A 51,881-nucleotide genomic window follows, 5' to 3' on the forward strand; every position below is an offset into this window, starting at 1 on the left:
ACATACTTTTGCCCTCCCAAAAAGTATATAAATTATGAAAACAGGAATTCATCCGGAAAATTATAGAAAAGTTGTATTTAAAGATATGAGTAATGGTTACACCTTTGTAACTGGTTCAGCTGTAGATACAAAAGAAACAATAACTTGGGAAGATGGAAACGAATATCCACTTTTCAAATTAGAGATTTCTCACAAATCACATCCTTTCTTTACAGGCCAAAGCATGTTAATTGACACTGCGGGTCGTATTGACAAGTTCAAAAAACGTTACGGTGCAAAAAAATAATTTTGCGCACACATTCATATTTAAAGCCTTCCAATTTGGAGGGCTTTTTTATTTTTAGCTAATTGCAGTTCAAAAGTTTCAAATTTTAAAGCATGAATTATATTTTATTTGATAACCAACAAGACCGAGAAAACTTACTTCCATTTACCTTTACTAGGCCGGTAGCTGCCATTAGAATAGGAATACTGACTATAGCTGAGAAATGGGGAAAATTACTGCTTAGCCCTGTTTCTTATCTCACCCAAGACTATTTACAAGAAAAATTCGCCATTAAGCTGAGCAACAACAATATTTTCATTAATGGGAGTATTTGCCCTAATCAGTTGCTGGTAGATGAAATAAATAAGCTAAAAGAAGGCGAAGCATTGGTTAAAGGAAATACCATTATTGCTTTTTACAATCAACTTTTTGTAGAAAACGACAATATATCAGAGACCTTTAAATTAATAGAAACAAAAGCTGACGAGTTTTTGCATATTCAATTTCCTCATCACATTTTTTCGCAGAATGGGGCAGCTATTCAAAACGACTTTCAACTTATTACCGCCAATAGAAAATCGCAACCTATTTCAGCCACAAATCAGGTAATTGCACCTGAAAATGTTTTTATTGAAGAAGGAGCTAAAGTAGAATGCAGCATTTTAAATGCAAGTACAGGTCCTATTTATATTGGTAAAGATGCTGAAATTATGGAAGGCTGTAAAGTAAGAGGGCCATTCTCACTTGGTGAACATGCTGGCTTAAAAATGGATGCTAAAATTTATGGCCCAACTACCGTAGGACCACACTGTAAAGTAGGCGGAGAAGTAAATAATGTCGTATTCTTTGGTTATAGCAATAAAGGGCATGACGGATTTGTTGGCAATGCCGTAATTGGCGAATGGGTAAATATGGGCGCTGATACCAATAACTCCAATTTAAAAAACACCTATGATGAAGTAAAGCTATGGAGTTACCCTTCACAAAAATTTGAAAAAACAGGACTAACCTTTTGCGGCTTAATGATGGCAGATCATGCTAAATGTGGTATTAACACCATGTTTAATACTGGAACCGTAGTGGGTGTTGGAGCCAATTTATTTGGGGCAGGGTTTCCAAGAAATTATATACCTGATTTTGCTTGGGGTGGAGCCCAGGGTTTTGAAACATTTGTATTATCAAAATTTTTTAAAACAGCAGAAGCTGTTTATAAAAGACGCAATATGGAGCTGAACGATATTGACAGGAAAATATTAACGTACATATTTAACGAAACCAAGCAATACAGGTTTTGGGAGAATAAACAATAAACTCAAATGAGAGAAAACAAAAAAGGTGAGCATTTTAAATGTTCACCTTTTTTAGTTAAATAAAATACGGTTAAAATTATTTGTTTGAAGCTACTGCGTACATTTTTTCGCGTTGCTCTTTTATCTCTTCATTCGTAATGTATTCATCGTAAGTCATGCGTTTGTCAATAGCTCCGCTAGGTGTAATTTCAATAACACGGTTGGCTATGGTTTGTACAAACTCATGGTCATGACTGGTAAAAATGGCATTGTGTTTCCAGTCCATCAATGCATTATTAAACGCAGTAATTGATTCCAAATCCAAATGGTTAGTTGGCTCATCCAATACCAAACAATTGGCATTGGTCAACATCATACGAGAAACCATACAACGTACTTTTTCACCTCCGCTCAATACATTCGATTTTTTGAAAACCTCTTCCCCACTAAACAACATTTTACCTAAAAATCCACGGATATACGTTTCATCCTTTTCTTCTGAATACTGGCGTAACCAGTCAATCAAATTATTCTCAGCGCTAAAATAGCTGCTGTTATCGTTTGGTAAATACGAAGTAGTAATGGTTTGTCCCCAAATATATTCGCCACTATCAGCCGTTTGGTTGCCCATTATTATTTCAAAAAAGGCCGAAATAGCCATGTGGTTTTTTGAAAGTATTACTACTTTATCTCCTTTATCTAAGTTAAAAGAAACATTTTTGAAAAGCACTTCGCCTTCTCCATTTTTCTTACTTAAATTTTCAATACGTAATATTTGGTCTCCACACTCCCTGTCAGGTCTGAAAATAATACCTGGATATTTACGTGTTGAAGCTTGAATTTCGTCAACCACCAATTTCTCCAATAATTTTTTTCTGCTGGTAGCCTGGCGCGATTTAGAAGCATTGGCACTAAAACGTTCAATAAACTCTTGCAATTCCTTGCGTTTATCTTCCATTTTTTTGTTCTGATCGCTTTTTTGACGTAAAGCCAATTGGCTACTTTGGTACCAGAAAGAATAATTACCGGTGTACAATGAAACTTTTGCAAAATCAATGTCAGCCACATGGGTGCAAACAGCATCTAAAAAATGCCTGTCGTGACTCACTACAATAACTGTATTTTGAAAATCTGCTAAAAAGTTTTCTAACCAAGTAACTGTTTCAACGTCTAAGTCATTTGTTGGCTCATCCAGTAATAATATATCCGGATTACCAAATAATGCCTGAGCAAGAAGCACACGCACTTTTTCTTTACCATTTAACTCTTTAACCAGCTTGGTATGCAATTCTTCTTTAATACCTAAGTCGTTTAATAAGCTGGCTGCATCACTATCGGCATTCCAGCCTTCCATGTCTGCAAACTGACCTTCTAAGTCAGCCGCACGTAAGCCATCAGCATCGCTAAAATCGGGTTTTAAATAAATGGCATCTTTTTCTTCCATTATTTGCCATAATTTTTTATTACCCATAATAACCGTCTGTAAAACAGGGAATTCATCAAATTCAAAATGATTCTGTTTCAAAACACTCATTCTATCTCCGGGTGTTATTGATACAGAACCAGTACTAGGGTCTATTTCGCCTGAAAGAATCTTTAATAAGGTTGATTTACCCGCACCGTTGGCGCCAATTACACCATAACAATTACCTGGAGCAAATTTTACATTTACATCCTCAAACAACACCCGTTTGCCGTATCGCAAACTCAAATTAGCTACTGAAATCATTTATTACTTATTTATTTGGGGCGCAAAGGTATAACAATAGCACCTAACTTACATTATAAAAGAGAGATTGGTATAAATAAAAAAGCCACTATAAAGTGGCTTTTCTTATAAATTCATCTTAAATTATTTCTTTTTATTGAATGCTTTTTTGGCACCATAGATACCGGCAGCAGCAACTAATAATGATATACCCCCATCAATTGGACCATTATCATCTGGCTCATCACCAAAGCCTCCTCCGCCTCCTCCACCACCGCCTGGTTGAGCACTTACTATATTCATTGAAAGTATTAAAACTAACAATATAAAAATACTTTTTATTGACACTTTCATTTGGTTAATAAATCCTTTTCACTTTGACACAAAAGTAATCCATTAAAATTGAATTTCAAGCATTAAATATAAAAAATTACATTAAATAGCTATATCAGTGTATTTTCTATGTAAGTTAATGTTAAACTATTGCCAATGGTATTGGGGAGTCAATTCTCAGTACTTTTAAAACCAAATTATAATTTTAAACCACTAAGGCCTTTATTAATTTTGCTATTATTGCCTTTTATTTAAAATAACTTTATGAAGTATTTTATAGTAGCTGGAGAGGCTAGTGGCGATTTGCATGGAGCCAATTTAATAAAGGCCATTAAAGAAAAGGATGCCACTGCCGAATTCCGGTTTTGGGGTGGTGATTTAATGAGTAAACAGGCAAACGGCTTACTAATGCATTATAAAAATACTTCTATTATGGGTTTTATTGAAGTAATATTAAAAATCAGAACTATTCTTAACTTTATATCCCTTTGCAAAAAACAAATTGACTTTTTTAATCCTGACAAGGTAATTTTAATTGATTATCCGGGTTTTAATTTACGTATAGCTGAATATGCAAAAAACAAGGGTTATGAAGTAACCTATTACATAGCTCCGAAAGTTTGGGCATGGAAAGAAAACCGAGCTAAAAAACTAGAACTTTTTGTAGATAAACTGCTCCTTATTTTCCCATTTGAAGTAGATTACTTTAAAAAATGGAAAGTAAATGCTACCTATATTGGCAATCCTTTACTTGATGAAATAAATGCTTTTAAACCTAATCCCACTTTTAAAAAAGAGAATCATTTAGACGAAAGCAAACCCATTATTGCATTATTGCCGGGAAGCAGAAAACAGGAAATCAGCACCACTTTACCTAACATGATGTTATTAGCTTCAAAATACCATCAGTTTGAATTTGTTATTTGTGCGGCTCCTGCTATTCCAGAAGAGTTCTATCAAAAGTTTATTGGCCCTAACACTAAAATAATTTATAACCAGACATACGAGGTATTAGCCTTGGCTAAAGCGGCTGTAGTATGCAGCGGGACGGCCACTTTAGAAACCGCCTTGTTTAATGTACCACAGGTTTGTGGTTATGTAGCCAACAGTATTTCTTATTTAATCGCTAAGCAATTTGTTAAAATAAAATACATTTCACTGGTTAATTTAAACCTAGACAAAAACGCCATTGTTGAATTGATTCAACATGACTATAACTTACAAAATTTGCAAACAGCTTTTGAAGCCATTTTACCTGAAGGTAAAAATTATCAAGCACTAATGAATGATTACAAAAACCTGCAACACATTTTAAATAAACAAGGAGCTAGTAAAAATGCGGCTGATATTATTATTGGCAGTTAGTTTTTCCTTCTTTTGATTGAATAACCATTTATGAAAATAGTTTTTTTAGGAACACCTGATTTTTCAGTACCGGCATTGGATGCTATAATTAAAGCCGGGCACCAGGTAGTTGGTGTAGTTACCATGCCCGACAAACCTGCTGGAAGGGGTATGCAAATGCAACAAAGTGCTGTAAAAAAATATGCAGTTGAAAACAATATAAAGGTATTGCAACCTGTTAAATTAAAAGACCCTGCTTTCATTGAAGAATTAAAAAGCCTTGACGCAGATATGCAAGTAGTAATTGCGTTTAGAATGTTACCTGAAATAGTTTGGCAAATGCCAAAATACGGAACATTAAACTTACATGCATCTCTTTTACCTGATTATAGAGGAGCGGCTCCTATTAATTGGGCCATTATAAATGGAGAAACTAAAAGTGGAGTAAGTACTTTTTTTCTAAAACATGAAATTGATACGGGCGATGTACTATTAAAAACGGAAGTTGATATAACTCCAACCATGAATGCAGGTGAGCTGCATGACTTATTGATGCATATTGGTGCAGAAACAGTTGTTAAGTCGCTAGCACTAGTTGAAAGTGGCAATACCAAAGGTTCTCCACAAGGAAGTGGAAGCAATAAAACAGCACCAAAAATATTTAAAGAAAATTGCCTGATTCACTGGGATAATAAAGCTGAAGATATTTACAATTTAATTAGGGGATTAAGCCCATACCCTGCTGCATTTACTCATTTTGAAAACAAAATATTAAAAGTATTTGAGGCTGAAGCTGAATTAACTAAGCATACGGAACCTATTGGTAAGTTTATAAGTGATAATAAAACCTACTTAAAGGTAAGTTGTCAAAATGGTTTTATTCATTTACTAAGTATTCAATTGGAAGGAAAAAAACGCATGAGTGTAGTTGAGTTTTTAAGAGGAACCAAGATTAATTAATAGTTGTTTATTGACAGACATTATCTAAAACTGAAAATAAATAAAAGGTTGTATTTCGGCTGATTTCACCTGTATAAAAATAATAATAACTACAAGCATACACGCTACTTTAACAGTTAACGGGGTTTGTGTAAACCAATTCAGGATTAATGTTTCGTATTGTTTAGGTACAAAATGCAAAGCATAACCCAATAACATCAACAATACTATTTTGTAATACGATGTAATGAATGTAAATACAATAGCTGCATTAAACGCTGTGAAAATTTGATGCAATAGTTGTTTAGCAATTACAAAATTGGGGGCTCTGAAAAGTATCCAGCAAAAACAAACAAAATGAAATGTTACCAAAGTAGCTATCCATTTATGGTCGAAAAAACTAGTAAACGATTTGGACAGTTTGCCTTTTATTTCCAGATAATATTTGTGGACAGCTAAACCACTTCCATGCATAGCACCCCAAAATATAAAATTAAAACTTGCACCATGCCACAAGCCTCCTAATAGCATGGTGACAAATAAATTAAAATAAGTTCTCCATTTACCCAGCCTGTTTCCTCCCAAAGAAATATATAAATAATCGCGGAGCCAGCTACTTAATGACATATGCCATTTACGCCAAAACTCTGTTATACTCTTTGACTGGTAAGGTGAGTCAAAATTTAAACAAAACTCAAACCCAAGTAATAAGGCTATGCCTATTGCCATATCGCTATAACCGCTAAAATCACAATAAATTTGTAATGCATAAGCATATACGCCCATTAGGTTTTCAAAGCCACTGTATAAGGTTGGATTATCAAAAATCCTGTCAATAAAATTAACGCTGATATAATCGCTGATAACTGCTTTTTTAAACAACCCACAGGCTATTAGAAACAATCCTCTGCCAAACATTTCTTTACTTACAAAAGTGGGCTTATATAGCTGCGGAATAAAATCGTGAGCACGTACAATAGGGCCCGCTACAAGCTGTGGAAAGAACGAAACAAAGAAGGCATAATCGAAAATATTTTTAACTGGCTTTAAGGTTCCTCTATAAATATCTAAAGTATAGCTTAAGGATTGAAATGTAAAAAAAGAAACCCCAACAGGTAAGAATATATCAAGTGGTTCAAACTCTTTATTAGCTATGTTATAAAATATATCCAATACAAAATTGGTGTACTTAAAATAACCTAATAAACCTAAGTTTACTATCAGGCTTATTACTAACCATACCTTTTTAGTATAACTGGTTTTGCTTTGGTAAATAAAATTGGCCAATGTATAATCAACAACTGTAGAGGCAATAAGTATTAGAAAATAGATACCGCTTGATTTATAATAAAAGTACAAAGAAAATAAGGTTACAAAAGTAATTTTAGCTCTATGGGTTTTATGCAATAATGCATAAACGCCAATAAATGCTGTAAACAAAAACATAAAGAAACCTGTATTGAATAAAATAGGTTCTTGTGGATTATACAGAAACTGTTCCTTTATTTTTGAAAAGTCTATCACTGCTTATTTGTTTAACTTTTATACTTACTTACTATTTATAATGGCCTGATACAATAATTCTGCCTGTAATTGGTAACCACGCACATTGTAGTGCAAATTATCTTTGGCAAACAATTGGTATTTTTTCCAAAACCTTGCTGACTTATAGCCACCACTAATGTTGTACAAATCCCAACATGCAATATTGTTGTCTTTGCAATAGTTAACAATGGTTTGGCTCACCCGCTTCATAATCGGGTTAAATTGTTTTTTTCTTCTGTAACTATCAGCGGGAGTAGTTAAAAGTATAAGAGCATTAGGATTAAAATTTTGCAAATCGTTTACTAGATTTTGTATCTGGTTATAAAAATTAGCTTCCTCAAATTTTGTATTGGCTGCTTCATTGGTACCTAATGATAAAATAATCAAATCGGGTGCTAATGATTGTGTTTGCTCAGCAAAAAATTTGGCATCGTTATAATGCCTGTACTCTGCACCATTTACCCCTAAACTGCTATAAATTACACCTGCTTCGTTATTGCATACATATATACCATAAATAATACTTTGCCATTGTGCATAGCTGTTTTTTCTGTTTTGTATAATAACGGAATAAATGGTTTGGTTAGCCCTAAATACAGTTTCATATGGCAACTTATTGTCTTTAAAATCCTGTTGTTTTAGTTCATTTCCATTTTCGTCTGTTACTACTAAATCAAAAGCCGTTTCATCGTTTTGATGAAATATTTTTATACTGTTAAAGCCTATATTATCTTTTACTTCTAATACTATCGAAGCTGTATCGTCAAAAGTTTGAACAGTGATGCCTCCAATACCTATTGGCAAATCGCTATCCGTTTTTACTGCTCTTCGGCTTTGCCATGTACTATAGGTTTTGGTTTTATACATCCTGCTTTCGTTTGTTTTTGCAACACGGCAAGGCACTATTAGTCCTCTACCAGCTTTCGATTCGAATAAATCGCGCATGCGTTGTGTTAAAAAATCGGCTTGCAAATGAGAGTCGCCTATATGCAAAATATTTATTTGAAACTGGCTATCTTTTAACAAGGCTAGCTTAGTATAAAACGGCTGTAAATATTCTTTACTGCTTATTATATTTCTTTCATCTTTTACAAAAGGAACAATGCTTTGAGCCTTTAAACACAAAGTACTTATCATAATCAATAACAAACTTATTATTCCCTTATTTTTTCTTTTTAGCATAATGGTTTAATTCGTTTGAAAGTGATTTATAAAACAGGGTTGCTAATTGCTTTCCGCCTCTAAAAGTTAAATGGGTAAAATCTTTATTGGCCAATGGTTTTTTAGCTTGTGCCCATTTAGCCATTGTACTCTCGCCCCCCATGGCTTCAAACATGTTCCAAAACATTATTTTATTTTGCATAGCCAAGCTGCGTTGTGTATTTACAAAATTATATATACTCGGTATGGTTACATATTTCCCATTTACTTTAGTGCTTCTATCGCTTACACTTAAAAGCAATATGGAAGCATCAGGAAAGCTTTGTTTTATTCTTTTTATTACATTGTTCATGCTCTTGGCATACCACAAAGTATTGGTATCTTTCTCGCTCATGGCATTTAAACCATACTGTAAAACTATTAATTTGTATTGGCGTAAATGCTGAAACTCTTTATAGGTATTTTCTGCTATATAACCCAAACCAACACCAGAGTTACCACGCATACCAAAGTTATCGAGGTATATGCCTGTATTGTTTTCAAAGCTTACACCAAATAGTTGTAATGCAGGTGAAACGGGAAAAGTAAATTTTAGTCTTCGTGCTGCTTTGCTTTTTATATTAATAACGTGAAGTCCATTATCCCTTTCTAACTTAACGGCATGGTTTGAATCGTTGATGTTATAGTGTATTTGCAAAGTATCATTGCTCTTGTTTTGGTAAAATAATTGCGCTGTACTAAAGGAACTATACACTTTATTTCTATATGGAATTACATAATTCAATGTGTTATCAGCCAAAGGAATATCGCAGGTTCCTGCTATACCTAAACTGATACCCAGTGCGCGCTTGGTTACTATGGAGTATGATTCAAAGTTTTTAAATTCATGTAATATGGTACTTCTAAAACCAGCAACCGGTGATGTAATGGGGACAAAACCAACACCGCTTCCGCCAAATATGTATTGCAAGGTGTCTCTTATATCGCTGGTAAGCATATCTCCTTCAATAAAGGAGTCGCCAAAAAAAGCTATGCGTATTTTTGTTTTATCCTTTTGCATATCTTTCAATGCTTCTGCAAATATTTTTAAACCTTGCTTATCTTCAGTAAAATCTTCAAAAGGTACTATTTCTTGTATTTGCCCACTGGCATCTTTTACTTTTTGTTTTTTTACTTTCACTACTTTTTTAGTAGTTGTGTCTTTTCTTACATCAGCTAAAATGTCTACCTTTTTTAAGCCCAGCTTTTCGGTATTGCAGTTTTTAAACTGGCTTAAACAGAGCAAACACAACAGTAAGCTTATGCTTATAAAAAAAACTTTATATATATAATTTGATTGCAATGATTATGATGATAATTAGGCTAAAACTTCCATTAATACTTTATGCGATTTCAACTCTCTAAATTCGCTTATATGAAACTTATAATACTCCATGGCATGTGTTAACAGTATTTGTCTGTTTTTTTTATTGATATCTATTTGACTAAAGTCTTCGAAATTGGCTGCACATAACTCAGCCCATTGAACAGCCTGCGCTGTTTCCACTACATGTATATCGCCAAAAATGGTTGACTTAAAAACACCTTCTTCTAAATCAAAACTATCGTTTACTTCACTGTAGTTCATTTTTGGACCAAAGCCTAAATATTGGCTCAACTGTAACATAAAATACACCGGAAAATTGGCTAAATTTTGTTCCGCTACATCAAGGTATTGTATAACGGTATATAAAAAATCGAACAGGTTTTTGTCTGCTTGATTTTCGGCTTGTACTGTTTTATTTAAAATTTCGCTGATAAAAATACCTATGCTGCTTTTAATTAAATCGTAATGCAACGATTTTAAAATAGGTTGGCATTTTAATTCTTTGATGCGTTGCAGATTCTTATTTAATTGATGATAAACATCTAAGTCCAATAAATTTAGTGGCATTAAATGAGAAGGTTTGATAACTCCCCGTTTATTTTTAACGCCATTAATAAGATAGGTCTGCAAACCAAATTGCTCTGTAAAACACTTAACAATAACGCTGTTTTCGCTATAATCAATGGTTTTTATAACAATGGCCTTGGTTTTTAAAAGCATATTAATTTTGTAAGGCGCTTAAATAGGCCTATCCACACTCTTTTTCTTGATTGCTGCAAATTAATAATTGGTTTAGTATAATCAATACCTATTTTTTAATTGTATACATTTTATTCATTTAGCCTGTTTACCTGCAAAAATCAGCCCATTACAAAGCATAAAAAAACACCTTAACAAATTTGATTATTAAGGTGTTTACTATTTTTAAATGATACCGATTGTATCTATTCAAAACAATCAGCAATTATTTTGTTGCTTCTTCTTTTTTAGGTTTAATCAATACATCGTCTAACATACCGTAAGCTTTAGCTTCTTCTGCAATCATCCAGTAATCGCGGTCGCTATCTGCTTCTACTTTTTCAAATGGTTGGCCACTGTGGTGTGAAATAATCTCGTACAATTCTTTTTTCAATTTTTGAATTTCACGGGCTGTTATTTCTATATCGCTAGCCTGGCCTTGTGCACCTCCCAATGGCTGGTGAATCATAATACGTGCATGACGCAAAGCAGTACGTTTACCTTTAGCTCCTGCACATTGTAAAACAGCACCCATTGATGCCGCTAAACCTGTACAAATGGTTGCTACATCTGGTTGTATCCATTGCATGGTGTCATATATACCTAAACCGGCATACACTGAACCACCCGGGCTATTGATGTACATTTGAATATCTCTACGCGCATCCATCGACTCTAAAAACAACAACTGTGCTTGTACAATATTGGCTATATAATCATCAATTGCAGTTCCTAAAAACAATATTCTATCAGCCATTAAACGAGAGAAAACGTCAATTTCTCTAAAGTTCATTGGACGTTCTTCAATTACCGTACGAGTCATATTTTGCGGAATGCTTTCCATATATGCATCCACTTTTAAACTGCTTATGCCTTGGTGTTTGATGGCATATTTTCTAAATTCTTTTCCTACATCCATATTATAATTATTTAGTTTTTGTTTTTTTCAAATATATATTCAGTACCAACATTGTCAAGTGCGATGCCATTTATTTTTGCTGACAAAAAGGCTTTATTATTTGTTTACAAGATACAACACAAAATATAGGCTACTGTTTTGGCTTATATCCATTTTTAAATGCATCATTTTAATACACTACTATTTATGCGTGGAAAAATTTCTCATACAACACTCCTAAACTTCTATAATAAATAATAAACTTGCAGCATGGAGATACTCGAAATTTTAAAAGAATTACTGACCAACACTAAAGGCTTTTTAGAAGCTTTTGTTTCTAATCACGGCCTTTGGGTTTATGGCTTGTTGTTTTTAATCGTGTTTTGCGAAACAGGCTTGGTTGTTTTACCGCTTTTACCTGGCGACTCTCTTTTGTTTGCGACAGGTGTATTAGCAGGTAATACTTCTAATAACTTGGATGTAATATTGATTATTTTACTATTAATTGTAGCCGCATTACTGGGCGATAATACAAACTATTTTATAGGAAAATTTTTAGCTAAAAAAGGCGAAGGAGCCAAACTGTTTGGTTTGTTTACTATTAAAAAAGAATATATTCAAAAAACGGAAACTTTTTATACTAAACACGGTTCGGCAGCTATTATAGTAGCACGCTTTGTCCCAATAGTTAGAACTTTTGCACCTTTTGTAGCCGGTATTGGTAGCATGAATTACCCTCGTTATATTACATTCTGCTTTATTGGCGCTGTACTTTGGGTATCATCAATTACCCTTGCCGGGTATTTTTTAGGAAGCAATGAGTGGGTGCAACATAATTTTGAAAAAGTTGTGCTTGGCATAGTTTTCGTATCTGTATTACCAATCGCTTTTGGAGTGATTAAAAGTCAATTTGCTAAAAAATAATTTTCATACAAAACGCTTATTTAAAAGACTCGCTGTATTAATCTATAGCGGTCTTTTTGCTTTTATTATATTGGCAAATAGCTCTGTTAAAGCAGAAAACACCTATGGCTATTGCAATATAAAAGATAAAAAAGGGGGTACTGATATATTCACCCTTTTGGGCAATACTGCTTTTAATTGTGTGCCTGTTGACCAAAATTGGCAACAAATTTTAGTAAAAGTATTGGTGTTGAAACAAAAAGTTTACGATGACCAGCAAATACTATCTCAAGCCAAGCTATTCAACGAAAACAGGAAACAAATTGGTTTGTCATTAATTGATTTTACCCCTTATAAATTTATAGCGGAACTTGACTCCTACTATGTTTTTGAATTAAGTGGCTTAATGCAGCAGGCTTGTATTAATACCAATTCAATACCGGAATTGGATGTAAATAAAATCTTATCGACTGCAAAACAAAATGCTGAATTTGAACTGTTTGAAAAGCACTTAAAAGCATTTAATTATAGAAGCGTTGATTCAAATGGTAAATACCAATCGTTTGTCCTCAATGAATACAATTTTACAAAACACGCATATAGCCCACGTATTCTGATTGTTTTTTACAAAAACGAACTCATTGCCATATTTTATTCGAGAGAAATTATTGCCAAACTATATGACAGCATTGAAATGGGAAGTCAATATAAACTCATTTATAACTCCAAGTTTACAGAAAACACTAAAACTGAAATGATGGATATTTATAAAAAGCAGATGCATTTGAATTAATTTTTTATATTTAAGCAAACTTATTTTTTCTTATCATTGCCCTTTATTTTAAGACTATTATTAAATGAAAACAGCCCTTATTACAGGTATAACAGGACAGGACGGAGCTTATTTAGCAGAATTTTTATTAGCAAAAGGCTATAAAGTACATGGTATAAAACGCAGAAGTTCTTTATTTAATACAGACAGAATTGATCACTTATACCAGGATCCACACGAAAAACATGTTAATTTAACCTTGCATTATGGCGACTTAACTGATAGCACCAACTTGATTAGAATTATTCAGGAAACACAACCTGACGAAATTTATAATTTAGCGGCTATGAGTCATGTGCATGTTAGTTTTGAAACACCTGAATATACCGCTAATGCTGATGGAATTGGCACTTTGCGTATATTGGAAGCATTACGTATTTGTGGCTTAACAAATAAAACAAGAGTATACCAAGCCTCCACTTCAGAGTTGTACGGATTGGTACAAGCTGTTCCTCAATCAGAAACTACACCTTTTTACCCGCGTTCACCTTACGCAGTGGCTAAATTATATGCTTACTGGATAACTGTAAATTATCGCGAAGCTTACAATATGTTTGCTTGTAATGGTATTTTATTTAACCATGAAAGCCCGGTACGAGGCGAAACTTTTGTTACGCGTAAAATTACCCGTGCAGCAAGTAAAATTGTAATGGGCTTACAGGACAAATTGTTTCTAGGTAACTTAAACGCACAACGCGACTGGGGCCATGCCAAAGATTACGTAGAAGCCATGTGGTTAATTTTACAACAAGATACGGCTGAAGATTTTGTAATTGCTACAGGTATAACTACCACCATCCGCGATTTTATAAAAATGGCTTTTACTGATGTAGGAATAACAGTAGGTTTTAAAGGCGAAAACGAAAATGAAATAGGTTTTGTAGCAGCCATTGACCAAAGCCGATTGGAGTTTTTAGATATTGCCAAAGACTGTAAACTACAAATTGGTGACGAAATAGTAGCCGTTGACCCTCGTTATTTCAGACCAACTGAAGTAGAGTTGTTAATTGGAGATGCTACAAAATCGCAAACCAAATTGGGTTGGAAACCTAAATACAATTTACAAGCACTTGTAAACGATATGATGAAAAACGATTTAAAATTAATGAAAAAAGAGCGTTTTTTAAAAGAGAATGGTTACAACACTTTGAACTATTTTGAATAGTTTAAATACATTATTTATTGCTACTATTAACTAGTATTTGCATTGAACAAAACAGATAAAATATTTATTGCCGGCTACAGAGGTATGGTTGGCTCTGCTGTTTACAGAAAATTAATAGCAGAAGGATACACCAATGTATTTGGCATTTCATCGTCAGAATTAGACTTAACCAATCAATTAGCTGTAGCTGATTTTTTTGCTAAGCATAAACCTGATTATGTTTTTATGGCTGCGGCTAAAGTAGGTGGTATTGTAGCCAATAATACTTACCGTGCACAGTTTATATACGAAAACCTGATGATTCAGAACAATGTGATTCATCAATGTTACGTACACAATGTAAAAAAAATGATGTTCTTTGGCTCTAGTTGTATTTACCCAAAAATGGCTCCTCAGCCGTTAAAAGAAGAATACTTATTAACTGACACCTTAGAACAAACCAATGAACCGTATGCCATAGCAAAAATTGCCGGCATAAAAATGTGTGAGGCATACCGGGCACAATATGGCTGTAATTTTATTGCTGTTATGCCAACCAATTTATATGGGTATAACGATAATTATCATCCGCAAAATAGCCACGTTTTACCCGCTCTTATCAGACGCATTCATGAAGCAAAAGAGCAAAACCTCCCTTTTATAGACGTTTGGGGAACAGGCACTCCATTGCGTGAGTTTTTGTTTGTAGATGATTTGGCTGAAGCAGCTTATATGCTCATGCTCAATTATAACGAAGCTCAGTTCTTAAATATTGGTTCTGGAACCGATATATCAATTAAAGAATTGGCTCTTACTATAAAAGACATTATTGGTTATCAGGGAGATATCCATTTTGATACTACGAAACCAGATGGAACTCCACGCAAACTAATGGATGTTGCTAAAATTAATGCCTTGGGCTGGAAAGCTACAACCACTCTTGAAAAAGGAATAGCACTGGCTTACAACGATTTCCTAAAAAAACACATCGAAAGATAATTTTTTATTATCAGGCCTTATTCCCATTTTATTACTTTGTTTCATAACAGAAATAAATGTTAATTTGCGATAGATGGCTTATTCGAAAGATTCATACAAAGTTTTTGTTGTCGAAGATGACAAATGGTATAACAACTTTTTAAAGTACACAGTCTCTTTAAATCCTGAATACACAGTCGAAACATTTTTTAATGCACAAGACGCATTATTGAAATTACATGAAAAGCCCGACTTAATTACTGTTGACTATTCTATGCCAGATATGAATGGCGAGGATTTAATCAGAAAAATAAAAGACCAAAACCCCGAAATTCAAATTATAGTTATATCAGGGCAGGAAGATGTACAAACAGCCGTTCAGTTACTTAAGCTTGGCGTTTACGATTATATTTTAAAAGATGAAGACACTAAAAACAGGCTTCTAAATACCATTCAAAATGCACGAAACAATACTTCATTAAAACAGGAAATTGTTTCGCTTAGAGAAGAAGTTGCCAAGAAATACGATTTTAGTAATACCATTATTGGAAACTCTGATTCCATCAAAAAAACCTTTTCGCTAATTGAAAAAGCGGCTTCCAGCAAAATAGTAGTAAGCGTTACAGGCGAAACCGGTACAGGTAAAGAATTAGTAGCTAAGGCCATTCATTATCATAGTGAACGTAAACGCTTACCCTTTGTAGCTGTAAACGTAGCAGCTATTCCCAAAGATTTAATAGAATCAGAATTATTCGGACACGAAAAAGGTGCCTTTACAGGTGCAGATGCCAGACGTATTGGTAAGTTTGAGCAAGCCAATAAGGGAACTATATTTTTAGATGAAATTGGCGAAATGGATTTAAATATTCAAGCCAAACTTTTAAGGGTATTGCAGGAAAAAGAAGTAACACGTGTAGGTGGCAACCAAACCATTCCGCTTGATGTGAGAGTAATAGTAGCGACCCATAAAAACTTATTAAAAGAAATTCAGGAAGGTAGATTCCGGGAAGATTTATACTATCGTTTATTGGGCTTACCCATCGCCTTACCACCACTCAGGGAAAGAGGCAATGACATTATTTTAATTAGTAAACATTTTATTGATGATTACTGCAAGGAAAACAAAATAAAGAAAATTAACCTAAGTCCTGAAGCACATAAAAAAATATTAAGCTACCATTTTCCCGGAAATATTAGGGAGCTAAAAGCTATTATAGAGTTGGCATGTGTAATGTGTGACGATTATGTAATTACTGAAAACAACTTAACCTTTAATACAGAAAAATCATTAAACAGCTTACTGATGCAGGAAATGACCTTAGATGACTATAATAATTTAATTATAAAAAGTTATTTGGAGCGCTACAGCGACAATGTTTTAGCCGTAGCACGCAAACTCAATATTGGAAAGTCGACCATCTATAGAATTTTAAAATCTGACTCATTCCAAAAAATAAAATAATTCACCCCAACACTTCAAAGATTATGACTAAAAATACAATACTGGCTTTAGATGATGAATTAAGTATTCTAAAAATACTTGATTTCTACTTTGGAAAAAACTACAATGTTGTATCAAAAAGCAATGGAAAAGTGGCTTTAGAGTGGATGCAACAAGGTCAGTTACCAGATATTATTATTGCTGATGTAAACATGCCTGACATGAATGGGCTAGAGTTTATTGCGCAAATAAGAGCAAGTGGTTTTTTTAGAGATATTCCGCTTATTATGCTTAGTGGTAATGAGGGTACTGCTGATAAAATTAAATGTTTAAAAGCAGGAGCAGATGATTATTTGGTAAAACCATTTAACCCGGAAGAACTGGAAGCTCGAATTGAGAACATATTACGTAGAATTAGAAAAAACTAAATTAACTGATGAACGCAAAGAAACCCGCTATAGCGTTAATAGATGAAAATCCTGAGTTAATTGTTGATTTCTCACATCAATTCAGAGATAATTTTGAAATTTTTAGTTTCGAAAATGTTTTTCAATTTATACAATGGACCAATAAAAACCCTCCCGTAAAACTGATTATTTCTGGTAATGATTTACTAGGTGTTAAAGGGATGACATTACGAAAAAACTGTAAAAACATTCCCAAAACAGCCAATGTTCCATTTATTACCTTAGTACCCAAAATAACCGAACGCAATAAAAGCGTAGCATTACACGAAGAGTTTGCAGATATTTTTGATTTGCCCATCAATAAAAATGATTTTTTAATAAGGGCTAATTATTTAATAGATAATCCTCCACGTTACCACCAGTCAATTTTAAATGCACGTAATGAGTTTGCTGATTACTCAATGCCGTTTATGAAACGATTGTTTGATATTTTGGTTTCAGGAATTGCGCTGCTTTGCTTATCACCGGTATTTTTACTCATAGCTCTTTTAATCAGATTAGAAAGCAAAGGCAAAGTATTTTACTTTAGTAAACGTGTAGGCACAGGTTATAATGTATTTAAGTTTTATAAGTTTAGAAGTATGCGTACAGGTGCTGACAGTATGCTTAAAGACCTAAAACATTTAAACCAATACACCAATACCAAAGCGACTGCAACAAACGAAAATGCCAATCAAACATTTGACTTAAAAGTATATTTATGTGACGATTGTAAAAGCAAAAACATATCATGCCAGGCATCGCTTTTTATGGATGGTATTCAAATTTGTGAAAAAGCGTATATTGAAAAACGCAAAACCAATGCAGGCTCTACCTTTATTAAAATAGAGAATGACCCGCGTATTACAAGGGTTGGGCGCTTTATAAGAAATACCAGTATTGATGAATTACCACAACTTTGGAATGTATTAATTGGCGATATGAGTATTGTAGGAAACAGGCCTTTGCCTCTTTACGAAGCTGAAAAAATCACAACAGACCAGTTCTCGATGCGCTTTATTGCACCTGCAGGTATTACCGGTTTATGGCAGGTAACCAAACGCGGAAAAGGCGGCCCGATGAGCGAAGAAGAACGCATGGAATTAGATAATGAATATGCTAAAACATACTCGTTTTGGAATGATATAAAGTTAATCCTTAAAACCATTCCTGCTTTGTTTCAAAAGGAAAACGTTTAGTAAACCAATACTTAAAACTGTCCAGTTCTCAGTAAAACCAAAGTACAAGCCTCTAAAGCTTCAATTCCTTTTTCTCTTAACGTTTTTTCAAATTCCGTGTTTTCTGTTCCCGGATTAAATATAACACGCTTAGGTTTTAAGGCAATAATTTTATCTGTATATTCCTTTTGATTCTGCTTGTTTAGATACAATGTTACCGTATCAAAGTCCGTTTCCGTAGGCCAAGCCGTTTTAATTGTAACATTTTCAATTGCTCCTTCCTTTAAACCAAACGGATATACCTCATGTTTATATTCACCCAACATAACAGTGGCTATATAAGCATATCTGTCAGGTTTTGCGCTTGCTCCTATAACTAAAGTTTTTTTCATATTTCAAAATTAACAATCCGCATTGGTATTTTATTATTTTCGCACTTTAATTTACAAATACCCATAAAGGTAATTTTACGCAATGAAAATAAGTTATAACTGGTTAAAAGATTTAATAAATATAGATTCAAATGCCCAAGAAATTGGCAAGTTACTTACGGGAACCGGACTTGAAGTAGAAAGCATAGAAACATTTCAGAATATAAAAGGTGGTTTAGAGGGAATTGTAGTAGGATTTGTAAAAGAAAGAGTAAAACATCCCAATGCAGATAAACTAAGCGTTTGCAAAGTAGATATAGGCATTGGTGAAGACAAACAAATAGTATGTGGTGCACCCAATGTAGATGCCGGGCAAAAAGTATTGGTAGCAACTGTTGGCGCCACTGTTTATCCAACAAAAGGCGAACCATTTAAAATAAGCAAATCGAAAATACGTGGCGAAGTAAGTGAAGGGATGATTTGCGCAGAAGATGAATTAAGTTTAGGCGAAAGCCATGATGGTATTTTAGTTTTACCGGAGCACTATGAAATTGGAAAACCTGCTGCCCATTATTTTGACATTTATTCTGACAGTATATTTGAAATAGGTTTAACCGCCAACAGGGGCGATGCAGCCAGCCATTTAGGAGTAGCAAGAGATTTAAGAGCAGTTACCGGACAAGAATTAAAAACGGTTCAATACCAGCTACCAGCCATCAATGAAAAAAATACTATTGAAGTTATAATAGAAGACTTGGAAAGCTGTAAAAGGTATTCAGGCCTTAGTATTTCTAATATCAGCGTAAAACAATCGCCAGAATGGATACAGAACAAACTAAAAGCAATAGGTATTAATCCCATCAACAATATTGTTGATGCTACCAATTATGTTTTACATGAATTGGGTCAACCAATTCATGCTTTTGATGCTGATAAAATGGAAGGCAATAAAATAATTGTTAAAAAAGCCGTAGCCAATAGTAAATTTACTACGCTCGACAAAGTAGAGCGTACTTTAAATGGCCATGAATGTTTAATTTGTGATACCCAAAAACCATTGGCTATAGCCGGTGTGTTTGGCGGATTAGATTCTGGCATTACTACTCAAACCAAAAATATATTTTTAGAGAGTGCTTATTTTGATGCTGTAAGTATTCGTAAGACAGCCAAAGCACACACCTTAAGTACTGATGCAAGTTTCAGGTATGAAAGAGGAACAGATCCTAACATAACCATTGATGCTTTAATTAGATTAGCCAACTTAATAATAGAAATAGCAGACGGAGAAATAACATCTGACATTATTGATATTTATCCAAGCAAAATAGAAAAGATAGTTATTGATTTCTCCTTGAGCAAAGCCAACCAACTTATTGGAAAAGACATTGAAAAAGAAAGAGTTTTAACCATTTTTAAAGCTTTGGATATTGAAGTACTGGCCGACAAAAACGATATACTCAATATAGCCATACCAGCTTACCGTTCTGATGTAACACGTCAAGCTGATGTTACTGAAGAAATTTTACGCATATACGGTTTAAACAGTATTGAAATAGGCAACGATATTAAATCGACCATAGCGTACAACAGCACTGAACAAAAAGTAAAAATAAAAAATAATTTAGCCAATTACTTAAGTGCAAACGGATTTAATGAAATAGCCACCAACACCTTAACAAAATCTGCTTACTACCCCGAAGCAGCATTGGTAAATGCAGTAAAAATTTTGAATCCACTTAGCAATGATTTGGATATTATGCGTATGGATATGGTTCAAAACATGCTGGAAGCCATGCAATATAACCGCAACAGAAAACTACACGACCTGCGTTTTTTTGAATTTGGAAAAACTTACCACAAAGGTATCAATGCCGAAGACAAACAAGTACTGGAAGGTTATTCTGAAAAATCGCACTTGGTGATTGGCTTATGCGGACGCAAAGAAGCTGAAAGCTGGAATGCATCCAACCAAACTGTTAACTATTTTACCATAAAAGGTATAGTGCTTTCTTTATTAGCAAAAAGTAAGTTAAAAAACGTTGAAATTCAACAGGAACAAAAAGAAAATTTTGAGTTTGTTACCAGTGTACTGTTTAAACAAAAAGAAATAGCCGTTTTCGGTCAGTTAAAAACTGAATTAGCAGGTAAATTTGATATTGATTTGCCCGTTTATTATGCCAGTATAAACTTTGATTTATTATATGCTTTAAACGCCAATGAAACCACAGTTATTAAACCTGTTTCTATTTTCCCTGCTGTTAAACGCGATTTAGCTTTATTGATTGATGATGCCATTAATTACGCACAACTAGAGAAAATTGCTGTTAAAACAGACAATAAACTAATTAAAGCCATTAATGTATTTGACGTTTACAAAGGCGATAAAATTGAAAGTGGTAAAAAAAGCTATGCGTTGAGTTTTATTTTACAAGATGAAACAAAAACATTAACGGACCAGGAAATTGATGCTGTAATGAACAAATTGATTAAAAACTACGAAAAAGAAATTGGAGCTACCCTGAGAGCCTAGATTATGAATAGCAATTTGTTTTTAAGTACCGAGATTAAACTAAGGGTTGTTAAACTCCTGAATCAAAATAAAAATTTGATGGCTAGTAACTTGGAACTTGAAAATAAAATAAATGAACTCAACAAAATAGTTGAAAAACAAAAAAACTTATTGCAAGAGATAGAAGATAACAATAAAATTATTAAACTTGCGAGAGAAATACATTTATCAACCAAAGAAAAGCAGGAATTGAAATTGGAGTTGAAGGAAAAAATTAAGTTGATTGATGAATGTATAAAAATGTTAAGCCAGTAATATTCTTAACAGTTGAACGAAATATCAATTAATATCAATATAGCCGGGCGCAATTACCCGCTTACCATTGCACCAGCCGATGAGGAAGCAGTGAGAACAGCCGGTAAAATGATAAATGACAAATTGAACGTGTATAGCGAACAATTTTCACTAAAAGATAAACAAGATGCTTTAGCCATGTTTGCTTTAGAAATAAGCATGGAGCATCAGAAACAAAAGGCATTGGCAAAAACCAATGACGAATTAATAGCTACAGAATTAAATTCAATTAAGCAGCTATTAGCCCCTGTTCAGCTTTAAATTAAGACCCTCTTACTGTGTTTAACTAAGTTTTACTAATTTATTAAACCACAAACAAATGAACATTTTTTTAATAGTAATTATTGCCATGGTAACATTTGGAGCAGGTGCTACCATTATGTTTTTCATAAACAATAATTTACTTAAAAGTAAAGCAGAAAATGTAATGAAGGATGCCGAAGCGCAAGCCGAAATTACCAAGAAGAAAAGAGAGTTAGAAGCCAAAGAAAAATTTATACAATTAAAGGCTGAACACGAAAAAGAAGTTCAACAACGCAATAATCAAGTAGCACAAAATGAAAACAGGCTAAAACAAGTTGAAAACTCTTTAAAACAAAAAACAGAGCAAGCCACCAAAAAGGATAACGAGCTTGAACAGATAAAACAGACTTTAACTAAACAGCAGGAAGTAGTTAAACAAAAGCAAGCAGATGCGGAAAAAGCACTAGCCAATCAACAAAAACAATTAGAAAAAATAGCTGGTCTTTCTGCTGACGAAGCAAAAAAACAATTGGTTGAAACTTTAACCGAAGAAGCCCGCACAGAAGCTTTAAGCCGCGTAAAAGATATTGTTGATGAAGCAAAATTAACTGCCAACAAAGAAGCTAAAAAAATAATTTTAGGAACTATCCAACGTACCGCAGCTGAACATGCTATAGAAAATGCCGTTTCTATTTTCAATATTGACAGTGACGAGATGAAAGGTAGAATTATTGGAAGAGAAGGACGTAATATCAGAGCATTAGAAGCAGCAACAGGTGTTGAATTTATAGTTGATGATACACCGGAAGCTATTATCCTTTCTTGCTTCGATCCTATCAGAAGAGAAATTGCACGCCTATCTATTCACAGGTTAGTGACAGACGGACGTATACATCCTGCCCGTATTGAAGAAGTTGTTGCCAAAACAAAAAAACAAATTGAGGACGAGATTGTAGAAACAGGAGAGCGTACTTGTATTGATTTAGGTATACATGGCTTACACCCAGAACTAATCAGAATGGTTGGCCGTATGCGTTTCCGCTCAAGTTACGGACAAAATTTATTAATGCATAGCCGTGAAGTAGCCAACTTATGTGCTACCATGGCAGCAGAATTAGGCTTAAACGTTAAATTAGCTAAACGTGCCGGCTTATTACACGATATAGGTAAAGTGCCAGATGACGATGCAGAAACTCCGCATGCTTTATTAGGAATGAAACTGGCTGAAAAATACAAAGAGCATCCGGAAGTAATTAATGCCATTGGAGCGCATCATGACGAAATAGAAATGACCAGCATGCTTTCACCTATAGTACAGGCTTGCGATGCTATTAGCGGAGCCCGCCCTGGAGCTCGTAGAGAAGATACCGAAAACTATATGAAACGCTTAAAAACCTTAGAAGATATGGCTTTAAGCTTTAAAGGTGTAGAGAAAGCATTTGCTATACAAGCAGGCCGTGAATTACGTGTAATGGTTGAAAGCGAAAAAGTAACTGATGAAGAAGCAGAAATGATTTCATTAAACTTATCGAACAGGATACAAACCGAAATGACCTATCCTGGTCAGATAAAAGTAACCGTAATCAGAGAACGTAGAGCTGTTAACTATGCTAAATAAAAAGCATAATAAAACTTTATTTAAAAACTGTAACCGACTCCAATTGGTTACAGTTTTTTTCATTTTAGCTTTGCTCAGTTTTAAAACGGCTAACGAAAATTTTGAACGTATTAGCTTAACCATGCAAAGCAAAAAGGTTATCAATGGCAAATTAGTCATTACCAATGCCGATGTGTTTTATGCGGCTGATGGCAAAATGGTAACCCATATATTATCGCCAATTGAAACAGTAGTTATTAATAACACAAAAGGCGATTTAAACATTTACAACCCCAGGGAAAATGAAGTTTACAAAGAATTTAATTATAACCAAGGGACAGAAAGCACTTCATTGTATTATTTTTTAAAAGACAGAAACAATGAATTGGGTTTACGCAGTTTAGGCTTTAAATTAAATAACTCGAAAGTAGAAAATGGATATATAGTTACAAGCTGGGTACCACCTGCTCAGTATATGAAAATGTTTAATTCAGTAGAGCTTGTTTACCAGCAAGGCAAGCCTGTTTTCCTTAAATTTATCAATAATAAAAACAAAGCTATTAAGAAGAGTTATTATTATAATTATACCAAAGTATTGAACTTAAATTTTCCTTTAGCCATTACACATATCAGTTATTTTGATAATGGTGATTCGACTGTTGAAAAAACCATATACTCCAACATAAAAGTAAATAATGCCAGCAACAACTCTTATTTTGATTTTAATATACCGGCCAATGCCAAACTAAAAAGTAGCGGCAACAAATGAGAGCAATTATTTTTATAATCATACTAAGTACTTTTACTCATTCTGTGCATGCACAAATTGACAGCATTGATATTGCCCTAATAAAACAGAAAGAAACAACGTTTAAACCACAAACCCCCATAAGACCTTATACTCATTTACACAAAAGCAAATGGCAAACTTATAACCCAATCAATTTAACCTTTTCGGGCTTGATGTTCTTCTATCAAAATATTATTTCCTCGCAAATAAATGCCAGTTGCTTATACTCTCCTTCATGTAGCGAATATGCCAAAGATTGTATAAAAAAATATGGCTTAATAAAAGGTATGTTTTTAGCAGCCGACCGAGTACAAAAGTGTAACAGAATTACATTGTTAGGTTTAGACTTAAAGAAACTAAATAAACACAATCGTTTCAACGATTCGGCTGACGATTATAGTTGTAAGCATAATTAAATGAAGAAATTTACTTTATTCTTTTTGTTATTAGGCATTCAACTGCTTTTTAAATTACAAGCGCAGCAGGTATTTAATTATTCATTTTACAAAAGCTTAATCAATCAAAAAGAAAATGATGTAGCCTTATTATACCTTTATAATTGCAGCCAAATAACAAGCAATCCACAAGTATTGGATAGCTTATTGTTCTTTAGCGGCAAATTACATTTTGATAAAAAGGATTTTACATCTGCTGTAAATGCATTGAATAAAGTAAGTACCAACTCACTTTTTTTACAACAAGCCAGACTATATGAAGTAATTGGTTTAGCCTATCTCGACAGTTCGGAGCAATATATCATCAGCAGGTTTCCTGCTAATAATCCTTCAGATAGTGTATTCAATCAAATAGTAAATATTTCGCATGCAGCTATTGCTTTAATAAAAAATAATATTCAACAATACGATAGTTTACAGCGCACCATAAACGACTCCTTATATTATTATCAAAGTTTAAAGGCAACTTTAAACAAATGGAGGGTTAACAGTGAAAAGCATAAAAAAAGTCCGCTTGTAGCTGCAGGTCTTTCAGCCATAGTACCTGGCTTGGGGAAAGTATACGCCAATAAGCCATACGATGGTTTGAGTACCTTTTTAACCCATATACCACTAGCACTTATATTAATTGAAAGTCAAAGTAAAGCGGGCGTAAACTCTCCACGGTTTATTACCTTTTCAGCCATTGCTTCTTTATTCTATATTGGTAATATATGGAGTAGTTATTTTTATATTTTAAAGAACAGAAAGGAGGTTAATTTTGACAGGAAGAATGAGATTTTATTACAGTGTAATGTTATGCTTAGGAGCTATTATAACTAATGCTCAAATAGTAAAACTACCTGATAGCTTATATAAAAGCAACAACTCCTTACATGCAGAAATAGCCTATGAACAGGCTATTTATAACAATACTGATAATGTAACCAATCAATATAAAATACTATTTGAAAAAGCCCGCTATTTAAAAACAATAAAAAACTATCCTAAAGCCATTGAAACACTGGTAAGAATAAATGAAAACGAATTGGATGACAGCATTAAATTCAGTTATTATTATCAATTGGCCATATTGAATTATTTAACCGATAACAATGCTGAGGTAGATTTAAACCTAACTAAAATAAAGTACTTTATAAATGATACTTCATATAATAGGGAAAGAATAGTATTGCTCGATATTTTAAATTTAAACAGAAGCCAGAAATGGGAAGAAGCCAAGCAATTGCTTATTCAATTAAACAAAGGCAAAATGGATTCTAACAGCATTCATCAATTGTATAAAAATGCTTTACATTTTAAACCTAAGTCAACCAAAACTGCACAGGCTCTACAAACTTTTTTACCGGGAACCGGGCATATGTATGTAGGAAAAACAACGCATGGCATTATCAATGCAACGCTTATTTTATCAGGATTAGCATGGGGCGCTTATAATGTTTTTAATGGCTATTATGTTACAGGTGTATTCAGCGGCTTCTTTATATCATATGCCTTTTATGGCGGAGGAATAAACTATGCTGTTAGTAATGCCATTCAGTATAACCAAGTAAAGGTAGATGCTATCAATAAAGAACTAAACAATTCCATTATAACTACATTTAATTAAATGGCAAAAAAAATCCCGGATATATCAATTATATCCGGGATTTTTCATTTTAATAATTTAGTGATTACCACATGAAGAATTTAGTATTGTCTTCGTATTTGTTAATGTCTTTCTCAATTGCTCCTACTAAAAGAACAATCCAGTCAACAAAAGGAACAATACCAAAAATACCACCACATGTTAAAATGTAACCAATACCGGTTAAGGTAGCAGTTCCTAAATAAAAACGGTGAATACCTAAACCACCAACAATAAACGCCAACGCAAAAGCAACCCATGCATTTTTACCGCCTGTTACTTTAGCTTGTTCTGTTGGAATAGTTGGAGCAGCGTTGATATAATCAACACTTACCGGAGCAGCAACAGCCGCTGCAAAAACAGCTTCTACTGCATCATCATTAATTACGTAACTTTCAGCCTTAGCTGAACTTGTACCGGCAATAACCATTACTGCCAATACACTTACAATGGATAGAATTTTTTTCATTGGTTGTAGTTTTTAAATATGTGAGCAAAATAATGATTACACTTCTCTTTACAAATATTTTTATTCCAATGCAAAAAGGCTCGAAGCCATTGCTGGTTTCGAGCCTTTTATATTTGATAATCAACAACTATTAATAAATAGTTATTTGATTATTTTAGTACATACCATCCATACCGCCTGGCATTCCACCCGGCATAGCAGGAGCAGCAGCTTCTTTTTCTTCTACTAAAGCACATTCAGTAGTCAAAATCATAGCGGCAGCACTTGCAGCATTTTGTAATGCAACACGGCTCACTTTAGTAGGGTCTATTACACCGGCAGCAATCAGGTTTTCGTAAACTTCAGTACGTGCATTGTAACCAAAGTCGTCTTTACCTTCACGCACTTTATTTACAACTACTGAACCTTCACCACCAGCATTGGCAACAATTGTACGCAATGGTTCTTCTAAAGCTCTGCGTATAATTTGAATACCTGTATTCTCATCTTCATTAGCTCCTTTTAAGTTAGTTAATGAATCAATAGCTCTGATAAAGGCAACTCCACCACCTGCTACAATACCTTCTTCAACTGCAGCACGTGTAGCATGTAAAGCATCGTCAACACGGTCTTTTTTCTCTTTCATTTCTACTTCGGTAGCTGCACCAATATAAAGTACTGCAACACCACCGGCTAATTTAGCCAAGCGTTCTTGTAATTTTTCTTTATCGTAATCGCTTGTAGTATTTTCTATTTGTGCTTTAATCTGGCCAACACGTGAAGCAATATCTTCTTTGCTTCCGGCACCATTGATAATAGTAGTATTGTCTTTATCAATGTTTACTTTTTCTGCTCTACCCATCATGGCTAAATCAGCGTTTTCTAATTTAAATCCACGCTCTTCACTTATAACAGTTCCACCAGTTAAGATAGCAATATCTTCTAACATGGCTTTTCTTCTGTCACCAAAACCAGGAGCTTTAACAGCAGCAATTTTTAAAGAACCGCGAATTTTATTTACTACCAAAGTAGCCAATGCTTCGCCTTCTAAATCTTCAGCAATAATTAAAAGTGGTTTACCCGTTTGAACAACTTGTTCTAAAATTGGCAATATTTCTTTCATATTGCTGATTTTTTTATCATAAATCAAAATGTAAGGAGCATCTAAATCTGCTTCCATTTTTTCAGCATTGGTTACAAAATAAGGGCTTAAATAACCACGGTCAAATTGCATACCTTCTACTGTTTTAACTTCCGTTTCAGTACCTTTTGCTTCTTCAACAGTAATAACACCTTCTTTACCTACTTTAGCCATTGCATCAGCAATTAAAGTACCTATTACTTCATCATTATTAGCTGAAATAGCTGCAATTTGTTGGATTTTTTTGTTGTCGTTTCCAACTTCTTTTGATTGTGCTTTTAAATTGGCAATAACGGCTTCAACCGCTTTGTCAATACCACGTTTCAAATCCATTGGATTAGCACCGGCAGCCACATTTTTAGTTCCGCCTGCTACTATAGCTTGTGCTAAAACGGTAGCTGTAGTTGTTCCATCACCAGCAATATCAGCTGTTTTTGAAGCTACTTCTTTTACCATTTGAGCACCCATATTTTCAATAGGGTCTTTTAATTCTATTTCTTTGGCTACTGAAACACCGTCTTTAGTAACTGATGGAGAACCAAATTTTTTATCTATTACTACATTTCTTCCTTTAGGTCCTAAAGTAGCTTTTACTGCATTAGCTAAAGCATCAACTCCGCGTTTTAAACCATCACGCGCATCTACCCCGTATAATATTTTTTTACTCATAATTCTAATTTTTGATTTTTGATCTAAGATTTTTGATTTAAGGATGCTGTTGATTTAATTTATATCAACCCACATCCTTTGAAACATTTTAAACAATAGCGAAAATATCGCTTTCACGCATGATTAAATATTCTTTACCATCAACAGTAACTTCGGTACCTGCGTATTTACCATACAATACGGTATCGCCTGCTTTTACTGTCATAGGCTCATCTTTTTTGCCTGCTCCTGCTGCAACAACAATTCCTCTTTGTGGCTTTTCTTTAGCTGTGTCAGGAATAATAATTCCTCCTACTGTTTTTTCTTCTGCCGGTGCTGGCTCCACCAACACTCTGTCGGCTAATGGTTTTAATGATACTGACATATTTATTTTTTTTATTAAATTTTGTAGAAAAATATAAATCAATGATGATTTATGTTTTGCATTTACACACTTATTGTGCCATTGCATATTAGTATGACAAATTTACGACACCTAAAAACAAGTCACCTTGCCCCCATTTCAGAAAATGGATATAACAAGCTGAATTTCTAACATTTAAACACAATACAGTCGAATTAAATAATAATTATTTTGTCGTTAATCAGCTAATAGATTTAATGATAAAACGACATAAAAGCCGATTTTCATTCACAAATTAGTCTCCCTATTATTCATAAAAAAATTATACTTATAAGCCATAAACACCTCATTTTAGGCCTATTTTCCAGCACAATGTGCACCAGAATGGTTTAAAAATATAAAACCGTCTCTGTCAAAAGGCAAAAAATAGGCAAATCGCACTACATTTGCACTGGAAATTTTATATAAACAGCGTGTAAGAAAGTTTTGTCCAGTGGCTATTTAAAATAAAATTTTAATACCTAAGTGCAACCTCCATTTGACGTAACTTGACTTATATTTAAACACCCTAAACAAATTCAACTTTAAACCAATACATGCATCTTTCCATTGAAGATATGATTTCTGGTTGCAAAGAAGGAAATCGTGTGGCGCAAAAAGCAATGTACGATTACTTCGCATCAAAAATGCTAGGCGTTTGCATGCGTTATGCAAAAGACCGTGCAGAAGCAGAAGACATGTTACAGGAAAGTTTTATTAAAATATTTCAAAATTTACATACATACAGGGGTGAAGGCAATTTTGAAGGATGGGTAAGACGTGTGGTAGTATTTAATGCTATTAATTTATACAAACACAGGCTACGCCATTTTAAGGAAGACCTTGATGTACGTGATTACGATGCAAAATATGATGATGATGTGGTTTCGAAAATTTCGGTAAAAGAAATTTTGGCGTTTGTTCAACAAATGCCTGACGGATACAGATTAATTTTTAATCTTTATGCGGTAGAAGGATTTACCCATAAAGAAATTAGTGAACAACTTGGCATTGCTATTGGAACAAGTAAATCGCAATACTCACGTGCGAGAGACTGGATGAAAAAAGTATTATGTCAACATTACGAAATAATGAATGAACCGTTTGAAGAACCAAAATAACTTTGAACAAAAGCTAAAAGAGCAATTTGACAATTTCGAGGCTAAACCAAATGAGGCCTTGTGGGAGAGTATTGCCCAAAATTTACCGGAAGATAAATTTGAAAAAAGCATTGCTTCAAAACTTAGTTCATTAGAAACTACTCCCAGCCAAAATGTATGGTTAGCCATTGAGAAAAAATTACCACTCATCGCTACCCAAATGAATAAAAAGTTGATTTATTTATGGACCGGTGTTGTTTTAACTTTTGGCTTAATAGCCGGTTATTTCATTAGCCAGTACACCAACAATATAAATAACTTAACTGCTGACTTAACGCATCCGGAAGCATTTGTTTGGTTAAACAACAAAACGTCTGATGCCAATGCACAAACCATAACCGAAACTACTACAACCAGCAGTATTCATGCTCCAACTAGAACTACTCATGAAAACACGTTGGCTTTAGCGGAGAAAAGTCATTCAGGTAACAGACCTAATTTATCAGCACAATCACATAATAATAGTACTGAAATAGCAAACACAAACGTTGCCTCTGTTAGAGAAAATGAAAACCTACCTACTAGCAATGCTATTGTTTCACAAGGGAAGCACAACGTAACAAATGCTGCAACAACTGCTACTGAATCTAACACTATTCCACAAAACAACCAAAATACAATTGCCAGCACACTAGGCAAAACAGGTGCTTTAGAAGGTAATAATACCGCTAACAGCAATGATGAACCTATTGCTAAAAAAGAAACCAACAACAACGATAAAACACTTAGCAATAATACGCCTACAATAAGTTCAGAAAACAAAGGCAACAGTGATATTTTGGCACAAAATAAAATTGACTCAACACCTGTAGCTGAAGTACTAACTAACAAAGTAGATACCGCTACTGAAAGTACCCAAGTAAAAAGCATGGCAAACAACCAAGCAAGTGAAAATGACTATACTGGACCTTCACTAAAAAAAGAACGTTTAACTATTTTAGCTTATGCAGGTTTTGCCTTTGGCAATATGTATTATACTGCAGGAAACAATCAAACCAATGCAACTGCTAATATTAACCTACGCGAAAAAACAGAACGCTCTGCAAGCGATATTAATGGTGGTTTCTTAATTGGATATGACTTGAATAAACGTTTTACGCTTAGCTCCGGAATTATTTTAGCTAATTTTAAACAAACGCTTAGTTATAGCGTTGAAGCACCAAAAAATAATTACCCTACTAAGCAAGGTGAAAATTTTCAACACGGTGCCGATACTATTACTACAGGAGGTTCATACACGGCTGAATTAAAATACTCTTATACTGAAATACCTTTATTTATTACTTATAAAGTATTTGAAAACCAAAAATTTGAATTTGCTTTACAATCAGGTTTGGGCTTGGGTATTATTACCGGTGTAAATACTTATATTATCAGCACTGACAATATTGGTATTTATGAAGTAAATGGAAAAGACGATTTCCCTAAAGTTAAAAACACGCTGTTCTTTACTTTTCAGCCACAAATAATGTACAACTTACCTGCTAATCCTGGCATTTCGATAGGATTTATGCCTACTGTAAAAGCAAGTTTATCTAATATTATTAACGATGAAAGTTGGATAAAACAGTATCCTTATTCATTTGGGTTAAACGCATTTATCAGAAAAAGGTTCTAACCCCCCTTCTTATTAAAAATAGGAAATTATTGACGATTATATAAATCTCTGATAGCAACACTGGCAACGGTACAACCAAATACTGCCGGCATATAACTAATAGTACCTACTACTGATTTTTTACGCATATCGTTTGGTGTTTCTACCACTTGAAACTCGGGCATACGTTGCTCATCGCTGAAAACAGCTTTTACTCCTTTATAAACACCTAACCTGTGCAGGTATTTTCTTACATACTTAGCCAAATGGCAATTGTATGTTTCTGAAATATCAGCTACTCTTAAACGTGTCGGATCAACCTTTGAACCGGCACCCATTGAGCTTACAATAGGAATACCTTTATCTATACACGCTTTTATAAAATATACTTTGGGCGAAAGCGTGTCAATACAATCAACAGCGTAGTCAAACTTATTGTTATTTAACACATCTTCGGTTATCTGGTCACGGAAATAAACGGGTAAAACCTGCAACTCTAACTCCGGGTTAATATCTAATAAACGTTCTGCTAAAACATCTGCTTTAACTTTGTGTTCAGTACTTTTTAAAGCGGGTATCTGGCGGTTTCTATTGGTTGGGTCAACTGTATCAGCATCTACTATAGTCATTTTACCAACCCCTGAACGGGCTATCATTTCTGCAGCGATTCCACCTACTCCACCTAAACCTACTACTAATACATTAGAATTGACTAAAGTTTTTAATTTATCCGGACCCAACAAAAGTTCGGTGCGGCCCATCCATGGTTGTACTTCTTTCATTTACAAATTAATTTATTGCTTAAAAAGCAGCGCAAAGTTATGAAAGATTTGATTTTTTAAAACTGTTTCTTCCATCTCTAAAATTTGCGCAGCCTGTTCATATACTTTATCAATGTAATACTTACTGGTATCTGTTTCTAAAAACAACCTGTTTAAGGGCACATCTGCTATTATTAAACTGGCATTTGATGCTGGATTGAATAAATATTTACCCATACTAAAGAAAACATTTTCAAAAGCTAATAGCATTTGTAAAATAGCTGCATTGCCCGAAAAACCATGTAATACAAATGAAACCTGTGGATATTGTTTTGCTATAGCAGCAAAATCGGCATAGGCTTTAACACAATGTACTATAACAGGCAAGTGGTAAGTAGCGGCTAATTCTATTTGCCTATGAAAAGCATTTAACTGTACCTCTATAGGAGTTTGAATAACTCTATCTAAACCACATTCTCCAATGGCTATAATTTTTGTATGGTATTGCTTTATTTGTGTTAAAGCCCAGGTCAAATTAGTTTTATGTACATGCCAAGGATGTAAACCTAATGAAATTGGATAATTAACCTTACCAAAATCTACACTCTTTAGGAAACCATTTCGCAAAGCTATTTCTCCATCAACCCTGGGTTTTCGGTGTGTATGTAAATTAATATAATTGGTCAATATAGTGAGTGGTTAGTACTTGTTATAACTATCTTTCAAACTTATAAATATAGTAGGTTTGATTTTCGTTTCCATATGGATTAAGCCAATGCATAAACTTATCTAAAAAGCTGGGATCGATAGTGGTTAAATATTGAACCTTACCAAAGTTTTTAATACAAGGTGCTAAACGCTGCACTAGTTTTTCGGCTTCACCTATAACCAGATAGTTTGGTAATTCATCGTGTGTGTTTTTTAAATTGGCTAATAAGGTATCGGCAGGCTCTTCTTTGGTTACATTGTAATAAGGTACCCATTTTTGTAAATAATACCTTGGCATTAAAACGTTACCTGAGTTACTGCTTTCTAGTATAAATGAATTAACATCTGTTTTATCTGATAAATAATTCATGGCCTCTACCCTGCTTAATTTGGTAGATGAAGGTGTTAATGCAATTAATACAATAGTATTAAACACCCAAAAGAATTTCCAGCTACCAGCTACAAACTTTTTGTTTCTCAGTAAAAAAGCATTGGTTTCTTTTAGCTGATTAAAAGTAATTACACCCGCCATAACCACAAACGGAACTATGGGTAATATGAATCGTTCTTGTTTATTTGGAAAAGCAGAATGGAATACAAAAAACAGGAATGCAGGCAGGAATAATATCAGGTGCTTGCGCCAGCTTAATGCAAATCCGTAGAATAAAAACAAACTTACTGGTGGTATTAAAATACCTCCTAAAAGCAGCAAATAATTATACCAATCACCTACAATATAATTATAAGCATTATCTACATTATACTGCGAGTACGCTATAAACTCTGCAAAGGGTTTACCCCAAATAATCATATCTATACTTGCCTGAAAAACGAACAAGGATAGTATTACACCTATACCATAAAAAAAGGCACTTTTAAACTTGTGTTGAAACCAAACTACCAAGCCTAAACCTGCAATAAAAGTAGAGGTTTGAAAACGTATTGAGAAGGCCAAACCTGCAATAAAGCCGGCTAATAGAAATTGCAGCATGGTTTTTTTATCGTTGCTTACAATTAACCAGGTGCCATATATTAATGGTGGAATACAAACTACTTCTACCAGGTTACGTACGCTTAACATAGGAATAAACCACAGCAAAGCACACATCCACGCTACTGTTTTTGCATCATTGTCATTGCTTAATTTTTGAGTAATTTTATAAGCATATTTTACTACTATTAGTGACAACAAAGCATGGAATAAACGAACAATAAACATTTTTGAATTAGGCTCTACTATTCCAATGAGAGCTAATAATTTAAAAAAGTAATAGTGAAAACCTGTATATAATAAAACATGGCCTGTGGCCACTGCATTAGGATTTGTTGGCCCCGGCAACCATTGGCTGTCGTCTCTGCCATCAATCCAACTTTGGGCTACTTCTATAATTAAAAAATGGTCATCGCTCATGCCATATCCCTGGCTAAAAATTACAGCTACTAACCTTACTATAAAAGCAACAATTAATATAAAGCTCAGGGGTTGGTCTTGGTAAAACTTTTTCATGGTAAAACTTATAAACTCATTTCAAAAACGTTATCAGCTACCTGTAAACGTCCCTCTGTTTTTGATTTAATATAATCAATGGTAACGCCCGGTGCATATTCTAATAACATAAATCCTTGTTCGGTTATATCAAACACACCTAACTCGGTAACTACTTTTTTTACGCACCCTAAACCGGTAATGGGTAAAGTACATTTTTTCAATAATTTTGATTCGCCTGCTTTGTTTACATGTTGCATGGCTACAATTATATTTTTAGCTGAGGCAACTAAATCCATAGCTCCTCCCATTCCCTTTACCATTTTACCCGGAATTTTCCAATTGGCTATATCGCCATTATCGGCTACTTCCATAGCTCCTAACACGGTTAAATCAACCCGGCCACTACGAATCATTCCAAAGCTCATTGCACTATCAAAAAAACTGGAGCCTATGGTAGTAGTTACCGTTTGTTTACCTGCATTGATTAAATCCGCATCCACATCTTCTTCATACGGAAAAGGGCCAATGCCTAATAAGCCGTTTTCTGACTGCAGAATAACTTCTATACCTTTGGGAACATAGTTAGCAACCAAGGTAGGAATACCTATTCCTAAATTTACATAATATCCATCTTGCAACTCTTTTGCAATACGTTTTGCTATTCCAAATTTATCTAACATAGTTAATTGTATAATTTATATTGAATCGTTTACTAACGTTCTGTTTTTATTATTTCAAATTTTTGCTTTAAGCGTAAAAAATATTTCTCAAAAAGTTCATAGCTAAGTATGGATATACCTATTACTACAACTAAGTAGCCTATTTCGTAAACCCAGAAACTCTTTATAGAATACCTGATAACAACCCTTGATATAAATGGCTCTATAAGCATGTTATGGTATATATAAATACCAAATGAAATTTTTCCTAAGTAATGAATAAAGTTTTTGTGCTTAAAATTTAAAAGTGCTTCGGGATTGAATAAATAATTGCACATCCAAAAAACGATTAAGCCCAGGTATATGTACTTTTTATACAGAACATCAAATATTCCTGTTCCCCAATTATTGTAACCGTCAACAAATAGTAAGGTAATAAAAATTGTATAAACCAAAAGCCTTGTTTTGGTATCGGTATTGATAACAATTGGTTTTTTAAAATGAATCCAGGCAACCAAAGCACCAATCAATATTTCATCGATTCTGGCCAACGTATTCACATGTAAATTCATTTGTAAATTGGTTGAGAACTCTGCAAAATACCAGCGTGATAAAATGCTGACACCAATAAAAAAAAGGGTTACAAATGGAACATTTTTTATCGAAGTAAAATACAATATAAATGGCCAGACTATATAAAAATGCTCCTCCACACAAATAGACCAAAAATGGGCAAACGGGAATTGCCATCCATCAATTCTAATAGCATTAAAATTATTTAAAAAGAGTAAATTGGCTACATAATCAGGAGCTGAACGGTTGGAGGAGTAAATTAAAATGAATCCAAAAAATATAGCAAAAAAGTACAGTGGCCAAATGCGTAAACTCCGCCTGATAATAAATTTTCCAATATGTATATTACCGGAAGTTTGTTTTTCGTTTAACAGCAAATAGGTGATTAGAAAACCACTGATCACAAAAAAAACATCTACCCCAATTGACAGGTTGCCTATAAATAACCTAACCTTGGCATCAAGTACCGGAAATGCAATAAGTGGACTGCCCAGCCAACCGCAAAAACCTTCGTATGAATGTGCCAAAACAACCATTAAAGCACAAACACAACGTAGCACATCGAGGTTTCTAAAATGAATTTTATTTGGTACAATTGGGTGCATGCTTACGCTTTAGGTCGGGTAGTAACTTGCTCTATACGTTTTTCGTAGTTTTCTCCTTTAAATATTCTGTTTACGTAAACTCCGGGTGTATGAATCGTATCGGGGTCAAGTTCTCCTGCCGGTACTAACTCTTCTACCTCGGCAATGGTAATTTTTCCGGCCATAGCCATTAATGGATTAAAATTACGCGAAGTGGCCCTAAAAACAAGATTACCATGTGTGTCGCCTTTCCAAGCTTTTACTATAGCAAAGTCTGATTTAAAAGCATGTTCTAATAAATATGTTTTACCATCAAACTCTCTTGTTTCTTTACCATTGGCGACCTCGGTACCTACACCTGCCGGAGTAAAAATAGCCGGCATACCGTAACCTGTAGCCATGCAACGGGTAGCTAAAGTGCCCTGGGGAATTAACTCAACTTCTAATTCACCACTTAACAATTGACGTTCAAATTCAGCATTTTCGCCAACGTATGATGAAATCATTTTTTTTACCTGACGTGTTTTTAACATTAAGCCTATTCCAAAATCATCGACACCGGCATTGTTACTGATACAGGTAAGTTGCTTAATTCCTTTTTTAACTATAGCTGTAATGCTGTTTTCCGGAATACCACACAATCCGAAACCACCTAACATAATGATGGCACCATCCTGTATATCTTTTATTGCCTCATCGGCATTGGCTACTATTTTATTTAACATATTTAATAAGTTAAAGGTTAAACCTTTATTGTATATTTTTTAAAATTACTCTACTACTGCTGATAATCCTCTATCGCATAAAGCCTGACAAATGCTTTTCATTTTATCTTCTTCTCCCTTTTTCACCAACGCTTTACCCTTAAAATGAACAAGCATGGCGCATTGCTCTGCTTGCAAAGTTTCGTGCTCACATATTTCACATAAGCATTCAATTACCCAATCAAATGTATTCACATCGTCATTATATAAAACAACCTTTGCGCCCGACTCAATTGCATCAAGCACATCAACTTCAGCTAATTCTTTTGTTTTTTCTTTTGACATGTACATTAAACGTAATCCCTTTAATTTTAATTATTAAAATTACAAATTTGGGCTTTCAAAAATATTAATTAAGTGGGCGTATGCAAACAAAATAGTTAGCTTGAACTAAATTAAAAATTGTACACAATTATTAACAAACAATAAAAATTGTGCATACTTATTAAACTACCCATCCTTTAAATAAATTTATTTTGCTCGTGAAATGTTTTCGATAAGCTTTTATTTTCTTCCTTTATTTGAATAGCAGCATATTTCAAATAAAAATGCTAAAAAACAGTGCTTTACAGAAATAATTTTTATTTAATCAGTAGAAAAACCTATTTATGCAGCTGTTTTTCAGCTAAAACAATGAAAAAAAATACAAACAATCAGTATGCTATAAGCCAAATACTATATAAAGCTTGCTTTATGCTATTGTTTTTATCAGCTACTGTTTTTATTACCAAAGCCAATAATGCTCCCAATATTCTCATTTTCAAAAATGCTGAATTATTTAAATCATCGCTTTTTGTTTTAGGAAAGAACAATAGTTTATATTGTTTAGATGCAGAGTCGGGAGCCAATAAACAACATGCTACTATTACCAATATAAAAGGAATTTATCAGTATAACGATTCTTTATTAGCGTGGAATGACCACCAAGTTTTCTCTTTTAACAGCAGTCTGCAAAGTTGGGAAATGGCTTTTAACTTTGAATCTACTAAAATTATAAAATCAGTATCAGCTTACGACAATGAATTGGTTATAGCTTTTGCTGACGGCTTATTATTTGCCAACAATAAGGACTTTTACAAAGCACCATTTTACATAAAAAGTTTAATAACCGGGCCTAAGCTAATTGCTTTAACCAACAGTAATTTTATATACGAATTTACCAAACAGCACTTGTTTGTAAAAACCATAAAATTAGATTCTGCTAAAACAATTCATCAAAGCAGCAATGGTATTATTTACAACACGGAACAGGGGCTTCGCATATATAACATACTAAACAAACAAACAGACTACGTTAACAACACAACTACTGCAAGCAGTATTATTGGCACTGCTGATAATATGGTGGTTTTTAACACAGGCAGTGAAATAGCTAAATTTAATATGGCTAATGCACAAGTAAGTACTGTTATTAAAACCAACTGCAACAATGCATCACTATTAAGTAATGGCAATATTTTATACAATAATACAGAAGGTCAATGCTTATACTACGTAAACAAAACCAATACTACCTTACAGGTTGGTAGTGATATTAAATCGTTTTCAATTATTGATTATTATGAAAATGAAAGTGCCAACGTAAGTATAACCAGCGAAGGATTTATTTTCAACAAAAGTAAAAACAAGGAACAACAGGTTATTGACTTATCGTTAAAAACAGGGCGTGTATTTGGCTCTATACAGGTAAACAACAATTTGGTTCTGGCATGTGAAAAGGGCTTGGTCCTATTTAATACCATTACTAACGAACACCATATTTATAGCGATTTTAAAAATGTAATATGTAATGGCATTACTAAAAACGAGAAATATATTTATGTATGTTCAGCTCAACTGGGTATTTTAAAATTCAGGCTAAACAGTATAAACAAGGTGGATGTAAAAGCTGATATTATCAATAAAGGATTGATGGCATCTTCTGCTTACATTATTAAAAATTTTGATGGCTTAATTTGTACTGTTTCATCCGCAGGGGTTTATCAAAAGGAGGCAAAATCGGACCAGTGGATTGAATTTAGCCGAAGTGGATTTGTTACCAAAATTACCGGTATTACTTATTATAAAAAAAACAGCAATGTATTGTTTATTGCTTCTGCTATTCGTGGGGTAGTTAAAACCAATGACGATGGAAACTCTTACGAACCGGTTAACCTTGGTTTGGTAGATAGCATTATTGTCAATATCGAATCTGATAGCAATGGTTTTTATGCTTTAAATCAAGCCGGTGATATTTATTTTCATGACCATGATGGTATTCAGTGGGTAAAAATTGATCAGGGTAATGCAAAATATGCCAGTTGTTTTTTACGCAAAGGCATTTTGTATATGATTGACCATGAGAATAATATTACTAAGCAAATAACGTCAGAACTTAAACCAAGAATTGAGGTAGACTGGCAAATAGAACCTGATTATGTAGTTGGGGAAAGAATATTGATTCCTTTTAAAACATTTGGTTTTTTTGGTAAAGACAACCATACTGTTTTACAACTAACCAAAGCCAATACTGACTTTGATGATGATTACGTTGACTTTTCCGATGATAAGCAAGGCCAGTTTGAATTAATTATGACTGACAGTTTAACTCCTCCCGGAGAATATACGATTAGACTGGTAGGAACTGAGCCTTTTGTTCGCTCTGAAAAAACTACGGCCACTTTTAAGGTAATTGAAAAAAGAGCTGCTGCTAATGGGGAAAAGCCGCTGGGTACAACTGTACCGGCTTTAATTGAAGACAAGAAAAAATTGAAATAAGCTATTTTTTAAAGGCAAATTTATTTTCATTACCTGCTCTTAACCTAGCTATATTGGCTCGGTGTGTGTATACAACCATTACTGCTATTGCACAAAAAAACACATTGGCTATCCAGTTCTCCCTATAGTAACAAAATGATAATAAAGCAGCCAGTATAGCAGCGCTTATGCTACCTACCGATATGTATTTTGTTAACCAAACAATAATGATAAATGTAATAATACATATCAATGCTATCTGATAATTAAGGGCAATAGCCATACCCAATAAGGTAGCAATGCCTTTTCCACCTTTAAAATGGGCAAATACAGGAAATACATGCCCAATAACAGCTACTACTCCCAAACTCATCTGGTAATTAAAATAGGGCTGTGTACCACATTGGTAATTGGTAAAGAAAACAAGGCTGGTTGCCAAAAATCCTTTTAACAAATCAATGAACAAAACAATAAAGCCTGCTTTATTTCCTAATACACGCAGTGTATTGGTAGCACCTGCATTTCCACTTCCATGTTCTCTTACATCTATTTTATGGAAAGTTTTTCCATACCAAACTGCCGTAGGAATTGAACCCAGCAAATAAGCAACTAAAAGCAAAATGTATATCAGCATTAATTATAATTTTAGACTTGGCAAAGTATAAAAAAAATAAAAAAAATCCATACATAAAGTAAAGGCTAATCTTAATGTGCTAAGATTAGCCTTTACTGCTATTTTTCTTTCATTGCTTTTAGCAATTTATTTCTATCGCTCATACTGGCCGCTCTGAGCGTAAAACCTTCTGATGAACTTTTTTCGCCTGCTGTTTTTATAATTTCATTAAAGGCCGGGTCGCTGCTTAAAATGCCCATGCTTCCTTTGGTGTATTTAAAGTAGTACCAACTGCCCCTGTTTTGTTGCAGGTAAACTATAATCTCATCGCCTGCACGTTTCTTAATTATTTCTACTCTGCCTTGTACCCTGCGTTCAAACACATATTTATCGAAACTGCGAATGCCTATATCGCCTACACTGATAAATGAACGTGTTGCCTGATTCCATTTCAGGTTTAAATCTGTTATAAATATAGTTTTAAATAAATCTTCAATTAGTTTCCCTGTTAACTCATCACTCGGGTCTCCAAGTATTTTTTTCAATACTTTTTCATCTACTAATTCGGGTATGGCTAAATTGAGTATTTGTTTATCGTAATAGTTATTGGATGCACTCGTTGACTGATCTGTTAAGGTATCGTACATTAACTTAATAGCATTGCCCGGCATTTGAAAATCAAGTATCATAGCCAAATGCATATTGAAACTGGAGTCTTTTAAATTATATATACAACTGCCTGCAACGGGCACTTTAAATTTAGGCTGGTCAAAACCAAAGGTAAATTTACCTTCGGCATAAATGGATTTTTTGGCTTCACTTACGGCTAAAAAATTTCCTTTTCTGGTTGGCTTGCTAAATACTTTATCATAAGGACCAATTCTGAATTCTTCAAATTTTTCATTGTAGGTGTAAGTTCCTTCTACTTTAATCATTTCAAAATCGCTGGTAACACGTTTACGCGTAAACATGGCCGGATAAACGTGTGGTGAATCAATGGTTACATTCATTCCACAGTACAAGGCTTGCCTGTTTAAATTAGATATAGGTGGTAATAAGTCAATATAAACTGAATCGGGGTTAATAACCGCTGCTGACCTAAACCAATCGGTTCTGGGAAAATGTAAACTATGCAATGGTTTAAAATGTCCGTTGTATTCCAAATTTTTATTGAATGAGTGTAAAATTGCATTTCCCTGAAAAGCTAATTTTGGTCCTGCTAAAAAGTTAATGGAATCCGGAATATTGGTTTTACCTCCCATATATTTTTTATCTTCAATGTATATTTCATTTAAATAAAACCTTTGGGCTTTTTTGTTTTTATCCAGGTAAATATAATTTCCCTGACCTCTTATATCTGTTCGTCCGTTTACTTTTACCGTGGTTTGCTCCACTTTATGGTAACTATTAATGGTATCTGAAAGAATTTTTGCATTGTAAAACTCATCCATTTCAGCATCGGCTCTTACGGTAACTACGCCACTATCAGGAATAATTCTACTGTCGGCCACGTTTATAAATGGTACCTTTTTTATATGCATAATATAATCAGCTAAACCTACCTTTAGGTTACCGGCTTTATAAGTTAGATTGTCTTGGCTTGTTTTTTTAGAAACTAAAAAGCTTGATTGAATTGGATTTTGCTCATACGTTTTTCCGGTAAATTCCATGGTACGTGCGTTAAAATCCCAACGCATTTTTTCAAAACTACCTTCGTAATTATTTAAGTAAAACACATTGTTTATTTCATGCGGTTTTAAATAGGTAAATTCCCCATACCGTTCTTCCTGGTTTAAATAAGCATCAACTTGTTTCGTTTCAAAGGCTATACGTGTTGAGTCGCCCGGCCAGCGTTGGCGGAATATGGATTCTTTACTTAAAATCTCAACGGCCCGCAATTCAAAATTATCATCCAATAGTTCTCCATCTTCAATTTTAATGGAACCGTTAGCTGTCATTTTTTCAGGTGTTAGCACCAGTGTTCCTCTCAGCTCTGTTTTTTCGTAAGCAATTTTAATAGGCTCGCCTCTATTGGAAACCAACATGGAATCGTGGTACGGAATCCAATGATTATACACGTTTTTTGAATTGATAATGGTTGGAAACTTCGCTGAACGGTCATTTTTAAAGGCTTCGCACTCCGCATTCATACTGTCTAACAAAAATATAAACCGCTTACTCGTGGAGGTTGATGATAAATAAAATATTTGTCCATCGCCTATTAAACCATCATTACTCAAGCGTAAACTCATTTTAGCATTGGCTCTGTTTTTATATAGTTTAAAGTCCCTATTTTCCTCTGCCGGAATAAAAAAGCCTAATGATTTATCGGGTTGTAAATTGATATCGCGTGGTAATTCCGGCAATATTCCATCGCTTATTAATGTACCAGGTAATGCTAAGGTCAATAAATTTAAATCACTCAAACTATCCAATTGAAAAGGATCAACGTTTACATAAAATCTTTCGGGGTCGTAGTTTCCTTTTTGTGTAGTTGGGTAATCGTAAAATATTTTTGAAGCAACCTCACTGGTAAATTTAGGAAAGCCCGGGTAGCGTTTTCTACTTCCCTTGTTGTACGGATGATCTATTTGCAGGTTACCATATATATTCTGAATAACACTTTTTACATTGGCAAAGTAACCCAATGAATCATCGTAATACAAAAATTTAAGTGAATCAACATTGTTCAAACGAATATCAAACTTTGTATAATCGAAAGTAAAATTACTTCCATAAAAATCTGCTAAACCCGCGCGAAGTTTACCGCTAAAGTCCATCGACCTGTTTTTCTTAATGGTTAGTACCTGTTCTTTGGGAACTATATATACGTTCTGCGAATCGCTAAAATAAAATTTAGGTACACCTTGTATAATTAAATCGTTATTGATTAAACTGATGGCCGCATTGGGGATAGCGTTAATGGTTGACCTGAAACTAATCGCATCAAAATCGGTTCGGCCTGAATGCGCATTTACGTAATCTTTAAGCTTAGGCTTTATGGTAACTATGTTTTTCTTGTCATTTAAATTTAAAAAACCTCTGTCATTTAAATCTATCATTTGCAATTTTATATCGCTTATGTTGCTTTTGAATGCGGCTGCATATTCTTCAATGGTAAATGTATTGGAATTGTTTTTTTCGCAATACTGTTTTATGCGTTGCAATGGATTATAACCCAAAACACCTTGTATGCGCTCATAAATAATATCTCTGAAATAATTGATAGATTGAAATTTAGCCGGGTCATCACTGGCAATATTATCCAACTGAATTTTGGGGTTGTTAATATCCCATTGCAGTTCATCAACGTATATTTCCATGTTATGAAAATAATCAACGAAAGGGGCTGCGCTTATACCCATTTTAGTATCTCTGTACAAACTGATATAATCCTCTTTAACATTGTAAGAGAACCTAAGCTGTGGATGATAAACGGAATCTTTATCCAAAAAGATAGTTAACTCTACTTTATCATTGGTAATCTTATTATCCCTTATAAAAAACTCTTCACTGGCTACTCTTAAAACGGGTTTGTTTTTAAAATAAAAATACAATTCGGCCTTTTGGGTTGGCGATCCTTTACCAACTATTAAAGCTCCTTTTAAACCAAATATGCCTTTAAATTTAGCTTTGCCATAAGTAACTCCGGTAAACTGGGTTGAGTATCCATCAAACTGAGGGTAAATAGATTTATCGCCTTGCGCACTTCCAAGAGGCTTATCGGTTACCCGGCCTAAAACAGGTTCTTTAAATTTATCTTTATAAAACAATAAGGCACTGTCGGCAATCATTAATCCATCGCTCAAATCAATTTTATAATTATTGAGTTTTGCATACACACGCGAAGAGTCAATACCTACCCTTGTCCAATCCACTTTACCGCCTTTTCCTACAAACTGATTGGTACCTGCATAATATTTTCCAGTAGTTTTATAAATTTCAAACGTATCTCCTGGTGTATAACAAAATAAATCAAGCGACTTAAAAATAAAAGTGGCCTGACCTTCCATTTTCAAATCAACATCCGTTGCGTTACAAACCCACAAAAAACTACCTACTCGTAACATTACATTTTCGGCAAAAATATTTCTCGATACATTCAAGAATCGAACAAATTCATCTTTGTTTTTTTTGATTGCTCCAATCAGTGTTTTATGCCAGTTGTCAAATTTATTCATCTGGTTATTTGACACTAAAGCATTCACTGTTTTAATATAGGCGTAGAACTCGGTATTTGGTTGCATTTGTTGTTGTAACATATCGTTACATAAACGAACCACTTGTTGTTTTTGAGGGAGGGAAAACTTGCCTGTATTGTAATTGGCACTGAAATTTTCCAGCTCGTCTTTTACTTCGCTTTTACCTGTTTTTATAAAACTTTCAAACTCGGTTATAAAAGTATTAGGGTCATAGGAAAAACTGGTTGGGCGTTGCGCAAAAGTTGTTAAACTTATTAAACTTAATATAATAAATTGAATGAAATATTTCATAGCTGCAAGTAATTAAATTAGCCCACAAACAACAAGCTAATTTTGTGTTTGTGGGAAAGTAAATAACGTGTTTAAAGAAAATTTATTGTTCAAAGTAAACTTGGGTAGCATCACTTCGCAATGTACAAAGCGAACCCAGTCTGATAGCAACATTCAGTGCTTCGTGTCCTGCGGGAAAACTAAAATAAACGGGATAGTTGTATTCAGCCACCGTTTCACTAATAATTTGATAACAATCCTTGTTAAACTCAAAAGGAGGCGCATTCTCGTTCATACTACTCATACCACCCACCAATAATCCTTTTAACTTAGCCAGCTTACCTGCCCTTTTTAAAGCAATCATCATTCTGTCAATGTGGTAATAGTATTCTCCTATGTCTTCAATAAACAAAATACAATCATCAAAACTAACTAAACTATCGCTTGCCAGTAAACTATATAGAACAGATAAATTACCGCCTACTAATTTTGCTTCTACATTACCATTTCTGTTTAAAGGATGCTTTGCAAACGTGTAATTAATTTTATTGTTAAACAGTGCATTTTGCAAACTACTTATGGTTGTTTCATTGTAATAATCACCCTGCATGGTTATAGGCATACAAGCATGTAATGTTGGTGTTGGATAATGTTTATTAATGTGTGCATGAATAACTGTTACATCGCTAAAACCAATAATTAATTTAGGGTTCTCAGCAAAACCGGAAAAATCAATATCGTCAATAATACGAATGGTACCATAACCACCACGTGCCAATAAAATAGCTTTTACTTCACCGTCCAACAACAATTCGTTAAAGGCCTTGGCCCTGCTTGCATCGTTCCCGGCAAAAGCATTATCGCGCTCAAACAACGCTGAACTTAATTTTACTTTCAATCCCCACGACTCCAGCAACCGAACGGTATTGGCAATAGTAGCTTCATCAATATGTCGGGCTGTGGCAGCAATGCCTATTGTATCGTTTTTTTGTAAAATCATAAGTTATCAATGTCGTTATAACGTATTCCTGAATAAATTAACCGCTCTTTTCAAAAGAAAAGTAATTTGATTTGAAATAAAAATTATAATATACACTGTATATGGTAAATGTATAGTAAGGCAAAATGTTGGTTATAATTCATCATAATTTACTTGACGAAAAGTACAAATATGTGTAGCATTGTTCCAATCAATTTTACATTGCTATTATGGAAGTTAAAAATAAACAAACCGACACCAAAGGAAATTTCTTCATAGAAGAAAACGGCTCAACCATTGCCGAGCTTGAATACGTTTATGCCGGACCTGATAAAATTATTATAAACCACACCGAAGTTAATCCCGGACAGGAAGGAAAAGGCTTAGGGAAAATTCTAGTAAAAGCAGCTATTGATTTTGCAAGAGCAAACCATTTAAAAATAATGCCGCTTTGTCCCTATGCAAAAAGTTTTTTCGACAAAACTGATGAGTATAACGATGTGTTATTTTAAAAAGTTTATGTCATAAAAAAGGAGCCGATTGGCTCCTTTTTTTATTTACTGTTTTGTTTCATTACAGTCTTCTTAATTTTATTCAACGCTTCTAAATCAGACTTGTTCAGTTTACAATTATCCGGACTGGAAACCACATAATACATTAACTCACTATTCTGAGCGCTTATTACCATTTTATTGCAATATCTTTCATCTTTTACCCAAAGATAATATACTAAGGCATTGTCCTGGTCGATAACAGCTTTAGCAATAACATCCCTGTCTACTTCTTCTACTTCTCCATCATATATATCAGCGGCATCTTTCTTTCCTTTTAATTCCAGCATTTTATCTTCAACCAATAATTTTTTATCTAATAATTGGTTTTTATCTGAAGGGTAATTGCTGATCATTTTAGAAGGTGATATATCTGCATCTCTTTCTGCTTTTGCCGCGTACTCAAAATAGTTATTTAACATTTGTACCCCTCTTTGCAATTCGGCATCCCAATCGGTAGTATCAATTTGATTGCTGCAAAATGCCTGTGCAATAATTTCTTCCGGTATGGCTTTGCGTTTAAATTTGTTTAAAATCATCAAACCATTAAAATCTTCTTCAGCACTACATAGTTTGGCTTTATTTTTACTTCCTTTTGATTTACTAAAAACCAAATAAGCTACATTTTCTTTTTTGTATTTTGTCAAATCATTGTCAAAAGCTACTTCATATGGCGAGTATCTCCAATGGCGTATAACAGCTTGTTCAATAGCGGCATTGTAGGCACTATCAAAAAACAATACGACTATCAATTTTGTTTCTTTAAATTTTTCGATTTCCGCCTTTTTAGTGTAAAAACCGAACTGAGCGCTTGCTCCTATTGAGATTAAAGTTAATAAAATGAATATGTTTAATTTTTTCATTGGTTAGCGATTTTTTATGCAAATAAATCTTTATACTCAAATATTGAAAGTATTTTTTAATTTGCTGCCTTTTAAATACCAACAAAATGAAAAAAATTTACCTTATCCTATTCTTACTTTCCATTATTCATAACACAAATGCTCTGAACGGAGACACTACTAAAATAAGAGCCTTTGATAAACTAGACATGAATCATTATGGGAATTTTGACGCATGGGTAAAGTTTCCTGATGGTGCTAAAAAATATCAGAAAATAATTATGAAATACACCTTAGGGTGTTTAAGTAACGGACAATGTGAATGGGATTATACCAATACTCTATTGGTAAGAGAAAATACCGGTTTAAAAGACTCCACACAGAAACAAGCCCCCAATTATACTATTGTTGGCCAATCAACCACTCCGGACACCTTGTATTATTTAACCGATACAGCTTATAAATATTTTTTCAATACAACCACTCAAACGGCTGATAGCACAAAACAAAATGCAATAGTTGTTTTATTATACAACAACACAAGCAATCCGACTTTGGTTACAGATACGCTAAAAGTTTGGCCTACCTATTACCGTGTTAATTATAATGGCAGTGGTGTTGCTACTGATTCTACCTTGGTTAAAAACAGTGCTAGTTATATTGCAAAAGCCATGCGCACATATTACCAGGTTTTTGACATAATAAACGATTATGAATTAGGACGTATGATTACTCCTTACGCTAAATTTTTTAATAAAAACTTCCAATACACTTATGTATTTGATGTAACTGATTTTGCGGGCAAATTGAAAGATTCAGTTCAGATAAGAATGGATTACTCTGGTTACAGTTATGGTTTTACAGCCACCGTAGACTTTGAAATGATTGAAGGAACACCTAACAGAGAAGTAGCAAAAATTGAAAACATTTACAAAGGTTATTTCCCTTATGGCAATACATCAAACCCAATTGATAATTTTTTACCTGCTAAAGCATTTACCCAAGATGCCGGCACTAAATCCATAAAACTTCGCTTAACGGTTACAGGCCATGGAGGAGAGAACAACGAAGGATGCTCTGAGTTTTGTGCCAAAAAATATTTCTTAAAACTAAACAATACACAAATAGCTGAACAATTGGTTTGGAAAGATGATTGTGGTAAAAATGCTATTATTAACCAAGGAGGAACTTGGATTTACGATAGAGCAAATTGGTGCCCTGGAGAACAAATAGCTCCTTACGAGTACGAATTAAATACACAATCAGGCAATAATAATGTAGATATTGATTTTGAAGATTTTGTTGCCAATGGTAGTGCCGGTTATCAGGTAATGGCTACACTTATACATTACAAAGATTACAGTTATAACAACGAAGTAGGCTTACAGGAAATATTATGGCCTAGCAATGATTTCAGATACCAAAGATTAAATCCTTCTTGCCAGGCGGCAAGAGTTTCCGTAAAAAACAATGGAAAAAACCCTTTAACCTCTTTTACGGTTAAATACCAGTCAGGCGATAAACGCATTAATTCTTTTGTTTGGAAAGGGAACATTCCGTTTGGTGCAACATCTACTATTGACTTAGGCTATATTCAATGGGATGCTAACGTAAAAACATTTAAAGTGTGGGTGGAAAGTCCAAATGGAGCAACAGATGAAAATACTACCAATAACAATTTACAGGTAGGCAATATTGTAAGCCCGCCTACTTTCCCCAGCCAGATTATTATAGAAACAACTACCAATAAACTGCCGGGAGAAAACCGTTGGATAATTAAAAATGAAAATGGTGATACTATTGCTTCAAAATTATTTACCAAAACAAGCACACGCCATTTAGATACAGTAAATATTGGTTACGGTTGTTATACTTTTCAATTTGACGATGCAGGCAAGGACGGATTAAGCTTTTGGGCATCATCAGCTAATACAGGTAGTGGAAGCTTACGTATTACAGCTACTAATCCGTACCGTGTATTAAAAACTTACAATGCTGATTTTGGTACTTTTATTACACAACACTTTACAGGCCAAGCACCATTAAGTGTGAATGACATGGATGAAACTAAAAATACCATGCTGGTATTTCCTAATCCGGCCTCTAAAACGGTAAGCATTCAATTGGATATGCCTTTAAATTTTGAATCTAAAACTTACCAGGTTTTCAATATCCAAGGACAATTGGTTTATAGCCATACTACTGCTGATTACTTAGTTGATATTGATTTAAGCAATTTTAGCCAAGGCATTTATTTTGCAGTGGTGAATACAAACAACAAAAGCTTCACTCAGAAATTTATGGTTAAGTAATAGAGCAATATTGTTTCTAACAAAAAAGGTTAGCTTGTTTAAGCTAACCTTTTTTTATGCCTTAATATTTCTGTATTGACTCTATATAAAATTTACCGGTAAACAGACTTAAAACTATTTTACAAAGAAGCTTAAATAAAAAAAGAGGCTACTAAAAGTAACCTCTTTTTTCTATTCATAATCTTTTTGAGACTATTTCTTTTTACCTTTTGCTTCTTCTGTAGCTGCAGATACTGCTGCTCTAGTCGTTTTAACGGTAACAACCGGATTGTTAGGTGAATCTAATAATACAATATTGTTTACTGTGATATCGCCTACTTTAATTGATTTACCAATTTCTAAATTATCAATATTAATTTCAATTGATTCTGGTAAATTAGCCGGTAAACCTTTAACTCTTAATTTTTGTTGTTTAATCATCAATTTACCACCTTGACGAACACCTACTGAATTACCAACACATTTAACAGGAATTGGAATTTCAATTTCTTTGTTATCGTTTAATTCCATAAAGTCAGCGTGAATAATTGACTCATTAACCGGGTGGTATTGGATATCTTTTAATACTGCTTTTATTACTGTACCATCAATATCTAATTGTACTTTATAAGTATTTGGAGTATAAACTAAAAGTTTGAAATCAGCTTCATACATTGTGAAATGCAAATGTTCTTTTCCTCCGTACAATACGCAAGGAACTTGTCCTGCTGCTCTTACTGCTTTTGTACTTGATTTACCTAAATTGTCACGTTTGTTACCAAACATTGCTACTGTTTTCATACTGTTTTTCTCCTTTTTCTTTTTTTTGATTGGCAAAACCCATTTCGGTTATCCGATACTAATTTTGCTTTTTGGTTAATAATTAATTTATATTTTATTTTTGTTGTATTTCAAATAATGAACTAATACTACCGTGTTCATTTACGTTGCGAATAGCATCGGCAAATAACTTGGCAGAACTTAGTACTTTTATTTTAGGGCTTTGGGTTCTTAAAGGGATGGTATCGCAAACTACTAATTCATCAATTACCGAATTTTCAATAGTTTCGATGGCTTTACCTGAAAGAACCGGGTGAGTACAAAAGGCTCTTACGCTTAAAGCACCTTTTTCTTTCATTAAACCTGCAGCTTTAGCCAATGTACTTCCTGTGTCAATAATATCATCAACCATTACTACATCTTTTCCGCTTACATCACCAATTAAGGTCATAGCAGCAATTTCATTTGCTCTACGTCTTTCTTTGTCACAAATTACCATATCAATACCTAAAGCTTTTGCATAAGTACGGGCTCTTGTTGTTGAACCCATATCTGGCGAAGCAATAATTAAATTGTCTGTTTTCGCTAAACTTCTGATATATGGTAAAAATATAACCGATGGATCCATGTGATCAACCGGTATTTCAAAAAATCCTTGAATTTGAGGCGCATGTAAATCCATTGTCATTACACGGCTGGCTCCAACTGCTGTTAAAACATCAGCTACTACTTTTGAACCAATAGAAACACGGGGCTTGTCTTTTCTATCCTGGCGCGCCATTCCAAAATAAGGAATAACTGCAGTAATATAATGTGCCGATGCACGCTTTGCAGCGTCAATCATCATTAAAAGCTCCATTAAATTATCGCTGTTGGCAAAAGTAGATTGAATTAAAAACACATCAGCACCACGCACACTCTCATTAAAATTTGGCTGAAACTCGCCATCGCTAAATTTCGAAATGGTACAATCACCTAACGGTTGACCATATTCTTCAGCTATTTTTTCGGCAAGGTAACGTGAGTTTGTTCCCGAAAATAATTTTACTTCGTTGTTGTTAGCCATATCAGTGAGTTAATAGGTATTGATTAAACAATTAGCTTACCCGATTTAGTCAAGTAAGCTAATTATCTGTGTTTTCTATAAAACTTGTTGTCCGACTAGGGCTCGAACCTAGACTCTACTGAACCAAAATCAGTCGTGTTGCCAGTTACACCATCGGACAAT

48 protein-coding genes and 1 tRNA gene are annotated in these 51,881 nt (G+C 34.0%); 24 read left to right on the plus strand and 25 right to left on the minus strand.

Annotated elements, in window-relative coordinates:
• Nucleotides 1-34 precede the first annotated feature (34 nt).
• Together V4538_11355 and V4538_11360 are read left to right on the plus strand one after the other, a co-directional pair.
• A complete protein-coding gene (locus V4538_11355; GenBank protein MES2381631.1) occupies nucleotides 35-286 on the plus strand; it encodes a type B 50S ribosomal protein L31 in 252 nt (83 codons plus the stop codon).
• Between the two features lie 92 nt (nucleotides 287-378).
• On the plus strand, nucleotides 379-1,575 hold the full coding sequence (locus tag V4538_11360; GenBank protein ID MES2381632.1) for a GlmU family protein: 1,197 nt from the start codon (nucleotides 379-381) through the stop codon (nucleotides 1,573-1,575).
• 76 nt (nucleotides 1,576-1,651) lie between these two features.
• Here the strand turns inward: V4538_11360 and V4538_11365 are convergent, their stop codons facing one another.
• Nucleotides 1,652-3,283: an ATP-binding cassette domain-containing protein gene (locus V4538_11365; protein ID MES2381633.1), complete on the minus strand. Its 1,632-nt coding sequence runs from the start codon at nucleotides 3,281-3,283 to the stop codon at nucleotides 1,652-1,654.
• Nucleotides 3,284-3,406: 123 nt separating this feature from the next.
• Complete coding sequence (locus V4538_11370) at nucleotides 3,407-3,616, minus strand: hypothetical protein (protein MES2381634.1); 210 nt, start codon at nucleotides 3,614-3,616, stop codon at nucleotides 3,407-3,409.
• Between the two features lie 243 nt (nucleotides 3,617-3,859).
• Here V4538_11370 and lpxB point away from each other — a divergent pair, with 243 nt between their 5' ends.
• Complete coding sequence (gene lpxB / locus V4538_11375; protein MES2381635.1) at nucleotides 3,860-4,960, plus strand: lipid-A-disaccharide synthase; 1,101 nt, start codon at nucleotides 3,860-3,862, stop codon at nucleotides 4,958-4,960.
• 30 nt (nucleotides 4,961-4,990) lie between these two features.
• On the plus strand, nucleotides 4,991-5,899 hold the full coding sequence (gene fmt, locus V4538_11380) for a methionyl-tRNA formyltransferase (protein ID MES2381636.1): 909 nt from the start codon (nucleotides 4,991-4,993) through the stop codon (nucleotides 5,897-5,899).
• A 24-nt stretch (nucleotides 5,900-5,923) separates the two neighbouring features.
• Here the strand turns inward: fmt and V4538_11385 are convergent, their stop codons facing one another.
• The 5 genes from V4538_11385 to clpP form a co-directional block, all read right to left on the minus strand.
• Nucleotides 5,924-7,402: an MBOAT family O-acyltransferase gene (locus V4538_11385; GenBank protein ID MES2381637.1), complete on the minus strand. Its 1,479-nt coding sequence runs from the start codon at nucleotides 7,400-7,402 to the stop codon at nucleotides 5,924-5,926.
• 24 nt (nucleotides 7,403-7,426) lie between these two features.
• Complete coding sequence (locus V4538_11390; protein MES2381638.1) at nucleotides 7,427-8,605, minus strand: GDSL-type esterase/lipase family protein; 1,179 nt, start codon at nucleotides 8,603-8,605, stop codon at nucleotides 7,427-7,429.
• The gene (locus V4538_11395) at nucleotides 8,586-9,869 is read right to left on the minus strand and encodes a hypothetical protein (protein ID MES2381639.1); all 1,284 of its coding nucleotides are present in this window, start codon (nucleotides 9,867-9,869) and stop codon (nucleotides 8,586-8,588) included. The genes V4538_11390 and V4538_11395 overlap by 20 nt, the downstream gene beginning before the upstream one ends.
• Nucleotides 9,870-9,941: 72 nt before the next feature.
• Entirely contained in the window at nucleotides 9,942-10,670 is a 729-nt protein-coding gene (gene recO / locus V4538_11400; protein ID MES2381640.1) for a DNA repair protein RecO, read from the minus strand.
• Between the two features lie 244 nt (nucleotides 10,671-10,914).
• Nucleotides 10,915-11,607 (minus strand): ATP-dependent Clp endopeptidase proteolytic subunit ClpP, encoded by a 693-nt coding sequence (gene clpP, locus V4538_11405; protein MES2381641.1) that lies wholly within the window; start codon nucleotides 11,605-11,607, stop codon nucleotides 10,915-10,917.
• Nucleotides 11,608-11,856: 249 nt separating this feature from the next.
• Between clpP and V4538_11410 the strand changes: the two genes are divergently transcribed.
• The 7 genes from V4538_11410 (at nucleotide 11,857) to V4538_11440 (ending at nucleotide 18,529) form a co-directional block, all read left to right on the plus strand.
• On the plus strand, nucleotides 11,857-12,510 hold the full coding sequence (locus V4538_11410) for a VTT domain-containing protein (protein ID MES2381642.1): 654 nt from the start codon (nucleotides 11,857-11,859) through the stop codon (nucleotides 12,508-12,510).
• Nucleotides 12,497-13,282 (plus strand): hypothetical protein, encoded by a 786-nt coding sequence (locus V4538_11415; GenBank protein MES2381643.1) that lies wholly within the window; start codon nucleotides 12,497-12,499, stop codon nucleotides 13,280-13,282. Before V4538_11410 ends, V4538_11415 begins: the two co-directional genes overlap by 14 nt.
• Before the next feature lie 64 nt (nucleotides 13,283-13,346).
• Nucleotides 13,347-14,486, plus strand: coding sequence for a GDP-mannose 4,6-dehydratase (gene gmd / locus V4538_11420; protein MES2381644.1), 1,140 nt, complete (start codon nucleotides 13,347-13,349; stop codon nucleotides 14,484-14,486).
• Between the two features lie 42 nt (nucleotides 14,487-14,528).
• A complete protein-coding gene (locus V4538_11425; GenBank protein ID MES2381645.1) occupies nucleotides 14,529-15,464 on the plus strand; it encodes a GDP-L-fucose synthase in 936 nt (311 codons plus the stop codon).
• A 73-nt stretch (nucleotides 15,465-15,537) separates the two neighbouring features.
• The gene (locus V4538_11430) at nucleotides 15,538-16,905 is read left to right on the plus strand and encodes a sigma-54 dependent transcriptional regulator (protein MES2381646.1); all 1,368 of its coding nucleotides are present in this window, start codon (nucleotides 15,538-15,540) and stop codon (nucleotides 16,903-16,905) included.
• Nucleotides 16,906-16,928: 23 nt separating this feature from the next.
• A complete protein-coding gene (locus V4538_11435; protein ID MES2381647.1) occupies nucleotides 16,929-17,312 on the plus strand; it encodes a response regulator transcription factor in 384 nt (127 codons plus the stop codon).
• Nucleotides 17,313-17,320: 8 nt separating this feature from the next.
• Nucleotides 17,321-18,529, plus strand: coding sequence for a sugar transferase (locus tag V4538_11440; protein ID MES2381648.1), 1,209 nt, complete (start codon nucleotides 17,321-17,323; stop codon nucleotides 18,527-18,529).
• 11 nt (nucleotides 18,530-18,540) lie between these two features.
• Here the strand turns inward: V4538_11440 and V4538_11445 are convergent, their stop codons facing one another.
• The gene (locus V4538_11445; GenBank protein ID MES2381649.1) at nucleotides 18,541-18,900 is read right to left on the minus strand and encodes a CoA-binding protein; all 360 of its coding nucleotides are present in this window, start codon (nucleotides 18,898-18,900) and stop codon (nucleotides 18,541-18,543) included.
• 82 nt (nucleotides 18,901-18,982) lie between these two features.
• Here V4538_11445 and pheT point away from each other — a divergent pair, with 82 nt between their 5' ends.
• From pheT to V4538_11485, 8 genes are all read left to right on the plus strand, one after another.
• The gene (pheT, locus tag V4538_11450) at nucleotides 18,983-21,409 is read left to right on the plus strand and encodes a phenylalanine--tRNA ligase subunit beta (protein ID MES2381650.1); all 2,427 of its coding nucleotides are present in this window, start codon (nucleotides 18,983-18,985) and stop codon (nucleotides 21,407-21,409) included.
• A gap of 3 nt (nucleotides 21,410-21,412) precedes the next feature.
• Nucleotides 21,413-21,703 carry a hypothetical protein gene (locus tag V4538_11455; protein MES2381651.1) on the plus strand — a complete coding sequence of 97 codons (291 nt, stop codon included), beginning with the start codon at nucleotides 21,413-21,415 and terminating at the stop codon, nucleotides 21,701-21,703.
• A 12-nt stretch (nucleotides 21,704-21,715) separates the two neighbouring features.
• A complete protein-coding gene (locus tag V4538_11460) occupies nucleotides 21,716-22,003 on the plus strand; it encodes a cell division protein ZapA (GenBank protein MES2381652.1) in 288 nt (95 codons plus the stop codon).
• Between the two features lie 58 nt (nucleotides 22,004-22,061).
• Nucleotides 22,062-23,603, plus strand: a complete 1,542-nt coding sequence (gene rny / locus V4538_11465; protein ID MES2381653.1) for a ribonuclease Y — start codon at nucleotides 22,062-22,064, stop codon at nucleotides 23,601-23,603.
• Between the two features lie 70 nt (nucleotides 23,604-23,673).
• Nucleotides 23,674-24,351: a hypothetical protein gene (locus V4538_11470; GenBank protein ID MES2381654.1), complete on the plus strand. Its 678-nt coding sequence runs from the start codon at nucleotides 23,674-23,676 to the stop codon at nucleotides 24,349-24,351.
• Nucleotides 24,348-24,788: a membrane protein insertion efficiency factor YidD gene (gene yidD, locus V4538_11475; protein ID MES2381655.1), complete on the plus strand. Its 441-nt coding sequence runs from the start codon at nucleotides 24,348-24,350 to the stop codon at nucleotides 24,786-24,788. Before V4538_11470 ends, yidD begins: the two co-directional genes overlap by 4 nt.
• Nucleotides 24,789-25,649: a hypothetical protein gene (locus V4538_11480; protein MES2381656.1), complete on the plus strand. Its 861-nt coding sequence runs from the start codon at nucleotides 24,789-24,791 to the stop codon at nucleotides 25,647-25,649.
• Nucleotides 25,600-26,436 (plus strand): hypothetical protein, encoded by an 837-nt coding sequence (locus tag V4538_11485; protein MES2381657.1) that lies wholly within the window; start codon nucleotides 25,600-25,602, stop codon nucleotides 26,434-26,436. Before V4538_11480 ends, V4538_11485 begins: the two co-directional genes overlap by 50 nt.
• A 64-nt stretch (nucleotides 26,437-26,500) precedes the next feature.
• Here V4538_11485 and V4538_11490 read toward each other — a convergent pair whose 3' ends face one another.
• The 3 genes from V4538_11490 to V4538_11500 form a co-directional block, all read right to left on the minus strand.
• Nucleotides 26,501-26,923: a TM2 domain-containing protein gene (locus V4538_11490; protein ID MES2381658.1), complete on the minus strand. Its 423-nt coding sequence runs from the start codon at nucleotides 26,921-26,923 to the stop codon at nucleotides 26,501-26,503.
• Nucleotides 26,924-27,077: 154 nt separating this feature from the next.
• On the minus strand, nucleotides 27,078-28,712 hold the full coding sequence (groL, locus tag V4538_11495) for a chaperonin GroEL (protein MES2381659.1): 1,635 nt from the start codon (nucleotides 28,710-28,712) through the stop codon (nucleotides 27,078-27,080).
• An 88-nt stretch (nucleotides 28,713-28,800) separates the two neighbouring features.
• A complete protein-coding gene (locus V4538_11500; GenBank protein ID MES2381660.1) occupies nucleotides 28,801-29,076 on the minus strand; it encodes a co-chaperone GroES in 276 nt (91 codons plus the stop codon).
• Nucleotides 29,077-29,651: 575 nt separating this feature from the next.
• Between V4538_11500 and V4538_11505 the strand changes: the two genes are divergently transcribed.
• Nucleotides 29,652-30,215, plus strand: a complete 564-nt coding sequence (locus V4538_11505; protein MES2381661.1) for a sigma-70 family RNA polymerase sigma factor — start codon at nucleotides 29,652-29,654, stop codon at nucleotides 30,213-30,215.
• Nucleotides 30,190-31,872 (plus strand): hypothetical protein, encoded by a 1,683-nt coding sequence (locus V4538_11510; protein MES2381662.1) that lies wholly within the window; start codon nucleotides 30,190-30,192, stop codon nucleotides 31,870-31,872. Before V4538_11505 ends, V4538_11510 begins: the two co-directional genes overlap by 26 nt.
• A gap of 26 nt (nucleotides 31,873-31,898) precedes the next feature.
• Here the strand turns inward: V4538_11510 and V4538_11515 are convergent, their stop codons facing one another.
• Genes V4538_11515 through V4538_11545 form a run of 7 tightly spaced genes read right to left on the minus strand, consistent with a single transcriptional unit; the run spans nucleotide 31,899 to nucleotide 37,674 of the window.
• The gene (locus tag V4538_11515; GenBank protein ID MES2381663.1) at nucleotides 31,899-32,633 is read right to left on the minus strand and encodes a tRNA threonylcarbamoyladenosine dehydratase; all 735 of its coding nucleotides are present in this window, start codon (nucleotides 32,631-32,633) and stop codon (nucleotides 31,899-31,901) included.
• A gap of 12 nt (nucleotides 32,634-32,645) precedes the next feature.
• Entirely contained in the window at nucleotides 32,646-33,299 is a 654-nt protein-coding gene (locus tag V4538_11520) for a TatD family hydrolase (protein MES2381664.1), read from the minus strand.
• Nucleotides 33,300-33,327: 28 nt separating this feature from the next.
• Nucleotides 33,328-34,827, minus strand: a complete 1,500-nt coding sequence (locus V4538_11525; protein ID MES2381665.1) for a glycosyltransferase family 39 protein — start codon at nucleotides 34,825-34,827, stop codon at nucleotides 33,328-33,330.
• 8 nt (nucleotides 34,828-34,835) lie between these two features.
• On the minus strand, nucleotides 34,836-35,489 hold the full coding sequence (locus V4538_11530; GenBank protein ID MES2381666.1) for a 3-oxoacid CoA-transferase subunit B: 654 nt from the start codon (nucleotides 35,487-35,489) through the stop codon (nucleotides 34,836-34,838).
• Nucleotides 35,490-35,521: 32 nt separating this feature from the next.
• Nucleotides 35,522-36,646 (minus strand): acyltransferase, encoded by a 1,125-nt coding sequence (locus tag V4538_11535; GenBank protein ID MES2381667.1) that lies wholly within the window; start codon nucleotides 36,644-36,646, stop codon nucleotides 35,522-35,524.
• 2 nt (nucleotides 36,647-36,648) lie between these two features.
• Complete coding sequence (locus tag V4538_11540) at nucleotides 36,649-37,350, minus strand: CoA transferase subunit A (GenBank protein MES2381668.1); 702 nt, start codon at nucleotides 37,348-37,350, stop codon at nucleotides 36,649-36,651.
• Between the two features lie 45 nt (nucleotides 37,351-37,395).
• Nucleotides 37,396-37,674: an ATP-dependent Clp protease adaptor ClpS gene (locus tag V4538_11545; protein ID MES2381669.1), complete on the minus strand. Its 279-nt coding sequence runs from the start codon at nucleotides 37,672-37,674 to the stop codon at nucleotides 37,396-37,398.
• Nucleotides 37,675-38,022: 348 nt separating this feature from the next.
• Here V4538_11545 and V4538_11550 point away from each other — a divergent pair, with 348 nt between their 5' ends.
• Nucleotides 38,023-40,146 carry a hypothetical protein gene (locus V4538_11550; GenBank protein ID MES2381670.1) on the plus strand — a complete coding sequence of 708 codons (2,124 nt, stop codon included), beginning with the start codon at nucleotides 38,023-38,025 and terminating at the stop codon, nucleotides 40,144-40,146.
• Between the two features lies 1 nt (nucleotide 40,147).
• On the opposite strand, the gene plsY is transcribed toward V4538_11550, so the two are convergent.
• The 3 genes from plsY to V4538_11565 all read right to left on the minus strand — a co-directional run bounded on the left by plsY (nucleotide 40,148) and on the right by V4538_11565 (nucleotide 46,210).
• On the minus strand, nucleotides 40,148-40,759 hold the full coding sequence (gene plsY / locus V4538_11555; GenBank protein ID MES2381671.1) for a glycerol-3-phosphate 1-O-acyltransferase PlsY: 612 nt from the start codon (nucleotides 40,757-40,759) through the stop codon (nucleotides 40,148-40,150).
• A 98-nt stretch (nucleotides 40,760-40,857) separates the two neighbouring features.
• Entirely contained in the window at nucleotides 40,858-45,231 is a 4,374-nt protein-coding gene (locus V4538_11560) for a hypothetical protein (protein ID MES2381672.1), read from the minus strand.
• Nucleotides 45,232-45,313: 82 nt separating this feature from the next.
• Complete coding sequence (locus V4538_11565; GenBank protein MES2381673.1) at nucleotides 45,314-46,210, minus strand: LD-carboxypeptidase; 897 nt, start codon at nucleotides 46,208-46,210, stop codon at nucleotides 45,314-45,316.
• A 209-nt stretch (nucleotides 46,211-46,419) separates the two neighbouring features.
• Here V4538_11565 and V4538_11570 point away from each other — a divergent pair, with 209 nt between their 5' ends.
• Complete coding sequence (locus V4538_11570) at nucleotides 46,420-46,701, plus strand: GNAT family N-acetyltransferase (GenBank protein MES2381674.1); 282 nt, start codon at nucleotides 46,420-46,422, stop codon at nucleotides 46,699-46,701.
• Nucleotides 46,702-46,742: 41 nt separating this feature from the next.
• Here the strand turns inward: V4538_11570 and V4538_11575 are convergent, their stop codons facing one another.
• A complete protein-coding gene (locus tag V4538_11575) occupies nucleotides 46,743-47,603 on the minus strand; it encodes a hypothetical protein (GenBank protein MES2381675.1) in 861 nt (286 codons plus the stop codon).
• Between the two features lie 86 nt (nucleotides 47,604-47,689).
• Between V4538_11575 and V4538_11580 the strand changes: the two genes are divergently transcribed.
• Nucleotides 47,690-49,894: a peptide-N-glycosidase F-related protein gene (locus tag V4538_11580; GenBank protein ID MES2381676.1), complete on the plus strand. Its 2,205-nt coding sequence runs from the start codon at nucleotides 47,690-47,692 to the stop codon at nucleotides 49,892-49,894.
• A gap of 192 nt (nucleotides 49,895-50,086) precedes the next feature.
• Here the strand turns inward: V4538_11580 and V4538_11585 are convergent, their stop codons facing one another.
• The 3 genes from V4538_11585 to V4538_11595 all read right to left on the minus strand — a co-directional run bounded on the left by V4538_11585 (nucleotide 50,087) and on the right by V4538_11595 (nucleotide 51,879).
• The gene (locus V4538_11585) at nucleotides 50,087-50,674 is read right to left on the minus strand and encodes a 50S ribosomal protein L25/general stress protein Ctc (protein MES2381677.1); all 588 of its coding nucleotides are present in this window, start codon (nucleotides 50,672-50,674) and stop codon (nucleotides 50,087-50,089) included.
• 94 nt (nucleotides 50,675-50,768) lie between these two features.
• The gene (locus tag V4538_11590; protein MES2381678.1) at nucleotides 50,769-51,719 is read right to left on the minus strand and encodes a ribose-phosphate pyrophosphokinase; all 951 of its coding nucleotides are present in this window, start codon (nucleotides 51,717-51,719) and stop codon (nucleotides 50,769-50,771) included.
• An 87-nt stretch (nucleotides 51,720-51,806) separates the two neighbouring features.
• Nucleotides 51,807-51,879 (minus strand) — tRNA-Gln (locus V4538_11595).
• Nucleotides 51,880-51,881: the final 2 nt, after the last annotated feature.

This window comes from Bacteroidota bacterium, from assembly GCA_040388375.1.
Taxonomy (GTDB): Bacteria; Bacteroidota; Bacteroidia; order UKL13-3; family UKL13-3; genus JAAFJM01.

Bases quoted from the DNA above. Each gene is read 5' to 3' on its own strand.
- V4538_11525 (MES2381665.1), bottom strand. From the start codon at position 34,827: ATGAAAAAGTTTTACCAAGACCAACCCCTGAGCTTTATATTAATTGTT.
- pheT (MES2381650.1), top strand. From the start codon at position 18,983: ATGAAAATAAGTTATAACTGGTTAAAAGATTTAATAAATATAGATTCA.
- V4538_11550 (MES2381670.1), top strand. From the start codon at position 38,023: ATGAAAAAAAATACAAACAATCAGTATGCTATAAGCCAAATACTATAT.
- yidD (MES2381655.1), top strand. From the start codon at position 24,348: ATGAGAGCAATTATTTTTATAATCATACTAAGTACTTTTACTCATTCT.
- V4538_11430 (MES2381646.1), top strand. From the start codon at position 15,538: ATGGCTTATTCGAAAGATTCATACAAAGTTTTTGTTGTCGAAGATGAC.
- V4538_11590 (MES2381678.1), bottom strand. From the start codon at position 51,719: ATGGCTAACAACAACGAAGTAAAATTATTTTCGGGAACAAACTCACGT.
- V4538_11360 (MES2381632.1), top strand. From the start codon at position 379: ATGAATTATATTTTATTTGATAACCAACAAGACCGAGAAAACTTACTT.
- V4538_11410 (MES2381642.1), top strand. From the start codon at position 11,857: ATGGAGATACTCGAAATTTTAAAAGAATTACTGACCAACACTAAAGGC.
- V4538_11515 (MES2381663.1), bottom strand. From the start codon at position 32,633: ATGAAAGAAGTACAACCATGGATGGGCCGCACCGAACTTTTGTTGGGT.
- gmd (MES2381644.1), top strand. From the start codon at position 13,347: ATGAAAACAGCCCTTATTACAGGTATAACAGGACAGGACGGAGCTTAT.
- V4538_11365 (MES2381633.1), bottom strand. From the start codon at position 3,283: ATGATTTCAGTAGCTAATTTGAGTTTGCGATACGGCAAACGGGTGTTG.
- V4538_11435 (MES2381647.1), top strand. From the start codon at position 16,929: ATGACTAAAAATACAATACTGGCTTTAGATGATGAATTAAGTATTCTA.
- clpP (MES2381641.1), bottom strand. From the start codon at position 11,607: ATGGATGTAGGAAAAGAATTTAGAAAATATGCCATCAAACACCAAGGC.
- V4538_11545 (MES2381669.1), bottom strand. From the start codon at position 37,674: ATGTCAAAAGAAAAAACAAAAGAATTAGCTGAAGTTGATGTGCTTGAT.
- V4538_11485 (MES2381657.1), top strand. From the start codon at position 25,600: ATGAGATTTTATTACAGTGTAATGTTATGCTTAGGAGCTATTATAACT.
- V4538_11355 (MES2381631.1), top strand. From the start codon at position 35: ATGAAAACAGGAATTCATCCGGAAAATTATAGAAAAGTTGTATTTAAA.
- V4538_11585 (MES2381677.1), bottom strand. From the start codon at position 50,674: ATGAAAACAGTAGCAATGTTTGGTAACAAACGTGACAATTTAGGTAAA.
- V4538_11575 (MES2381675.1), bottom strand. From the start codon at position 47,603: ATGAAAAAATTAAACATATTCATTTTATTAACTTTAATCTCAATAGGA.
- V4538_11535 (MES2381667.1), bottom strand. From the start codon at position 36,646: ATGCACCCAATTGTACCAAATAAAATTCATTTTAGAAACCTCGATGTG.
- V4538_11455 (MES2381651.1), top strand. From the start codon at position 21,413: ATGAATAGCAATTTGTTTTTAAGTACCGAGATTAAACTAAGGGTTGTT.
- V4538_11510 (MES2381662.1), top strand. From the start codon at position 30,190: ATGAACCGTTTGAAGAACCAAAATAACTTTGAACAAAAGCTAAAAGAG.
- V4538_11480 (MES2381656.1), top strand. From the start codon at position 24,789: ATGAAGAAATTTACTTTATTCTTTTTGTTATTAGGCATTCAACTGCTT.
- fmt (MES2381636.1), top strand. From the start codon at position 4,991: ATGAAAATAGTTTTTTTAGGAACACCTGATTTTTCAGTACCGGCATTG.
- lpxB (MES2381635.1), top strand. From the start codon at position 3,860: ATGAAGTATTTTATAGTAGCTGGAGAGGCTAGTGGCGATTTGCATGGA.
- V4538_11530 (MES2381666.1), bottom strand. From the start codon at position 35,489: ATGTTAGATAAATTTGGAATAGCAAAACGTATTGCAAAAGAGTTGCAA.
- V4538_11440 (MES2381648.1), top strand. From the start codon at position 17,321: ATGAACGCAAAGAAACCCGCTATAGCGTTAATAGATGAAAATCCTGAG.
- recO (MES2381640.1), bottom strand. From the start codon at position 10,670: ATGCTTTTAAAAACCAAGGCCATTGTTATAAAAACCATTGATTATAGC.
- V4538_11570 (MES2381674.1), top strand. From the start codon at position 46,420: ATGGAAGTTAAAAATAAACAAACCGACACCAAAGGAAATTTCTTCATA.
- V4538_11390 (MES2381638.1), bottom strand. From the start codon at position 8,605: ATGCTAAAAAGAAAAAATAAGGGAATAATAAGTTTGTTATTGATTATG.
- V4538_11565 (MES2381673.1), bottom strand. From the start codon at position 46,210: ATGATTTTACAAAAAAACGATACAATAGGCATTGCTGCCACAGCCCGA.
- V4538_11540 (MES2381668.1), bottom strand. From the start codon at position 37,350: ATGTTAAATAAAATAGTAGCCAATGCCGATGAGGCAATAAAAGATATA.
- groL (MES2381659.1), bottom strand. From the start codon at position 28,712: ATGAGTAAAAAAATATTATACGGGGTAGATGCGCGTGATGGTTTAAAA.
- V4538_11500 (MES2381660.1), bottom strand. From the start codon at position 29,076: ATGTCAGTATCATTAAAACCATTAGCCGACAGAGTGTTGGTGGAGCCA.
- rny (MES2381653.1), top strand. From the start codon at position 22,062: ATGAACATTTTTTTAATAGTAATTATTGCCATGGTAACATTTGGAGCA.
- V4538_11580 (MES2381676.1), top strand. From the start codon at position 47,690: ATGAAAAAAATTTACCTTATCCTATTCTTACTTTCCATTATTCATAAC.
- plsY (MES2381671.1), bottom strand. From the start codon at position 40,759: ATGCTGATATACATTTTGCTTTTAGTTGCTTATTTGCTGGGTTCAATT.
- V4538_11370 (MES2381634.1), bottom strand. From the start codon at position 3,616: ATGAAAGTGTCAATAAAAAGTATTTTTATATTGTTAGTTTTAATACTT.
- V4538_11490 (MES2381658.1), bottom strand. From the start codon at position 26,923: ATGAAAAAAATTCTATCCATTGTAAGTGTATTGGCAGTAATGGTTATT.
- V4538_11445 (MES2381649.1), bottom strand. From the start codon at position 18,900: ATGAAAAAAACTTTAGTTATAGGAGCAAGCGCAAAACCTGACAGATAT.
- V4538_11560 (MES2381672.1), bottom strand. From the start codon at position 45,231: ATGAAATATTTCATTCAATTTATTATATTAAGTTTAATAAGTTTAACA.
- V4538_11505 (MES2381661.1), top strand. From the start codon at position 29,652: ATGCATCTTTCCATTGAAGATATGATTTCTGGTTGCAAAGAAGGAAAT.